This is a genomic window from Pseudoneobacillus rhizolycopersici (genome assembly GCF_054786815.1).
Genome location: NZ_JBTOOE010000012.1, coordinates 57,672 through 115,342 on the forward strand (window position 1 = coordinate 57,672; position 57,671 = coordinate 115,342).

40 protein-coding genes and 1 pseudogene (2 of these 41 cut by a window edge) are annotated in these 57,671 nt (G+C 38.4%); 22 read left to right on the plus strand and 19 right to left on the minus strand.

All coding sequences use genetic code 11. The features are described 5' to 3' along the window. From ACX9YW_RS13540 to ACX9YW_RS13555, 4 genes are all read left to right on the plus strand, one after another. Positions 1-903: the 3' portion of a DUF2357 domain-containing protein gene (locus tag ACX9YW_RS13540; RefSeq protein WP_460347211.1), read on the plus strand. The gene continues 693 nt to the left of window position 1, outside the view; 903 of the gene's 1,596 nt are visible here — the last part of the coding sequence; its start codon lies off the left edge, out of view; it ends in the stop codon at positions 901-903. A 103-nt stretch (positions 904-1,006) separates the two neighbouring features. Further along, positions 1,007-2,422 carry a MocR-like pyridoxine biosynthesis transcription factor PdxR gene (gene pdxR, locus ACX9YW_RS13545; protein ID WP_460347213.1) on the plus strand — a complete coding sequence of 472 codons (1,416 nt, stop codon included), beginning with the start codon at positions 1,007-1,009 and terminating at the stop codon, positions 2,420-2,422. Between the two features lie 128 nt (positions 2,423-2,550). Then, positions 2,551-3,597 (plus strand): M42 family metallopeptidase, encoded by a 1,047-nt coding sequence (locus tag ACX9YW_RS13550; RefSeq protein ID WP_460347215.1) that lies wholly within the window; start codon positions 2,551-2,553, stop codon positions 3,595-3,597. A gap of 57 nt (positions 3,598-3,654) precedes the next feature. After that, positions 3,655-4,767: an aminopeptidase gene (locus tag ACX9YW_RS13555; protein ID WP_460347217.1), complete on the plus strand. Its 1,113-nt coding sequence runs from the start codon at positions 3,655-3,657 to the stop codon at positions 4,765-4,767. 362 nt (positions 4,768-5,129) lie between these two features. Here ACX9YW_RS13555 and ACX9YW_RS13560 read toward each other — a convergent pair whose 3' ends face one another. Then, on the minus strand, positions 5,130-5,921 hold the full coding sequence (locus ACX9YW_RS13560; protein WP_460347219.1) for an endonuclease NucS domain-containing protein: 792 nt from the start codon (positions 5,919-5,921) through the stop codon (positions 5,130-5,132). Between the two features lie 27 nt (positions 5,922-5,948). Next, positions 5,949-6,158 (minus strand): hypothetical protein, encoded by a 210-nt coding sequence (locus ACX9YW_RS13565; RefSeq protein ID WP_460347221.1) that lies wholly within the window; start codon positions 6,156-6,158, stop codon positions 5,949-5,951. A 325-nt stretch (positions 6,159-6,483) separates the two neighbouring features. Here ACX9YW_RS13565 and ACX9YW_RS13570 point away from each other — a divergent pair, with 325 nt between their 5' ends. Next, entirely contained in the window at positions 6,484-9,297 is a 2,814-nt protein-coding gene (locus tag ACX9YW_RS13570; RefSeq protein ID WP_460347223.1) for a DEAD/DEAH box helicase, read from the plus strand. Between the two features lie 19 nt (positions 9,298-9,316). Here ACX9YW_RS13570 and ACX9YW_RS13575 read toward each other — a convergent pair whose 3' ends face one another. After that, positions 9,317-9,712 (minus strand): (deoxy)nucleoside triphosphate pyrophosphohydrolase, encoded by a 396-nt coding sequence (locus ACX9YW_RS13575; protein WP_460347225.1) that lies wholly within the window; start codon positions 9,710-9,712, stop codon positions 9,317-9,319. 254 nt (positions 9,713-9,966) lie between these two features. On the opposite strand from ACX9YW_RS13575, the gene ACX9YW_RS13580 reads away from it, so the two are divergent. The 4 genes from ACX9YW_RS13580 to ACX9YW_RS13595 all read left to right on the plus strand — a co-directional run bounded on the left by ACX9YW_RS13580 (position 9,967) and on the right by ACX9YW_RS13595 (position 13,821). Beyond that, a complete protein-coding gene (locus ACX9YW_RS13580; protein ID WP_460347227.1) occupies positions 9,967-10,224 on the plus strand; it encodes an excalibur calcium-binding domain-containing protein in 258 nt (85 codons plus the stop codon). 133 nt (positions 10,225-10,357) lie between these two features. Then, positions 10,358-10,618: a hypothetical protein gene (locus ACX9YW_RS13585; RefSeq protein WP_460347229.1), complete on the plus strand. Its 261-nt coding sequence runs from the start codon at positions 10,358-10,360 to the stop codon at positions 10,616-10,618. Positions 10,619-10,799: 181 nt separating this feature from the next. Further along, positions 10,800-11,714 (plus strand): DUF5677 domain-containing protein, encoded by a 915-nt coding sequence (locus ACX9YW_RS13590; RefSeq protein WP_460347231.1) that lies wholly within the window; start codon positions 10,800-10,802, stop codon positions 11,712-11,714. A gap of 409 nt (positions 11,715-12,123) precedes the next feature. Then, on the plus strand, positions 12,124-13,821 hold the full coding sequence (locus ACX9YW_RS13595; protein ID WP_460347233.1) for a M3 family oligoendopeptidase: 1,698 nt from the start codon (positions 12,124-12,126) through the stop codon (positions 13,819-13,821). 318 nt (positions 13,822-14,139) lie between these two features. On the opposite strand, the gene ACX9YW_RS13600 is transcribed toward ACX9YW_RS13595, so the two are convergent. Genes ACX9YW_RS13600 through ACX9YW_RS13610 form a run of 3 tightly spaced genes read right to left on the minus strand, consistent with a single transcriptional unit; the run spans position 14,140 to position 17,277 of the window. Beyond that, the gene (locus ACX9YW_RS13600) at positions 14,140-15,249 is read right to left on the minus strand and encodes a DHHW family protein (protein ID WP_460347235.1); all 1,110 of its coding nucleotides are present in this window, start codon (positions 15,247-15,249) and stop codon (positions 14,140-14,142) included. 12 nt (positions 15,250-15,261) lie between these two features. Further along, positions 15,262-16,668 carry an MBOAT family O-acyltransferase gene (locus ACX9YW_RS13605; protein ID WP_460347237.1) on the minus strand — a complete coding sequence of 469 codons (1,407 nt, stop codon included), beginning with the start codon at positions 16,666-16,668 and terminating at the stop codon, positions 15,262-15,264. 54 nt (positions 16,669-16,722) lie between these two features. Further along, on the minus strand, positions 16,723-17,277 hold the full coding sequence (locus ACX9YW_RS13610; RefSeq protein ID WP_460347239.1) for a DUF4358 domain-containing protein: 555 nt from the start codon (positions 17,275-17,277) through the stop codon (positions 16,723-16,725). Between the two features lie 162 nt (positions 17,278-17,439). Between ACX9YW_RS13610 and ACX9YW_RS13615 the strand changes: the two genes are divergently transcribed. The 3 genes from ACX9YW_RS13615 (at position 17,440) to ACX9YW_RS13625 (ending at position 18,484) form a co-directional block, all read left to right on the plus strand. Next, positions 17,440-17,706 carry a hypothetical protein gene (locus tag ACX9YW_RS13615; protein ID WP_460347241.1) on the plus strand — a complete coding sequence of 89 codons (267 nt, stop codon included), beginning with the start codon at positions 17,440-17,442 and terminating at the stop codon, positions 17,704-17,706. A gap of 251 nt (positions 17,707-17,957) precedes the next feature. Continuing rightward, positions 17,958-18,209, plus strand: coding sequence for a hypothetical protein (locus ACX9YW_RS13620; RefSeq protein WP_460347243.1), 252 nt, complete (start codon positions 17,958-17,960; stop codon positions 18,207-18,209). Continuing rightward, positions 18,209-18,484 (plus strand): type II toxin-antitoxin system RelE/ParE family toxin, encoded by a 276-nt coding sequence (locus tag ACX9YW_RS13625; RefSeq protein ID WP_460347245.1) that lies wholly within the window; start codon positions 18,209-18,211, stop codon positions 18,482-18,484. The genes ACX9YW_RS13620 and ACX9YW_RS13625 overlap by 1 nt, the downstream gene beginning before the upstream one ends. A 117-nt stretch (positions 18,485-18,601) precedes the next feature. Here ACX9YW_RS13625 and ACX9YW_RS13630 read toward each other — a convergent pair whose 3' ends face one another. After that, entirely contained in the window at positions 18,602-18,994 is a 393-nt protein-coding gene (locus tag ACX9YW_RS13630; protein WP_460347247.1) for a RidA family protein, read from the minus strand. 329 nt (positions 18,995-19,323) lie between these two features. On the opposite strand from ACX9YW_RS13630, the gene ACX9YW_RS13635 reads away from it, so the two are divergent. The 3 genes from ACX9YW_RS13635 (at position 19,324) to ACX9YW_RS13645 (ending at position 25,726) form a co-directional block, all read left to right on the plus strand. Next, positions 19,324-19,593 carry a hypothetical protein gene (locus ACX9YW_RS13635; RefSeq protein WP_460347249.1) on the plus strand — a complete coding sequence of 90 codons (270 nt, stop codon included), beginning with the start codon at positions 19,324-19,326 and terminating at the stop codon, positions 19,591-19,593. Between the two features lie 552 nt (positions 19,594-20,145). Further along, positions 20,146-25,284: a S8 family serine peptidase gene (locus ACX9YW_RS13640; RefSeq protein ID WP_460347251.1), complete on the plus strand. Its 5,139-nt coding sequence runs from the start codon at positions 20,146-20,148 to the stop codon at positions 25,282-25,284. 262 nt (positions 25,285-25,546) lie between these two features. Next, complete coding sequence (locus ACX9YW_RS13645) at positions 25,547-25,726, plus strand: hypothetical protein (protein ID WP_460347253.1); 180 nt, start codon at positions 25,547-25,549, stop codon at positions 25,724-25,726. Between the two features lie 177 nt (positions 25,727-25,903). On the opposite strand, the gene ACX9YW_RS13650 is transcribed toward ACX9YW_RS13645, so the two are convergent. Next, positions 25,904-26,218 carry a DoxX family membrane protein gene (locus ACX9YW_RS13650; protein WP_460347255.1) on the minus strand — a complete coding sequence of 105 codons (315 nt, stop codon included), beginning with the start codon at positions 26,216-26,218 and terminating at the stop codon, positions 25,904-25,906. Positions 26,219-26,405: 187 nt separating this feature from the next. Between ACX9YW_RS13650 and ACX9YW_RS13655 the strand changes: the two genes are divergently transcribed. Next, entirely contained in the window at positions 26,406-27,203 is a 798-nt protein-coding gene (locus ACX9YW_RS13655) for an HAD family hydrolase (protein WP_460347257.1), read from the plus strand. A gap of 279 nt (positions 27,204-27,482) precedes the next feature. Here the strand turns inward: ACX9YW_RS13655 and ACX9YW_RS13660 are convergent. Further along, a pseudogene (locus ACX9YW_RS13660) lies at positions 27,483-27,611 on the minus strand (hypothetical protein); the annotation flags it as partial. Between the two features lie 300 nt (positions 27,612-27,911). On the opposite strand from ACX9YW_RS13660, the gene ACX9YW_RS13665 reads away from it, so the two are divergent. Further along, complete coding sequence (locus tag ACX9YW_RS13665; RefSeq protein WP_460347259.1) at positions 27,912-29,273, plus strand: cytochrome ubiquinol oxidase subunit I; 1,362 nt, start codon at positions 27,912-27,914, stop codon at positions 29,271-29,273. Positions 29,274-29,285: 12 nt separating this feature from the next. Beyond that, complete coding sequence (locus ACX9YW_RS13670; RefSeq protein ID WP_460347261.1) at positions 29,286-30,320, plus strand: cytochrome d ubiquinol oxidase subunit II; 1,035 nt, start codon at positions 29,286-29,288, stop codon at positions 30,318-30,320. 172 nt (positions 30,321-30,492) lie between these two features. Here ACX9YW_RS13670 and ACX9YW_RS13675 read toward each other — a convergent pair whose 3' ends face one another. Then, positions 30,493-31,731, minus strand: a complete 1,239-nt coding sequence (locus ACX9YW_RS13675) for an MFS transporter (protein ID WP_460347263.1) — start codon at positions 31,729-31,731, stop codon at positions 30,493-30,495. 385 nt (positions 31,732-32,116) lie between these two features. Next, positions 32,117-33,016, minus strand: a complete 900-nt coding sequence (locus ACX9YW_RS13680) for an ABC transporter permease (protein WP_460347265.1) — start codon at positions 33,014-33,016, stop codon at positions 32,117-32,119. Between the two features lie 353 nt (positions 33,017-33,369). Between ACX9YW_RS13680 and ACX9YW_RS13685 the strand changes: the two genes are divergently transcribed. Continuing rightward, entirely contained in the window at positions 33,370-34,368 is a 999-nt protein-coding gene (locus ACX9YW_RS13685; RefSeq protein ID WP_460347267.1) for an LCP family protein, read from the plus strand. 975 nt (positions 34,369-35,343) lie between these two features. Here the strand turns inward: ACX9YW_RS13685 and gnd are convergent. From gnd to ACX9YW_RS13705, 4 genes are all read right to left on the minus strand, one after another. Beyond that, on the minus strand, positions 35,344-36,747 hold the full coding sequence (gene gnd / locus ACX9YW_RS13690; RefSeq protein ID WP_460347269.1) for a decarboxylating NADP(+)-dependent phosphogluconate dehydrogenase: 1,404 nt from the start codon (positions 36,745-36,747) through the stop codon (positions 35,344-35,346). Between the two features lie 78 nt (positions 36,748-36,825). After that, positions 36,826-38,172, minus strand: a complete 1,347-nt coding sequence (locus tag ACX9YW_RS13695) for a GntP family permease (RefSeq protein WP_460347271.1) — start codon at positions 38,170-38,172, stop codon at positions 36,826-36,828. Between the two features lie 27 nt (positions 38,173-38,199). Then, positions 38,200-39,741 (minus strand): gluconokinase, encoded by a 1,542-nt coding sequence (gene gntK / locus ACX9YW_RS13700; protein WP_460347273.1) that lies wholly within the window; start codon positions 39,739-39,741, stop codon positions 38,200-38,202. 1 nt (position 39,742) lies between these two features. Continuing rightward, the gene (locus tag ACX9YW_RS13705) at positions 39,743-40,465 is read right to left on the minus strand and encodes a GntR family transcriptional regulator (RefSeq protein ID WP_460347275.1); all 723 of its coding nucleotides are present in this window, start codon (positions 40,463-40,465) and stop codon (positions 39,743-39,745) included. A 343-nt stretch (positions 40,466-40,808) separates the two neighbouring features. Here ACX9YW_RS13705 and ACX9YW_RS13710 point away from each other — a divergent pair, with 343 nt between their 5' ends. Further along, complete coding sequence (locus ACX9YW_RS13710) at positions 40,809-43,316, plus strand: GGDEF domain-containing protein (RefSeq protein WP_460347277.1); 2,508 nt, start codon at positions 40,809-40,811, stop codon at positions 43,314-43,316. Between the two features lie 198 nt (positions 43,317-43,514). On the opposite strand, the gene ACX9YW_RS13715 is transcribed toward ACX9YW_RS13710, so the two are convergent. Next, complete coding sequence (locus ACX9YW_RS13715) at positions 43,515-44,351, minus strand: DMT family transporter (protein ID WP_460347279.1); 837 nt, start codon at positions 44,349-44,351, stop codon at positions 43,515-43,517. A gap of 708 nt (positions 44,352-45,059) precedes the next feature. Between ACX9YW_RS13715 and ACX9YW_RS13720 the strand changes: the two genes are divergently transcribed. Next, the gene (locus ACX9YW_RS13720) at positions 45,060-54,161 is read left to right on the plus strand and encodes a carboxypeptidase regulatory-like domain-containing protein (RefSeq protein WP_460347281.1); all 9,102 of its coding nucleotides are present in this window, start codon (positions 45,060-45,062) and stop codon (positions 54,159-54,161) included. A gap of 170 nt (positions 54,162-54,331) precedes the next feature. On the opposite strand, the gene ACX9YW_RS13725 is transcribed toward ACX9YW_RS13720, so the two are convergent. The 3 genes from ACX9YW_RS13725 to ACX9YW_RS13735 all read right to left on the minus strand — a co-directional run bounded on the left by ACX9YW_RS13725 (position 54,332) and on the right by ACX9YW_RS13735 (position 56,642). Next, positions 54,332-55,330, minus strand: coding sequence for an EAL domain-containing protein (locus tag ACX9YW_RS13725; RefSeq protein WP_460347283.1), 999 nt, complete (start codon positions 55,328-55,330; stop codon positions 54,332-54,334). A 27-nt stretch (positions 55,331-55,357) separates the two neighbouring features. Beyond that, positions 55,358-56,263, minus strand: a complete 906-nt coding sequence (locus ACX9YW_RS13730) for a diguanylate cyclase (RefSeq protein ID WP_460347285.1) — start codon at positions 56,261-56,263, stop codon at positions 55,358-55,360. A gap of 181 nt (positions 56,264-56,444) precedes the next feature. Further along, positions 56,445-56,642 (minus strand): DUF378 domain-containing protein, encoded by a 198-nt coding sequence (locus tag ACX9YW_RS13735; RefSeq protein WP_460347287.1) that lies wholly within the window; start codon positions 56,640-56,642, stop codon positions 56,445-56,447. 238 nt (positions 56,643-56,880) lie between these two features. Between ACX9YW_RS13735 and ACX9YW_RS13740 the strand changes: the two genes are divergently transcribed. Then, positions 56,881-57,671: the 5' portion of a MerR family transcriptional regulator gene (locus tag ACX9YW_RS13740; protein WP_460347289.1), read on the plus strand. 85 nt of this gene lie beyond the right edge of the window; 791 of the gene's 876 nt are visible here — the first part of the coding sequence; the start codon lies at positions 56,881-56,883; its stop codon lies beyond the right edge, outside the window.

Below are 57,671 nucleotides of genomic sequence, written 5' to 3' on the forward strand. Positions count from 1 at the left end.
GTCAAGCTGTTTGTTCACCAAGTGGAGACGGGATTGAAAGCGGCAATTACTAAATTAAAGGTTTTGAGGAAAGACGAGAGTGTCAGGTTGGCACAAGACTTGGTTGCTTCGCTTCAGAAAGTGCTTAGAAAGGCGACTTTTTTAAAAAATGTGACGTTGCCACAACATTTTATTGCCAAGAGCACGATGGTATTGCTAAAGGTTCCTGCCTACCGTGCTGCCTTGGAGGGATATTTAGAACTACAACGTACACCCATCATTGAGGCAAATATTCCGGCAATGGATGCTCCATTAGAAAACTTACCCTTCCTCTATCAGTTTTGGGCTACATTGAAGGTGTATATGTCTTTATTGAGGGTTGGAAGCGAATTGGGGTATTTGGTGAAGCAACAGAAGCTAGTTTCGCAGAGTCGAAATCATTTTGGCTTACAGGTTTTTAAAAATGGTGAGGCTGCTTTGATTCTTGAAAACCCTCACACTCATACTCGGATCACATTTTATCCAGAAAAAGCATATAGTCGTTACTCGGCGGATATTAAAAGTGTCAGTTTTCAACAAATACCTGACATCTCGATTGAGGTGGAATCTGCTTCGGAGAGAAAAGTGATCATCTTTGACCCTAAATACAAGTTAGATAGTGAGGAATGGAATAACGAGGAAAACGAAGTAGCTAAGGGAAAACCGAAAAAGGTGGACATTGATAAGATGCATGCTTATCGGGATTCTATTAGAGATCGTGATGGGCAGTTAGTTGTTATGTATGCTTCTATATTGTATCCGGGTAAAACTATTCATTATTTTGATGGGCTTGGGGCAATAAAGGCTTATCCTGGGGATGATGATTTTCAGGGTGAGGTTGAGAGGGTTTTGTGGGAGTGTCTGGCAACAAAAATTAATGGATAGCTGGCCAAAAATTATACCAGGTGTTCTAAACACCTGGTTATTATTTGAAAAAGAAGCCGGGACAATGAACATGACCCCACGTCCCAATGGAAGGAGGAAGATGATGTCAAAACTCTCAATGCTGACTCCTAATCTTCAGAAGAACGCGAAGGAGCCTCTGTATCGTCAATTGTATCTTTATATAAAGGAGGAGATTGAAAGAGGATCTTTGCCCAATGGAATGGGGTTGCCCTCGATTAGGTCCCTAGCTGATTACCTAAGTGTAAGTCGGAATACAGTGGACTTAGCCTACCAGGAGCTTTTAGGAGAAGGGTATATTTACTCCGTTAAGGGGAGCGGATTTTATGTAAATGGTACACAGGACCAAGTGGAGCATGATACACATCGTAATAAGCAGAATACAAATCCTCCAACCAGTAAAAACACTTATGATTTTATTCACTTCCCTATTGATTATCAGCATTTTCCATATCAGGTATGGGACAATATCTCTAGGTTGGTTCCATTTCATAAGAGTATCGGGTCCCATTTTCAAACAGATTCACAAGGGGATATCGAATTAAGAAAAGAAGTTGCCAACTATCTTTTCTTAGCAAGAGGAATTAAGTGTTCACCTGAACAAATTGTGATTGGGGCAAACTTCACACAGTTGTTACAAACCATTCTATTAATCATTAAAAAAGAGGCTAATCCCATTGTTTACTTTGAAGACCCCAGCTATGATAAGGCGCGTAAACTATTTATTCACCATGACTATCAGCTGCACCCGTTACCAATAGAGTTTGATGGCATCGATTTGAAGGAGCTAACCAAGCACCGGCGTGGACAATTTTTATATACGGCCCCATCTCATCAAGTTCCCTTAGGGGTAGAAATGTCATTGGAAAAAAGAACCACTCTATTACAGTGGGCTGCAGAAAACAATATTTATATTTTGGAAGATGATTATTATAGTGTCTATAAATATAAGGGCCAGACCTTACCATCCCTTCAGAGCCTTGATACGAACGAGAAAGTCATCTACTTTAGCGGCTTCGATAAGTTACTCTGTCCTGAAATTTTATGCAGTTTTATGGTATTGCCACCACAGCTATTAGAGAAATATAAAAGCACAATTTGGACGTTTTCAACTCCTTTACTTCCTTCGCACCTTCAAAAGCAATTATCCATCTTTCTGACTGAAGGATATTTTTATAAGCATTTAAAGAAAATGAAAAGATTATATGCACAGAAAACACAATTTATCGTTGAATTAATTGAAAAACATCTAGCCGCTCATATTCGAATAGCCAATCAGAATTCAGGGACCCATTTAATCATAGAATTCAAGAATAGAGCTATCGAGGACGAAGAGGAAATAACGAATTTTCTTTTCCAATCTGGCATTCTGATGAAATCAACCAAACAATTCTGGTATCAATATCAACCGAAGCATCCACAGTTTATCCTTCATTATGGTGGCTTACAAAAAAAGTATATGGAAGAAGCGATTCTTCAACTGAAAAAAGAGTTTGGGTGACCAAATTCTTTTTTTATTACCTAAAAGGGGACACTTTTTAGGGGTTTTCATAAAAAACTGTAACTTACTGAATGTTCCGATAACGCTTAAGATAAAAGAAGATAAACATTGAAAGGGGAAATCCATGAATGATGAAAATAGATGATACGGTGCAATTGCTAAAAGAATTAGTCCAAATCCCAAGCCCGGCAGGAAATACATATGAGGTGATGAACTATATTGAAAAATATTTATTGAAATTCAATGTGGAGTCAACTAGAACACGTAAGGGAGGGCTTATCGTCACGATTCCTGGGGAGGACGTTGATCACCATCGCTTAGTCACGGCCCACGTGGACACATTAGGAGCGATAGTAAAAGAAATTAAGCCGAGTGGAAGACTGAAACTGGATAGGATTGGTGGATTTTCTTTTAACTCAGTGGAAGGGGAGTATTGCCAGATTCAAACAAGGAGCGGGAAAATCTATACGGGGACCATTCTGATGCACCAAACCTCCCTTCATGTGTACCGAGATATGGAAGGTAAACTCGAAAGAAACCAAGTTAACATGGAAATCCGTCTGGATGAAGATGTTTATAATCCCGAAGAGGTACGCCAACTTGGAATCGAAGTAGGAGACTTTATCTCTTTTGATCCAAGGTTTCATGTCAATCCCTCGGGCTATATTAAATCACGACATTTGGATGATAAAGCTGCCGTAGCTGTGCTTCTTGAGTTAATCAAACAAGTAAAACAGGAAAATCTCATTCTACCATATACCACTCATTTTCTCATTTCCAATGCCGAAGAAATCTACTATGGTGGGAATTCGAATATTAGTCCAGAAACGGTTGAGTACCTTGCCTTAGATTTAGGGGTAACGGGAGATGGACAAACATCAGATGAGAAGTCTGTTTCAATTTGTGCAAAAGACATGTCCGGTCCTTATCATTACCAGCTAAGAAATCATTTAATTCAGTTAGCAGAGGAAAATGGTATCAGTTATAAAGTGGATATATATCCTAACTATGGTTCAGATGCAGCGGCAGCGATTCGTTCCGGATATGATATTGTCCACGGCTTAATCGGTCCGGGAGTTGATGCCTCTCATGCTTACGAACGCACGCATATTTCGGCCATCGAAAACACTGCTAAATTGCTCTATCACTACATTCAGTCAAACATGGTTTTATAAATGGTGGTAGAGGGAGATGAGTTCTCTTTTTCTAAATAGTACAAATTGGAGGTTACCATGAGTGCAAAAACAATAGAACTAGCCCATGGAATCGTGCGATATTCCATCAACCTACAAGTAGGGGATAAAGTATTGATCGAAGCATTTGATGTGGATAATTATGAACTGATTTCTTCTCTAATATCGGAAATCCAGAAAGCGGGTGGATATCCAATCTTGACGATACGAGATAATCAGTTGATGAGAGATCTAATCATCAATGCTTCGAAAGAACAAATCGAATTATGGGCAGACGTCGATCAATTCCAAATGGAAGCCATCGATGCCTATATTGGAATTCGAGGAAGTTACAATATTTATGATTGGTCGGATATTCCCGATGAGAAATTGTCCATGTTCAATCAAATCTACCAAAAAGGAGTTCATTTTAATCATCGTATTAAAAAGAAATGGGTGGTTCTGCGCTACCCTAACCCATCCGTTGCTCAATTAGCCAATATGAGTACGCGAGCCTTTGAGAAGTTTTTCTATGAAGTATGTACGGTTGATTATCAAAAAATGAGCACAGCCATGGAACCATTAATTTATTTAATGAATCAAACCGATGTCGTTACCATAAAAGGGCAAGGCACGGATTTGCAGTTTTCGATTCAAGGAGAGAATGCCTTCAAATGCGCCGGTACTCACAACATACCCGATGGAGAAGTATATACAGCACCTGTAAAAAATTCAGTAAAAGGAATCATCACGTTTAATACCCCTTCCCCATATAACGGCTTTGTCTTTGAAAATGTGAAACTTACATTTAAAGATGGAAAAATAGTAGAGGCAAGTGCCAATGATAGCAAACGATTAGAAAAAATATTGGATACTGACGAAGGTTCTCGATATTTAGGTGAATTTGCCCTAGGAGTAAATCCATATATATTAAATCCAATGAAAGATATTCTCTTTGACGAAAAAATCAATGGGTCCCTTCACCTCGCACTCGGTAATTGCATTGCTGACTGCTCAAATGGAAACCACTCTGCTATCCATTGGGATATGGTACTAATCCAAAGACCTGATTTCGGGGGAGGAGAAATATGGTTTGACAATCAACTTATCAGAAAGGACGGTAGATTTGTAGTACCTAATTTGGAGGGACTTAATCCGGAAAATTTGATCTAACATCCAAAAGCTTGCCCTCACACTCGTTAAGAAGTTAACGTTTGTGAGGGCTATTTTTAATTCTACAGTCTCGTCAAAAACTCCTATAATCACTAAGATATCCCGAAATTGTAGACTGAAATCTCCCATTGGACCATCCTACGTATAAAGGTACCTGGTACCTATCTACGTATTCGCGGAGGCAATGCTGAATTTTGGAAGGTGATATTTTCTGCTTCGGTATGTAATGTAACGGAGACAATTGATAATTTCTTTTTTTGGCTAATGAAAGCACATCTAAAAAAATTAGCTCTCTTGAAAAAGAAGGGCTTATTTCTGTACTTGGTTAAACCGTGTATAAACTTCTGTATAAGTAACAGTTCTTAATAATTCTCTATAGATTTCAAATAGGCTTCATCAATAAGCTGTTTGATATACTCTAAATTCTTAATGTCCATTAATTTAATGTCTATTTGATTTTGTTCTTTATCCCTTTCATTAGGGTGTTTGTCCTTATAACAATAAATCTCTGGGATACTTGATTTGAAATTATTGTAAACCTCATCTCTTTTACCGTTTGGGAAATGAAACAATATGCGATTTCCTATAGTTGAAATGGATAAAAATTTCTCATTTGAGTTGACGATTTGAAACATTATGCCATCTGAGATATTACATAAAATTGGCATATCATTTTTATGTAATTGAGATGAAACATATTCGAAAATTTCAGATCCGATTCTTTGTTGCTGGTTCAATTTTTTTAAAACATTTTCTTTTATTTTGTATTTAGAACCGCCCTTTAGAACTTCTATAATTGTTTCAGATTGTACTATAATACTATCCTTATGAATCGACATAAACTCGATATTAAGATTGTTAAGTTGCTGTTTATATGTTTTATCTATAGGATGGTTAGCTACTAGCATGAATCTTGCTTTTGGATTTAAAACCATTGTCCTATATTCTTGAATTTGCTGAATAGCTTTTTCATCTATATCCTCTTTTACTTCCACATATAACTCACTGTCACGCTTGTCCTTAAATAAGATATCACATCTTTTCTTGGTTGAACCAATAACCGTTTCCCTTTCAACTAACTTTAATCCATCTTCAATTACATCATGGCGGACTATTAGTTTATTCTGTAAAACTATTTCTTTGTTAACTCTCAATTGGTTTCACCCCATTTGGAAGATAATTTATAGCATATTAAAGTGTAAAAGGGCTTCTTTAATATCTTTTTGTTTTTCTATTGGACAAGGGTGAGTCCGTGAATTAATTGAGTGCCTGTTGTTAGCAACTTTAGGTTTTAGACCACTGATTTCCTTCATATGGGCAATCCAACATGTTTTAGGTGTGTATCCATATAGGTTTTTAACATATTCTTGAATCTCTTTGTAGGTAGCCATTGCCATCTCTCCTTAGTCTTAATATTACCTAATACTATTATAATCCTTTCTAGTATTTGGAATAATAGTATTATCCTAGAAAAAACCATAAGATAAATTGACATTAAGGTGATATCGATGAAAAGAGATATGATTTAATTAGGGACATTCTGTTAACTGTTGAAAGTAAGCAAGCAAGAGTCAGACATTACCCGCTTATCTATTTCTTCAACTGCCTCCAAAACATAAATTGCCAACTTCCTTTTTATGATTTGATCTTTCTATCATCCCATGACTATAGTAAAATTTTACATATATGATCATTAAGTAGTCAGGGGACTCAGCCATGGAAGTAGTAGCAAAAAAGCTAATCGTCAATTCCGATAGAGGGAATTTATTAAACGAACTAGTCAAATCAATGAATGAATGTAAACGCTTTTACTTTAGTGTGGCATTCATTAATTTTAGCGGCCTCCAACTTCTGCTAGATCCTTTAAAGGAAGCACAGGAAAAAGGTGTGACAGGGAAGGTTATTACCTCTACATATCTAAACTTCACTGAGGCAAAAGCGCTTGAAAAGATAAGGGAATTTAATCATGTCGAGTTAAAAGTGTTTGTGACCGATAAAGAGATTGGCTTCCATACTAAGGCCTATATTTTTGAATACGATGACACTTATAAGGTAATTATCGGTTCATCGAATATTACACAAAGTGCTTTGAAAAGTAATATCGAGTGGAATGTTGAGATTATCTCGAAAGAGGACGCCTATTTCATTAAAGAGGTTTTGAAAGAATACGACCACTTATGGAATATTAGTCAGGATGCTGACGACGATTTTATTACTAAGTACGAAGACTTTTTAAAGTCGATAAAATCCACTCAATCTGCTCAGCAGCTTATCTATGAACGCGCTGAATATATCATTCCCAACCGAATGCAAAAGCGAGCGATTGAGAACCTCGATCGACTTCGTAGCTTTGGTGAAAAGAAAGCTTTAGTCATTGCGGCAACTGGTACAGGAAAAACTTATATGTCTGCCTTTGATGTGAAGAACTATAAGCCAAAGAAGCTCCTTTTCATTGTTCATCGAGAAGAAATTTTACGAAAAGCGAAGGAGACTTTTGAAAAACTTCTACCCAATGAAAAAATTACCTTTGGCTTATTAACGGGTAACCATAAGCAAAAGCATGTTGATTATGTTTTTGCGACAATCCAAACGATTTCACGTTGTTACCATGAATTTGATCAAGAAGAATTTGATTATCTCATAATTGACGAAGCGCACCATGCGACAAGTCCTACCTATCAGACGGTGCTAAATTATTTTGAACCCAAATTCACCCTCGGGATGACGGCTACTCCAGAACGAAGCGATGCCAATAATGTATTTGATTTGTTTGATAATAACGTTGCTTTAGAAGTTCGCTTACACGAGGCTTTAGAGGATGAATTAGTGATCCCATTCCATTATTTCGGTATTACCGATATTGAAGGTATTGATTTGAGTGATGTCCAAATTGACGATATCGCAGAAATTACGAAACGGTTAAAGGTAAATGAACGGGTGGACTTTATCATTGAGAAAATGAACTTTTATGGTTATGATGGCGAAAAACGGAAGTGCCTGGGCTTCTGTGCCAGCATTGAACATGCGCAGTATATGGCAGCGGAGTTTAATAAACGGGGCTATAAAAGCACCTGCCTAACTGGAGAAGATTCATCTGAAATTCGGCAAAGAATGATGAACCGATTAGAAAATGACCAAGACGAATTAGAAGTTATTTTTACGGTTGATATTTTTAATGAAGGGGTTGATATTCCTTCAGTCAATAGTGTTCTCATGCTAAGACCAACCAACTCTCCAATCGTGTTTATTCAACAGTTAGGAAGAGGTCTTCGTAAACATGCGAATAAGAGCTTTCTAACCGTCCTTGATTTTATCGGAAATCATAATAAAACATTTCTGATTGCATTAGCCCTAAATGGAAGTCGATATTACGATAAAGAGAGCTTAAAGGTCGCGGTGGCGACAGGATTTGCCAATATTCCGGGCTGCACCCATATTCAGATGGATAAGATTTCTCAAGAACGAATTCTTCAGCAAATCGATAATGAAAATTTTAATTCGATGAAATATTTAAGGGAAGAGTACATTGAATTCAAAAAGCTCAACCAAGGACGGATCCCTTATATGCTGATGGATTACATGAAATATGACGGGGCACCCGATCCGGTGAAATTCATTGATCGTGAGAAAACCTATCTCCAATTTGTCGCTAAAGTGGAGAAGGATGATCGCTTGAAGTCACTGTTAGCCAATGATGCCTTTGAGGGGGCTCTTAAAGAATTATCAAGTAAATTGCCTCTGAAAAGAGTGTACGATTTTGTCATCGCTCGCTATCTGGTTGACCATGATGAGATGACTCTTAGTACCGCTAAACATGAGATTTTAAAGCTAGTGAAAAATGTCGACGATGACAGTATTCTGCACGCATTCCAATGCTTAAATCAGGACTATTATGATAGTGGGCAGCTAAGAAGCTCGTTGAAACTATTCGATTTTTCGGATGGTGTATTGAGGAAGACACTAGTGTTTGGAAAGATATTAGAGAATGCTGATTATAAAAAATTTATCGTCGACGTAATCAACTATGCGATTTTCCGATATGAGAAGGAATATAAGTCAGAGTACTATGGTGTTCCACACTTTAAGTTGTATGAGCAATATAAAATGGCCGATGCTGCCCTACTTTCTAATTATCGTAAAATGCATAGTTCCTTTAGAGGTGCGGGCCTGCTAGCAAATGGGAATGATTATTTTCTTTATATCGATTTACACAAAGAAGAGGATATCAAGGAAAGTATCAACTACCAGGATAAGTTTATCGACCAAAGGTATTTTCAATGGCAAACTCAGAATAGCACCAGCCAACAATCCGAACGTGGCCAAAATATTATTCGCAATAAGCAGCGTGGAATTAATCTTCATTTATTTGTGCGGAAGTACAAGGAGATTGATGGCAAAAATGAGCCGTTTATTTATATCGGCAAGGGCGATGCTGTTGAATATAAGGGAGACAAACCGATTACCGTCAAGCTTAAATTAGAGCATGAAATCCCTGCAAATCTATATATCGAATTCACAAAAAGAGTATAGTCTTCTCATTGCGAGAAGACTATTTTTCATGGATTAATAATTCCACCGCTGGAATGTCTGCCGGAGCCCAGACGAGTGAAGCAAGGTTTTCACGCTTTAACCAAATTAATTTGGAATGCTCAGTTGGAGTCGGTGTGCCTCCAATGATTTTGCACTTAATGGCAATCAAGTTAATGATGAAAGTCTCGTATTCATGAATGATGTCATTATGCAAATCATTCGTTTCGATTTGGCAATGCAACTCTTCTTCAATTTCTCTTTTTAAGGCAGAAAAAATATCCTCATCTGGTTCTACCTTACCGCCAGGAAATTCCCACATATTTGGGATAGACATTTGAGGTGAGCGTAGAGCACATAGGATTTCGTTTTGGTCGTTTTCGATGATGGCAGCTACTACTTTTACGGTTTTCTTCAATTTTGATGCCTCCTAATACTAATGCATTAATCCATATCATATCATGTCCATAACTTTTATTTCTTCTCTAATGTATCAGCAGTGTGATCAAAAGTATTGGCTTTTTAAACAGATACTGAAGGAGGTTTCATATAATCACGGACAGATTCATAAATTTTGTTATTTGAAGAGATCATCCTATTAATGATTTGAAGATATTTTTTAATAGATATATAGTATAATATATAAAAATGGAAAATAAAGGGGATGTAAATATGAAGAAGCTATTAAGTGTCTTATTATCGTTAGGAATTGTATTTGGCTTTTCCTTCACAATCGATGCGGCAACACCGATAAAGACCTATAGTAACTGCAAAGAACTTAACAAAGATTATCCTGGTGGAGTAGCTCAATCTGCCAATGTGAAAAACAAAGGTGGAAAAACAAAATACAAGCCATTTGTCTCCAAAGAGCTATATGAAGCAAACAAAAAAAGTGATAGAGATAAAGATTTAATAGCATGTGAGAGGTAGTAGCATTTTAAGTCACCTATTTAGGTGGCTATTTTTTATAGAAAAATCCTTTAATAGTTAAAGGATAAAGGTGGAAGATGTTGAATGTCTTAATATTAGGGAAAATCAAGAACAAATATAGCGAGGTAAAAACATGATAGATGAAGTTTGGAAAAGGATTATTGAGAACGAAGGACAAGTTTTTCGTCAAATTAGGGGTGGTGAGTTTTCTTATAAGGTGAAGGGCAATATTCTATACTTAAGCAGGACAAGACGTTCCGTTTCGAAAGGTACCTTTAACGATGCCTTAAAATTTGTTCCTTTATGTAATACTGTACCCGTACAACATCTACAGGCTCCGTCTTATTTATTTGCTATTTTGATGGATGAAAGAATAAGAAAAAATGATTGGTGATCAGTAGATAATCAATGTATACAGTAGACCAAAAAAGAGCCGTTTTTCAGTTTGATCAATTAAAGGAACCTTCAATAATGGATGTAAGGACAGATTTTCTGAACCCAATTCATTGGCTTAATGGGATAGGGATCCTTTCCCTACTTCCTAAGTTCATCACTTTAAAAGGGGAAATTTAAGCATGAAAAAGGGGACCTATTTGTATGGAAAAGTTAGTAAGGAATTAGAGAAAGTAAGAAAAAGCATTCAGCTATTAAAGTCAACTGGTGATGATAAAAGCATTCTAGATTTAAGTATAGGCTATAAATCTAACAGAAACAGAATTCGTAAAGAAATTTTACAACAATACGGAGATTTATTTGCGATTATACAAGTTATTAGGAGATTAACCATTCTTGGTGTTCAAAATGTAGATTTAATAGTCAATAAGAAAGATATTGATCATAAAAGTTGGATAAAAAGACATAAGGCACTCGATTCATTGCTGATTAAGTACTTAGAGGTTTTTGATGAAATCATTTGCCTCATGGAAAATGGCTTTCCGGACGGAGCTATGCAAAGATGGAGAACGTTCCTTGAATATTCAATCATCATTATTTTCATACTGGAGCAGGGTGAAAAGGTGGCTGAAGAGTATGTTAATCATTTTTTTAAGTCAATCGAAGACCACCTTCACCCCAAAACAAACCTTGCATGGGCTAAGGTGGCTCCTTGTCTGCAGAATGAAAAACAAATTAATCTACGAATGCTTATGAATCATATTGTGGGAATTCAAGAAGGTACTAAACAATGGTATCTTGGTCTTTATAAAATCATATCTCAATCTATTCATGGATCTTCTATTGGAGTGAACTTATCATTTAATGATGAAATCTCATATGATATTGATGATATGAAAATTAAAAATAGCAGTTATTATGCTGGTGGAATCAGTACCGTGATAACGAATTCTATGAACCTTTTGTTTCAAACTTTTAAAGTATATTTTAATACATTTCCCGATGCAGGATTGAATATGGACCAAATTTGGACAGAAACTATTAATGAATATGTAAAAGCATATAACCGTTTTTTTGCTGATGTTAAGGTGGAATGAGTGGCAAGTTCCTTGTCCTAAAACATCAATTACCAGCAGTGAATTTTGTTTTCCGCTTCTGAGCAAGTTAAGGTTTCCCCAGTCTTTCTCAGATTCTCTTTTACTCAAAAGAGTTGGTCATATTTCAACTGATGAAGCCATTTATTCTGAGAGAAGGAACAATTGTTAAAGTTAGGGTAAGGTTCTTCGTATCAAGGGACAAGACGTTTCACATCTGTTTAGATTAATGGGACTAGGGGTTTGAGGATCCTGACTATGCTGATGTTCAACTTGCTTCGTCTACTAGAACAATTGATGATTAAGGCTAAGTTCCTTGAATATAATGGTCAGAATTTTTAAAAAATAAAATAGACTTAAGCCATAGTGTTCGATAATATAAATAGTGAAAAAAGGGATTGGAAGTGATCTAATGACAAAAGAATTAAGTCAAAAGTATTATATAGAATTAATTGATTTACAGGATGTAGAAAGTGTTGAAGCTCAATTTCAAAGCTTACTAGATGTTCGAATTGAATCCGTTTCTGACCTGGAAAAATGGTTAACAGATGAAAAGGAATTAATCATTAAAATTGTGGAGGCGTTGACTGGTCACGAAGTCGACTTTTACCGAAACACAGATGATGCGGAGTTTAAGTCGACTTATTTTCACGATCAACAGGTTATCCTGCCAATCTTAATGAAATATGAAGGAAAACTCAATGCGAAATGCTGTGAGTCTCCTTATTTTCAACAATTAGATGAAAAGCGTTACGGCTTGATGCGACGTGTTCGCGAGTCTAAAGTGAAACTGTTCAGAGAAGAAAATATTCCATTAATGGTAAAAGAACAGGAGCTCGGTACTAAGTATAGTGAAATGATGGGAGGATTAACCATTGAATGGGAAGGTGAGGAAAAACCTTTACCGTTTATCAAATCTAAGCTCGATGATTTAGACAGAGACGTGCGAGAGCAAGCATATCGAGCGATCATGTCGGCCCATCGCAAATTGAAACCTGATATGGATGCCATCATGGGCGAGCTCGTTCAATTACGTCATAGAATCGCTTTAAATGCAGGCTTTGAAAACTATCGTGATTATATGTTTGTTGCCAAAAATCGTGAGTATAGTGTTCAAGATTGTTATGATCTTCATAAAAATGTAGAAAAGCATATTATCCCAGTATGGAACAGGCTTGCAGATGTTTTTCAGTCCAAGCTTGCTATTGATACCTATCGCCCTTGGGATCATACGGCAAAACTGTTAAAAAACGCACCATACTCAGAAGTAACAACTCTTTTGGATGGCATGTCTGTAATGTTAAGAAAGACCGATCGCTATTTTGGAGAACGTTTCGATTATATGAGAGAGCATGGGCTGCTAGATCTTGAAGAACGGGTAGGAAAAGGCCCAGGTGCTTTCTGTACTTACTTACCTGCTTCAAGAAATAGTTTTGTTTTTTCTAATTTTAGTCCGTCCTTTGATTCTCTTAGCGCGCTAATTCATGAAATGGGACATGCGATAAATGGGTATCTTCAGTTTTCTGAACAAGGCCCATTGGAAGAATACCAACTACGTTCGGAAGTGGCTGAACTGTATTCTTTTGGGATGGAATTGCTATTATTGGATAAGTTAGATTCATTTTATCCAGAAGAAGAAGATTGTAAGAGCTTCCAGCGTGAGGAACTAAAATGGGCATTTTCCATGTTATTAAAACCATTAATCGGGGATGTCTTCCAGCATTGGATGTACACGAACCCTAATCATACAGCCAAAGAGCGTGATGAAAAGTTCTATGAAATCTCAAGACGTTATAGCTTAAATCCTGTCGATACTTCTGGGTTTGAAGAGGAAATTGGGATGACCTGGGCAGACACCATTCATTATGTTCAATATCCTTTTTATGCGGTAGAATACGCCATGGCCATGCTGGGTGCACTTCAATTATTTGAGAATTATCAGAAACATCCAGAGCAAGCGGTCGCTTCCTATAAAAAAGGAGCAAGTGCGGACTACAACCAATCCATCGCAGCCATTTATGAGGAAACGGGTGTCCGTTTTGATTTTTCAGAACTAGTCGTAAAACGAATGGGTGAATTTCTAGAAAAAGTGATTCAAGACATACATTAACCTGTGGGACCAGGGGACAGGTTAATCCTCCCAGTCCATTGTTAATAAAGAATCAAGCTGATGCAAACTGGGTCAAGGAACCTGTCCCTAAGTCCCGTCTTAAGCATGGAGGACATACAATCCGCTATTTGGCTAAAAAGGGGTACTTTTGAGGATTTCGAGGACATACATTCCGTTATTGTCCCAATCTGAAGGCAAATGGACCTCATTTTAGTAGAATAACGGAACGTATGTCCTCAAACCTTAAAAATGGCCACCTTTTGATGCTTATAACGGAACCTATGTCCGCGAATTTCTAAAATAAACCTCATCTATTCTTCAACGCTCCAGCCAAATCATATTCGTATCTTTAGAAAAATTGGCGATATTATATAAAAATAAAGCGTCATTAATATCGTTTTCCTTCATATATTCATAAATATTGGAATGATAATAACGTAAGTCAATGACATGAATTTCTTCAAAATGATTGGCTAAAAAAGGGATAAACGAGTGGGCGTAAGAATCTTTCATGACGGCAAGCTTACGGCCGTTATGAACGCTAGATTGAATCTTTACTAAACTATGATTCCCACCTAAAAAGAAAGAATATTGGTCCTTTTTAGTTAAATAGTTCCATTCATATAATGAATCGGTACTATTTTGGTTATTTTCATATTTTACGTTATATTTAACATCAAATTTCGGCTCGAACACTTCTATCCTGTCTGACTTTATTCGATGATTATTTGCCTTTGAATAATAGGTACCATTAAAATTATTTGATACGTTATGAATAGTAAAATCCGTCCATTTATATGCGGCTATTCCCATTTCTTTTGCTGCAACTTCATAGGCATAATAGGCGCCTCTCATTGTCCAATGATGATCGGTTCGAAAGTAAATGGGTTCCTCTTTTTTTTCTAAAAGCTTGTCGTACACATCAATAAAATTTACAGTGAGGTGTTCTTTTGCGAATGCCAGCATTTCTTTTTGACTATAGGAATTTGCAAACAAAGGGAGTTTATCTTTATACATTTCTACCGATGTTGGGGCTAACAACAAGTACGTATGGATGTCATTCGCTTTTTCTTTAAAGTATTGAATGCTATTTAGATTTTTTTGAAACTGTTCTCCTGGCTTCTCATAACCCTCTAATAAAAATCCATCTTTCCCAAAAAAGACACCATCGTTCTCCTGCTTGAGTGAAGCCATTTCAGCTTCCGCCTTCATTCCGGTCCAAAAATCCTTCCAAACAAATTGATCACTTACATACTCTTCAAAATCCTTCGTAAAATCACCAGATAGAAAGCTTTTAAATGTAAACGAAGGCATTTGAGCAAGCACTCGGTTTTCCTGTTCGGAAAAACTTCGATCGTCCACCAATACATGAAGCAACCCAAGACCGCCTATAAAACTAACAAATATTCCAATCAGTATTTTATTCATGGTAGCCCCCTTTTAAAAGCGAAAATAAAGAAATGGATTATAGGATTCATCGACTAAATAAGCAGTTGATAAAAAGAGAATAGTTAAATAAAATACAGGCAAAACAACCGTATCCACTAATCTGTTTTTAGAATATTTTTGATAGACATTCATAAACGCGGGTGTGGAACCAATAACCACCATAATGATTAGAATGAAATTTGTATATAAATAGTACAAGAAATGCGTATCCAAAAGGCTATTCCCAGAAAAACCAAACATGATTTTTAAATAGGTGAGACCTGTAGCATAATCATCAAATTCAAATAAAACCCAACCAATCAGGATGGCAAAAATGAGGTATAAATGTTGGAAAACGGGATGTATCTTACTCATCATTTTTAGTAAACCTGCTTTTTCAATAGCAATCATTAGGCCAAAATAAATTCCCCATAAGGCGAAATTCCAACTTGCTCCGTGCCACAAGCCTGTTAAACTCCAAACGATGATTAAATTGCGATAAGTCTTCATCTTTCCCTGTTTACTTCCGCCCAAAGGGAAGTAGACATAATCTCGAAACCACGATCCTAATGTCATATGCCATCTACGCCAAAACTCCGTAACACTTTTTGATATATAGGGATAATGGAAATTCCGAGGGAAGTTAAATCCAAACATCCTTCCTAGCCCAACAGCCATATCAGAATATCCGCTAAAATCAAAATAAATTTGAAAAGCAAAGGCAATGATACCTAGCCATGCCGTCAAAAGTGGCAAATCATTTACGCCTTGACCTTGAATGTTACTCCAAAGCAAACCAATATTATTGGCAAGCAGGACCTTTTTTCCTAACCCGATGATGAAAATTTTTACCCCATCCGCAAATTGAGCTGCATTCCATCTGCGAAAATGAAGATCTTCTGCCATTGATTCATACCGAACAATCGGCCCCGCAACAAGCTGTGGAAAGAAAGATACATACATCGCAAAATCAAGAGGGTTTTTTTGTGGTATTAAACGACCACGATAGATATCTATTGAATAGGACATAATCTGGAAGGTATAAAAAGAAATCCCAATTGGAAGAGGTAGTTCTAGCGGTGCAATCTTCGTTCCAATCAAGCTATTTAAATTCACTATTAAAAAATCGGCATATTTAAAAAAGGATAGCAATCCTATGTTAATGATTAATGAAGAAACAAGGAAAATTTTCGCCTTCAACGGTTGACTTAAACGATATTTATGAATAAACAATCCATGAAAATAGTCAACGAAAGCGGAGAAAATCATTAAGACAATATATACCGGCTCTCCCCATGCATAAAAAACCAAACTGACAAGAAGTAAGACGACATTTTTACATTTTCTCGGACTAATAAAATAGAAGAATAGTGTAAAAGGTAGAAAGAAAAATAGAAATAATAAGCTACTAAAAACCATGAGACCACTTCCATTACTGTAATAGAAAAAGGCACACGAAGTGCCCCGTCTATATTATTTAAAAAAAATTTCAAATACCTCTTCTATCTTTTCTGGATGATCACTAGTAACATACAATAAGTATTTTCCGTTTGTTTTAATCACATTATTTTTTACTTTTTCAAATTGCTCAGGTAAATAGATTTCCCATGTCTTGATTTGGTTTTCCCTTTCCCTCTCTAGCGCTTCTTTAAGAGACTTTACGTTTGCTTCGTCTTTTGCTTTTAATAGAATAATCTCATCGGATTTGACATTCATCATGTGCGCAATAACGATCCCATCTTCAAGCTCTTCTTTGTTCAATTTCATATTTTCCAAGTAAATAGGTGCAGAGGGGTCATCTTCATTTGTTAAATCAACTTCCAAATGCATTTGTAATTTCCCGTCAACAAGTACGTCGTCACCAGCGCCTAGTTCCTTCAAGTCTTCAGCCATTTGTTCTTTTACCTTCGTGCTGATTTCCTCTAAAGAGACTTCGGGTTTTTTATCCTTTTCTTTAGATTGGTTCGTACAGCCAACAATTAAGCTAATGACAAAAGTTAGTACAAATAAACGATAGATATTTTTCATGTTGTCCTCCTACATTTTTGTCTTAACTTTGAAGTAGACGGATATTTTTTCATTTTGTTACAATAATTTTTTTCGTTCAAAAGTCGCTTGCTACGGCTGAATGATTACGCAAATAGTAAAGCAAAGGGATCGCGTGTCACCGTTTAATGGGAAATAAGTCAAGTGGAGATTTTTAAGAAAAAAGTTTCACTCACCATTTATGGGGACAAAGGATTTATATTCATTGAAAATTGGCGATTATTAAAAGGAGCATTAGATGGAAGTGAGGAATCGGTTGAATTACCGTTAAATCCCCCAAATGGCTGGATCATTGATCACTTAATCGATGCTATTATGGGGCGGCCGTCACAGATTTCCGGTTTTGAAGATGGATATGAAACGTTAAAAATCATTGAAAAGATTCGTAATCCGGTAATGATTGAAGTATAAGAGGGGCAAGGACCAACATTAATCTGTATATTGGGACTAGGGACAGGTTAATCCACCCAGTCCATTGTTAATAAAGAATCAAGCTAATGCGAACAGGGTCCAAGAACCTGTCCCTAAGTCCCGTCAAATCCTGTGATGGAACCAAGCTTTAACCTATATTTGACTGTTTTTTTAATCATTTTTGTTCTCTGTTCCTAACTATATCAAAACTGTATAATGAAATTAAGTCATACTAATTGGAGGGGAGAACGATGAAGAAATTAAAGGGTTATGCAGCAGAAGTAATTAAAGAAATAATCCGTGAAGGAGAATCAATTTTTGAAATTGAGGGTAAGAGATATTTTTTATCTTTAATTGATGAAACACAAACATCAGTAAAAGAAGACGTTGAACATGACCATGAACTGAAACAAAAACTATTGCAAGCAAAGAAAGACATCTTAGAAGGTAAAGTTTTTTCAACTGATGAGGTTTTAGAGATGATTGAGCAAGGTGATCTTTAATGGAGATCAAATGGACAAAACAGGCGCTAGAGGGCTTTCAGCATATACAAAGTCAGTATTTTTCTCCTTCAGAAACAAAGGAATATAAAAAAGATTTAGTGAATAGAATTCATGCGAAAATTTCTATACTTGGAACTAGTATCCCCTCTAATCAACAAGGATGGGAAGGTAGTTTTAAGATAATTATAGATAAGTATATTGTGTATTATTCTTTTTCAAATGACCATTCAATTTGTTATATTGAATATTTTAAGCACATTAGACAAAAGAATTAGGCTGGACAAGGTATCTTAAAAAAGCAATACGATATCTTGTCTAGCCTTTACTTTTTTTGATGAAAAGCCATTAAGATATGATCAGTTTAAGCGTGAAGGAAATAAGCAATGCAGGTCCTACACTTCCACAATGGCATCAGCTTCCATTTCCACCAGCATTCTAGGATCAATAAGACCGTTTACAATCACTAAGGTCGCTGCAGGTAAAATCTCTTTCAAACCAAAATCTTGTGCTGCCCGCACCAATTCAGGTACGTTAGCTCGGTCGGTTATGTAAACTCTTATTCTAACAATATCCGTCACCTTTCCACTGAGTTCTTCAATGGCCTTCTGGATGTTGTTCATCGTAACAAGAGTTTGTTGATAGGCATCTCCCAATCCTACTAGCTCACCATTTTCCATAGCAGTAGTTCCTGAAACTTCAATCCGATTCCCTATCCGAATGGCCCGACAGTATCCAAAATGCTCCTCATAAGGGGAGCCTGAAAACACTCGTTTTCTTTCACTCATGGTAAATCCCTCCTTTTTTATTAATCATATTAATAATCAATAGGAGTTATTATCAAAAAACTACCCTCTTATTTATATTTTCTGCGCAGAACTTAACCTAAGGGACAGGTTTTGCGCTTTTACCTTAGAATGTAAGACTGAACTTTTGTAAATTTCTATTTCATGAATTCAATTTTAGAGAAACATTTTCAAAAATATATACGTCTAATACATAGGGCTTAATTTTATTCGTATCGCTTGTGTATCTTTCTTCATTGTTAATTAAAGCCTTGAAGGGTAGTTTAGTGATAAATATCCCCAAAAAATGAATAGCAGAAAGGCGGGAATTCATGACGAGAACAATAATTGGCGGAATGATCTTTTTAGGTGGTTTATTCGTTAGCTTAGCCATCATTATTTCAGGTGCCATATATGCAACCGGTATGACGGCATGGTCAGGAAAGTCGAAATTATGGTATGCGATTTTTGGAACGAAGCAGTATGGCAATGAAGTTAGCCAGTCCTTATTTATGGGCTTTCCTTTTATAGTAGGAATTTTATTGGCCATTTTAGGGCTAGCAATACTAGTGAATGAGTATTATAGTTCCTTTAAGGAATAAACCACTAGTTTTCCTATTCAGCCAATGAGAGGGGTTTGGGGCAGGTTCAGCGTCCCAGTCTATTGTTAATTAAGAATCAAGTTAATGCAATCTGGGGCAAGGAATCTCTCCCTACGTTCCGTCTGAAAGAGGTCCTTAGTCAAGGGATGTTAATAAAATAGTAGTAGGACATGGATGTTACTCTCATTTCATTAAAGGAGGTAAACAGCTGTGTCTTTTTTGTTTTCATTTTTAAGGGTTTTTAGTTATTTTGTCGCAATTTACGGGCATATTTCTACAAAATCTGATAGGAGCATGTAACCATTAATTTTTTATTATATGCGAAATAGAGGCCTTTGGATAAGGGAGAAGACGCATGATAAAGGTCTTATCTGAGGTTAAATAGGGAAGCTGTGAAACAAGATTTTTCGGTAACTTGAGGCGCTTTTTGTAACAATTTTTGGAAAAGTTTTTAGAGGGGAACATCAATGAAATGTGTAATATTGTAAACGACTAGTCAGTTTGAATTTGTGAATGTGGTTGTGCCAATGTTACGAAGGGGGATCGGTATAAATGAAGAAAGTGATTAAAAACAAATACTTCTTAGTTTTTTTGATGGTTCATTTTATTGTCATGAATAGTACGTTTTTTCAAAATGCGTTCGCAAGTGATCAACAACATTTTCAAACAAGGAATGGATTAAACGCGAGTAATCAGCTAGTGGATTCAAAAATTAATAAAGAGCTAGAAAAGGAGTTTTCTCAAAAAGAATATGTAACATACTTAGTTAAGTTTGTGGAGCAAGTGGACACAAAAGCAGTATCAGAAGAAGCATTACAATTGTCTTTGCAAAAGAAACATAGTAAGCAGAGAGAGAAGCTATCCATTCGAAATCATATTGTCAGTGCATTGCGAGAGACTTCGAATCGGACGCAAGCGAATTTAAAAGAGTATTTAAGTGGAATGGTTAAGGAAGGAAAAGTAAAAGAGTTTAAGAGTTTTTTTATTGTCAACAGCATGGTCGTAACGAGTACGAAAGAAGTAATGGAGGAGATTTCAAAGAGAAGTGAAATTGAAAAAGTCTTACCCAATCGAACGCATTCGTTAGGTATTCATTCGACTAAAACAGCACCAAGTAAAGTGATTCCCGAAAAGGCATTAGTTGAGTCAAATAACGACAGCGAAGAAGAAATTGAGTGGAATATTCGTCATATACAGGCACCAAAAGTTTGGGATATGGGGATCGATGGCTCTGGTATCGTAGTTGCAAATATCGACACAGGCGTAGACTTAACGCATCCTACCCTGCAAAGAAAATGGAGAGGTTATGATGCTCATGGTGAAATCGTTAGTCCTGAACTAAGTTGGTATGATGCACATAGCCATTATTTAGAATTGCCTTTTGATGGAGATGGTCATGGTACTCATGCTATGGGAACGATTGCCGGATCGCGAGAAGATGGGACCAAAAAAATCGGGGTAGCCCCAGGTGTGAAGTGGATTGCTGTCCGTGCATTTAACCCTACCGCTTCTGATGCCATTTTATTGGATGCTGGTCAATGGATTTTGGCACCAGTTGATAAAGATGGAAACGTTCATCCTGAGATGGCCCCCGATATCGTCAATAATTCTTGGGGTAGTGCTTCAGGTTTTGATGAATGGTACAGACCAATGGTTCAAGCATGGCGCGATGCCCAAATTTTTCCGGTATTCGCAGCGGGGAATAGTTTAGAAGCCGGTAAAGCGAAGCCGGGAAGTGTAGCAAACCCTGCGAATTATCCAGAGTCATTTGCAGTAGGGGCTGTTAATAGTGGAAATCAATTAGCGGATTTTTCGTTAAGGGGTCCATCTCCGTATAACACGGTTAAACCCAATATATCCGCACCTGGTGTCTCCATTTTATCAGCTGTTCCAGGCTGGTATGAACATATGAACGGGACGTCTATGGCTGCTCCACATATTTCCGGTGTTGCTGCTTTAATGCTTCAAGCCGATGCGGGATTGAGGGTCGATGAGATTGAGGATATTTTAACGGCAACGGCCATTCCACTAACCAATAGTGACTATCCAGACAGCCCGAATAACGGCTTCGGATCTGGACTAGTGGATGCTTATGGTGCTGTTACGTCGCTTTTTAATGGAATTGGTTCTGTTGAAGGGAAAGTAGAGACTTCTGGTAAAGATACTGAACCCCCTACTTATCATCATGATCCGGTCACATTTTCTTTTAGTGGAGCCGATTTACCCATTTCCATTGACGTAACAGACAATTTGGCTGTTGAAGTTAAGGCCTATGCTAAAAAGAAAAGCGCCAACTCGTGGACGGTAGTACCAATGACTCGAATTAGCGGTAATCACCTTAAAGGAACGTATTCTGGACAGATTCCGTACTCCCTACTCGACAGCAGCGGCCTTGAATACTACTTTGAGTTGAATGACCCAGGGAAAAATAAGGTAGAAACCGAGATCTATCATGTCGTCATTTCGAATGGGATCACACCAGGTTACTTCCAAGATTTTGAAGAAAACATGGATCACATAAAAATCGATGGGAAGGGCCGAGTTTGGGCTTGGGGAGTACCTCAGACAGGTCCAGGTAAAGCATTTTCAGGAGAAAAAGTGTTAGCGACGAATTTAACTGGTCTATACGGACCCAATATGTATACTTCCATCTCCCTGCCCCCGATAGATCTTATAGATGCAGACGATGGAGCCATCTTATCATTTAAACATTGGTTTTCCATTGAGCAGGATTTAGACTTTGGCCGAATCTATTTAGCTTCAGAGAAAAGTGGATATGAATATCTTCCTATAGCCGAGTTTACAGGGAAAACTAATGGCTGGGAAAGTGAGTATATTGATTTAAGGTCTTACGCCGGTCAACAAGTTTTTATCATGATCCTCTTTGATTCTGACTTCATAGAAGAAGACCTTGGTTGGTTTATTGATGACTTAGCGTTAATGAGACCTGATAAAATCCCACCACATGCTCCAATCAATATTCGCTCAGAAGTGAATGCTCTTGGAGAAACAACGCTTTCATGGAATGATGTTGAAGATGAGTACTTAAAAGGGTATGCCATTTACCGTGGATCTCAAAGTGGGGGCAAATATATCAAGCTAGCAAGCACAAAAGAGTCATCTTTTAAAGACAAAACGACAGAATTCGGAAAAACCTATTATTATGTGATTACGGCTATTGATGGCAGCTTTAACGAAAGCAGCTACTCAAAAGAACTAAAGGTTGTGATCGAAGAACCTACTGTTTTATTCTTTGATGATTTTGAGGGTACAGATGATAATGGCTGGACACATGACGGCTTAAAGGATGAATGGGAACGAGGAACTCCTGTTAAAGGTCCAGGTTATGCCTACTCAGGCACAAAGGTTTGGGCAACCGATTTAGACGATAATTATGAGCTAAACGCTTATAATCAGTTAGTTTCTCCTGTCATTGATTTGACAGAAGTGAAGCATGCTGCTCTAAGTTTTTATCACTGGTATGAATTTGAACCTTTCTATGACTTTGGAAGGTTACAAATATCTAAAGATAACGGCAAATCCTGGCAGGAACTAAAATGGTTTACAGCCTCAACCTTTATGAATGGGTGGACCAAATATACGGTGGGTCTCGATTCTTTCGTTGGAAGTCGAATTCAAGTTCGCTTCCGCTTGGAATCAGGACCCAGCATAACGGCATTAGGTTGGTATTTGGATGATTTTAAAGTCGTAGCGACAACCGAAGCTACGCCTGATATAGGTGTTCAACCACCTTTACGAAAGCAACGTCCTTCAGAGAAAGTGGCAGTTCAGTCGATGGAAACACTACAAAAAGTTTCTAGATCTGAAATTGGAGGGCTGCAAAAATACGATGAAATACCGTCTACCTTACCCGTAAATGCCTATTTAACCGTTCTAGAAACGGGGCGCGGTGCTAAGACAGACCCATTTACAGGTGATTATCGACTTGTCCATGTTCCAGGTGATTACACAATTCGGGCAGAAGCTTACGGCTATTACCCTAGTGAAGCTCAGGTGGCCATTATCGATGGGGAAACTTCAGAACAACACTTCAGCCTAGAAAAGGTGCCGAAAGGGATAATTAAGGGGAAAATCATAAATGAGAAAACAGGTGAACCTGTTTCTAATGCCTACATGGCTCTAGTAGAAGATGCCCAGGTAACTCCTGTATGGACAAAGTCAGACGGTACGTTCGAGTTGACAGCACTTGAAGGAGATTATACCTTATCCATTTCAAAAGCTAATTACTATACACAAAAACTAACGATTCGTGTCGTAGAAGGCCAAAACGTTCTTCCCGACGTTAGCTTAAAACCATTTTTAGGAATGGATGGGATGATCGCTTACGATGACGATTCGGCAGAGGATGCATCAGCCTTTTTTGTACCGGGCTTTGGCTGGGGAGTCAAGATGACACCAGAGACACCGATCACTCAGGTGAAAGGTGCTAAATTTTTCTTTTGGACAGAAGATTACCCTTCTCCTGGTGGAACACAATTTGAGTATGCTGTCTATGACGCACGAGGGTTTGCAGGAGCTCCAGGAAAAATGTTGGCAGGACCATTCAAAGGAGTGGCCAATCGAAATGGTGATTGGACCGAGGTTAACCTGCCGCAGCCAATCTTGGTTGAAGGAGATTTTTATATCGCTTACTTCCAGCCTCAAGGTGAAGATACTTCTCCGGCAATTGGTTTAGACTTAAGTGCTGGAGATACCACTAGAACATGGATGTTTGCAGGCGGAGAATGGTTCCACTATGATCCATATAATAACGAAAAACCAATGATTCGTGCCTTAGTGGATAATGAGGTTTCTGCGCCAGTGATTACCTTCCCTACCAACAATTATCATACAAACAAGCCAAACATAACATTAAAAGGTTCGTCGATTGCAAACGGTGGAGATGTATTGGTTTATAAATCTGGAAAGCTTGTTGAAAGAGGCATTGTGGAAAATAAAACCTTCCATATTCCGGTGGATTTAGAAGAAGGAGTAAACGAGTTTACGGTTGATATTATCATAAAGGGCGAAAATACAGGATTTTCAAGCCCTGTTAGAGTAGTAAGAGATTCTAAACTACCTAAAATCAATCTACAACTCTCTGAAAAAGTAACGATCTTAAACAATGAGATTATTAAAGTCAGAGGGACGGTGATAGAGGAGAATCTCGATAAACTATTCATTAATAATCAGCAAGTAGAGGTCGGACCGAATGGTAAATTTGACTATAAATTTATTGGGGTAGAGGGAAAAAATCGGGTTGAAGTATATGCAGTTGATTTAGCCGGTAACAAAACCGAGCTGCAACGAGACGTTGAAATAGATTTAACCTATCCGACCGTCACAAGTTTCAGACCTTTTAAGAATTTATCGGTAAAACCAGGTGGTCCATTAACGGTTAGCTTTGAAGGGGAGAAGGGACTAAAGGCAGGTTTTTATTTAACGTTACCTGAAACTCTACCAAACTCGGCAAAAGTAACTCAATATCGACTAGCAGAAGGACAGCAGTTGAACCTAGAGAATGTCATGGTAGAAACGTCTAACTCTGAGTACATGGGCAAACTAAATATTCCGTTAGACCTCAAATCCTCGAAAGTCGGAATCGTTATCATTGTTTCCGACTTAGCAGGAAACATTTCAGAGTACAGGTTACCTATTAAACTAACCATCACCGATAGTAACAGAAAATAATCTGACTTTCGGAGATTTTTATACCAAAAGCGATATAACAATAGAGTGAACAGATAGAGACACGGAGCTTGGATGCCGTGTCTCATTTTTTATGGGTGCACGAATCACTGGCACAAACCTTTCAAACTTGGGACGGAGGGACAGGTCTTTCCCCATGCCCATTCGTACATAAAAGTTGTAAATAGTGAAAAAAGTTCTAACAGTGTGCCAGTTTGGACAGAAAAAGGCGAAGATAGAGAAAAAAAGTCCGGACAGCGTGGGAATGGATTCCTTGCTTCGTTTGATTCATGAACCGATTGAAAGGAGCGCACTCAGTGACCGATTATCAGAAGAAGTGGAGAAATCGGTAAAAGAGGAACGCTCTCGGCGACCGATTTTCAGAAGAAGAGGGGAAATTGGTAAAAGAGGAGCGCACTCAGTGACCGATTTTCAGAAGAAGTAGGAAAATCGGTAAAAGAGGAACGCTTTCATTGATCGATTATCAGAAGAAGCGGGTCCGAACTAGGTGGCAGTTCGGACAGAAAAAAAGCGAAGAAAGAGAAAATGAGTCCGAATTAAGTAGCAGTTCGAACAAGAAAAGGGTTGATCCAATGGAATCAACCCTTTTCGAAGTGTCACACTAAGCTGCTATTTTGTTTCCTTTAACTATCTTACTAAATCTCTTCTTGAAAAATGGAACAACATAACGGTCAAGTCCATAGACACCAGCATTGTAACCAGCGACCATAATCAACATTCCCATGATAATGTCTGTCGGGTTATGGCTCACAGTTCCACTTAACATGAAGCTGAAGTTCATCACGACCGCGAAGAAGGCAGCGGCAGTTGTTAAGCATCCAAGGATTAGGCCTAAACCAACTAAGAATTCTCCCCAAGGTATTAACACATTAAACAAATCCGCATTTGGAATCGTGGGACTAGGGGACAGGTTCATCGTCCCAGTCCATTGTTAATATAGAATCAAGCTAATGCAAAACCTGTCCCTAAGTCCCGTCCTTTTTCAGTGGTCTCAACCTGTCTCCTTGGACCATTAAACTTTAAATAATCTGTACACTAAGATAACATGACTTTAATATTAAAATGTTATGGTTGATTTATCAATGAATAAGGAGGCAGTATAAATGAATATTCGTGCAATATTTATTGATATGGATGGTACGTTATTAACAGCCTCAAATAACATTTCCTACCGAAATATGGAAGCTATTTATCAGCTAATTAAACAAGGAGTCAAAGTTTTTCTCGCTACTGGTCGACACTATGAAGTTACTGTTCCCTACCATAAAGAATTGGGATTACAAACTCCTATGATCTGTTTGAATGGTGCTGCTATTCACGATGCAGAGACAGGAAAAGCTCTTCAAATGAAAACAGTCCAGTTGAATGATGAACGATTCCACGATTTGACTGCTGAAATTCCATGTAATGTGATAATACACACAGCAGAAGGACTGTACTGTAAAGAAATAAATGAAGAAATTGATTATTGGACTAATGTTGGGCAAATTCCGCCTCGGTATATCGGGGATTTAAGACAGACAAATTATCAAGATGTTCTTAAATATAGTGTTCGAATTGGCAAACCTTGCCCTGAATTATCCGCTTTGTTTAATAATGAAGCACATGTTATCAGTTGGAATGATGGCTTTGAAATAGTTGCACCTAATGTTTCCAAATGGTCCGCTATTAAAAGTTTACTTCGCGAATATCGAATTAGCCCAAGTGAAGTCGTTGCCATTGGAGATGGACCCAATGATATAGAGATGCTTCGACATGCCGGTACTGGTGTTGCGATGGGGAACGCTAGCGAAGCGGTTAAAGCGGCGGCTAATTTTGTAACAGGACACCACGAAAATGATGGATTAGCTGTATTTATTGAACAATATCTTCTTAAATCATATAGAACCTATGTTATGTAGGGCTTAATTAAATTCTGCTAAATCAGTAACCAAATAGGCAATGATAATCTTAAACTATAAAAAGGGGCGTCCATAGTAGAGCTGATTTATTTTTCTATTTATGTAACTACGCTTCTATCTACACTTGTCTATATTAACCTACCATACATGCATATGGTCAATAAGCCCATTAGACAAAAGAATTAGGTTGGACAAGATATGTTGGAAACAATGAAGATATCTTGTCTAGCCTATATTTTTTTAAGCCAAGGGAAACTGGTACTATATCATTCAATAGCGTTAGACCCCACTCCATTCCCTCAATCGCTGATCAGATGGTAAAAGTAAGGTTAGAAGCCCTAATATAGGTAGAAAAGACACAGCAATCATGGTGATTTCAATCCCCATCATATCAATTAGTGCCCCGATTAATCAGTACGCATATACATGTTTTTTTAATACGCCTCATAAAATTTCCCTTCTAGTGATTTTAGCTGTATTCCCATATTCATACCTCTCATTCATTATTACATATATCTAGTAATTACTTTGGTCGTAAACATTCCTCATTCTTTGCGTTATATTCGTAGTGAAAGACCGGAAGCTCGGGGTTCTTACGTTACCGATGAAGCAAGAGCCGTCCCTGTGCTTCACCTTTAAATAATACATATTATTGGTGTTTTTGGAAATAATTATCAGGAGTATTCCGCTTGAGAGGATGAAATGATTTTGAGTGATTTATTAATAGCTCGTTCCTTATTTGGAACGACGATGGCATTTCATATTATTTTTGCCACGATAGGAGTTGGCTTACCTCTAATGATTTTAGCGGCAGAGCTTCTTTATCAAAAAACAAAAGACCAAGATTACGTAGTAATGGCGAAACGCTGGACAAAGGCGTTTGCCGTCTTACTGGGTGTTGGTATTCCAACGGGTACGATTGCGGGAGTTCAATTGTCGTTACTGTGGCCGGGTTTTATGGAAGTGATTGGGCGTGTCATGCCTCTTCCTTTCCAAATTGAGATTTATGCCTTTTTTATTGAGGCTCTATTTATGTCAATCTATGTCTACGCAGCTGAAAGAATTGCTCCTTGGATGCGAATCATCAGCTTAGTGCTGGTCGCAATCGGAGCACTTTCCTCCGCTGTATTAATTACCAATGTCCATGCCTTTCAAGGTACACCTGCTGGATTCCGATATGAAGATGGAAAATTTCTTGATATTGACCCTTGGGCTGCTTTTTTTAACCCAAGCTTCTTTGTCACAGCGGGACATGTGGCATTGTCAGCCTATGTAGTAGGAGCTTTTGTTGTCGCTTCAGTTGCATCCTTTAAAATGATGAAAAATAATTTCGGATCGAGAGTATATCTTTTTCATCAAAAAGCACTCATTCTAAGTCTGGTCATAGGTGGTATCTTTGCTTTTCTAACCGCGATAAATGGACATGAATCGGCCCAATATCTACATAAATACCAGCCGGAAAAGTTAGCAGCGGCGGAAGGATTATTTGAAACACAATCACATGCCCCATTGGCCATAGGTGGTTTTACTGACCCGGAAACGAGGGAAATTAAAGGGGCAATCGAGATTCCCTGGGCGTTAAGTTTTCTCGCAGGCAACAGCTTTGACACGGTGGTGGTTGGTTTAAACGATTTTCCAGAAGAGCTATGGCCACCATTATTCATCCATACTCTTTTTAATGGAATGGTGTTCATTGGCACCGCCCTTATCATGGTTCCTTTACTCGTATATGTATGGAGAAAAATCCTAAAAAAAGCACATTATCCAAAGCTTATGCTTTGGGGACTGGTTTCAACGGGTCCCTTGGCTGTTTTGGCAATTGAATGTGGATGGATTTTTGCCTGTACAGGCCGGCAGCCTTGGGTAATCTATCACATATTATCGACGGCAGAGTCGGCAACGAAGGCAAAAAATTTAAGTACTCTATTTGTATCGTTTATTATTGTGTACATTATCTTAGGGATTGCTGTAGTGTTTGTATTGCTCTACTTCTTTAGAAAAAACACAGAATTAGATGATATCGAGCGGGCCGAGAAAAAAGGCATCCCATTATTTAGTTCAAATTCATAGGAGGAGAAACAGATGGCTGATGCTCTTATCGCAATTACCGTGCTTTGGGGATTCGTGTTTATTTATGCGGTTATGGCCACCATGGATTTTGGAGCCGGTTTTTGGTCGATGGTTTACATTAACCGAGAAAAAACAAAAGCAACGAACATTGCCAATCGATATTTATCACCTACTTGGGAAGTGACAAATACCTTTATTGTTGCGTTAGTGGTAGCTGTTTACAGCCTTTTCCCGAGTGCTGCCAATATCTTAGGGACGATTCTGCTGATTCCAGGCAGCTTAATCCTTCTATTGCTAGCATTACGAAGTGCCTTTTTAGTGTTTTCAAATATTGCAATAGAATATAAAAAGCCGCTCACTTTCATTTCTGGTATTGCAGGAATTATCATTCCCGGTCTATTGATTAGTGTACTACCAATTACGCACGGTCACTATCTGGATTTCGCAGATGGGACAGCCATTTTAAATCTTAACAAGCTATTTTCGAGCCCCAATGAGTACGCTTTTATCGGCTTTGCTATCACGAGTACACTCTTTCTCTCTTCGTTATTATTAGCGGATTTCTCGAAAGCATCGAATGAAATGGAGGCCTATCGTATTTACCTTCGGGATGGAAAAATCCTTGGTCCGATTTCATTGATCATGGCATTGCTCATTATGTTTACTTTAAAACATGAAGCGGGTTGGTTATATAATCGAATGATGGACGACCTTCCACTCTTACTAATCTCAGTAGGCTTCTTTTTAATTATCGGAATCGGTTTATATGCCCCATCCCCTTTTCAAAAAGGGGTAAGAGGAATGCCGAGACTCGCTGTTATTGCCGTGACAATTCAATACCTGATTGCAAGCTATGTATATGGAAAAGCACATTTGCCTTATATCATCTATCCGAATGTTACCATTGAGTCGGCGTTTACAGACCCTAACTCCTTTAGAGCAGTATTTATAACCTATATCGTCGGGTTTGCAATCCTTTTCCCTGGCTTTATTTACTTTTGGAGTTTATTCATGAATGATAAACGGTACTTGAGGCAAAAGAGTTAGTGAAGTACGGAGACGGTTCCGTTTTCAGCTGACCAATCTATTTGTTATATCGAATAAGCACATTAGACAAAAGAATTGGGCTGGACAAGATATGTTGGAAACAATGACGATATCTTCTCTAGCCTATACTTTTTTAAGCCAAGGGAAACTGGTACTTTATTATTCAATAGGGCTAGACCCCACTCCATTCCCTCAATCGCTGATCAGATGGTAAAAGTAAGGTTAGAAGCCCTAATATAGGTAGAAAAGACACAGCAATCATGGTGATTTCAATCCCCATCATATCAATTAGTGCCCCAAGTGCAACGGAGCCAATGGCGCCCATTCCGAAGGCAAGACCGGTAATTAATCCAGACATCGTTCCAATTTTGCCAGGTATTAATTCTTGTGCATAGACAACCGTAACGGAGAAACTAGACATTAAGATAAGACCCGTTAAGGCGAGAAGAATATAGGCAACGGCAGGTCCCACATATGGCAGCAATAATGTAAGGGGAGCTACCCCAATTATCGAGAGAAAAATGATTTTTCTCCTTCCAAAACGATCGGCTAATGGCCCGCCAAAAAATGTTCCCACCGCTCCCATTAATAAAAAAACGAAAATAAAAGTTTGGGAGTGGGCAATGGTTACATGGTATGAATCTATCGCATAAAAGGTATAAAAATTTGAAATGGCACTAGCATACCAAGATCGTGCAAAGACTAGTAAAATTAATATTAGGATGGCCAGTTTAATCCTTTTAACATTAGGAGCATATCCATCTTTAACGGCCTTTTTCTTTATTATCTCACCGGCCTTGGCCTTTAGTTGTTTGGAATACCATCTTGCAATGTAAATGAGAAACAGAACAGCAATAAAGGCCACAATCGTAAACCAGATTCCTCCAAATTGACCAAGCGGCACGAGAATAAGTGCTGTAAAAACAGGTGCCAATGCCTGACCGGAATTTCCTCCTACTTGGTAGATCGATTGTGCCAAGCCTCTTTTTTTCCCCGCTGCCATATGTGTTACGCGTGATCCTTCTGGATGAAAAACGGCTGAACCAAATCCAATAAAGATAACACTAACTAAAATCATCCAATAGGAGGGAGCAAGCGCTAACCCTAAAATACCGAGCATACTGCTCGTCAAGCCTAATGGAAGTGCATAAGGTCTTGGGCGTTTATCAGTGTACCAACCGACAACTGGCTGCAAAACCGAAGCAACCATGTTTAAGGAAAAGGCAATCAATCCTAGTTGCGTGAAGGATAATTTCATCGACTTTTCTAAGATGGGAAACATCGCTGGAACTACAGATTGTAAAGAGTCATTTAATAAATGACAAAGACTCATGATAAATAAGATATTATATATCGTTTTCGTTTCTTTCTGCTCTACTTTTTCCCCTTGAATAGATGTAGCGGTGGCCATTATAGCACCCTTTCTAGATTATAAGATTTGGTATGTAAGAGAATGATCATGAAAAAATATTTCGTGTTCCTATATAGTTGATTATAATCGCGGGAAAGGGTATTGAATAGATGAAATGAGAAGCATGTGGCCTATGATTTTACCGATAGATTAAATGAAGGAAAAACTGATAGGTAATGAAATGGAGGGCTACTGATGGGGATTCAAAAGGACTTTAATCATTTAGTTTTAAGGCTTTTCATAGACAGTTCGGATTGGTAATCCATTTGTCCATGAAAAGCCTTTTCGCCTTACCGCTATTTGAAACAGGGGTATGACTGACTGCCCAGTTCGAAAAATATAGTACTTTGCCAAAATTATTATCGAACAGCCCGAACTTAGACGGCTATCTCTGAATTCGAGGGTCAATCATTGCACAGAGGATATCGGATATCATGTTACAAAAAATGACGACAATACCTGTTAACATTGTAATTCCAAGAATAACAGGAAAATCCTTATAGACAATAGATTGAATCATTAATCTTCCTAATCCGGGCCAAGCAAACATATATTCAATAATAAAGGCCCCAGCAAGTAAACTCGGAAACTGCATCGATATTAAAATAATAAATGGCAGAATAGAATTTCTGAGCATATGCTTGCCTATTACCTTCCATTCCGAAAGGCCCTTTGCTCTTGCAGTTAATACATATTCTTGTTTCATCTGCTCTAATAAATTGTTTCGTATATGTTTTACTTGATAGACCACCATACTAAAAGCCATGACAAATGTGGGCAGAATAAGGTGAGAAAGGCGATCCCATAAATCAAAACTAGTGGTATTATCCCTCATACCACTTGCCGGTAACCAATCCAAGGTCAGTGAAAAAACAATAATACAAATTAAAGACAGCAAAAATGGCGGGACCGAGTAGCCAATAAAAAAATAGGTTGTAAAGAAATAGTCAACAGCGCTTCCTTTTTTAACAGCCGTGTATATGCCGAGTGGGAAAGCGATAAGCAAAGAAACCAAAAATGAGATACCGGCTAACCACAAGGTCGCTGGCAATCTTTCTACGATTAATTCAAATACAGGTCGAAAACTCAAGAAAGAATTCCCTAAGTCGCCATGAACCACATGATTCAACCAATCAAAGTATTGAGTGTACAATGGTAGTTCACTTTTAAACGAAAATCCATTATCGGATGATAAATTTAGTAACAAGAAAGATAAAATTGAAACAATGAAAAGTAACGGAACCGAATGTAATACACGGAATAAAGCATAACTACTTAAATTCAATTTAAACACTTCCTTACATAATATAGTTTAAGTACAATACAGTATTTTGAAAGGTTATCACACAACTTTCTGAATTATCTAATTACTGTCCTTTTTTTATAAACACTAACATCGGTGTAAAAAAATGTCAATTTCGGAATCGTAGGGAACCGCGAAACCTCAACCTATCCAACTTTTTATGTAAATTACGGAACCCATGTCCGCGGACTTTAGTGCCGAAACAGATATGCCCAATAACACATATCTGTCCTCGAAGTGAAACCTATTAGACTATCATCTCGTCATATATCTAACAGAAGTGAACAAAGATTTCTTTTTGATCATATTTTCAGTAATGATATAAGGTGGTTTTTATGAAAAATAAGAGATTGAAATTGTATATTCTTGCTTTTATGAAAAATAAGAGATTGAAATTCTATATTCTTGCAGCGGTACTTGCCATCGTATGTATCTCATCCTATCTCGTCATTAAGCACCTTGTTTATGGGGAGCTTTTTGCCAATAGACCGGAGATTCAGGCGGGTAGTGAATTAGACAAAATTAAGCAAGCTCATGAAGAGAATATTTATAAACCAGACAAAGATGCCAATCAAAGACCATACAGTGTCCTCTTAATAGGATTAGATTCAAAAAGGATGGATTCAGGCCTAACCGACACTCTAATGGTCGCTCTAGTAGACCCGAAAAATAGTAAGACATCACTGTTATCGATTCCACGTGACACTCGCGTTCAAATCGCAGGGCGTGGTTTGGATAAAATCACTCACGCACATAACTATGGTCTAAACAGTACAATCATGACAGTGGAAGACTTATTGGATATGAAAATAGATTACTATACACTCATCAATTTTGATGGTTTCCAATCTTTAGTTGATACAATTGGTGGAGTCACCATTGATGTAGAAAAAAATCTCACATTCCGTGATCGAATAACGAACACTCAATTCTCACTGAGTAAAGGTACCCAGCATTTAACTGGAATACAAGCCTTGAATTACGCACGGTACCGAGGCGGTGGCGAAGGGGATTTTGGACGGAACAGACGACAACAACAAGTAATCAAAGCGCTTATAGATGAAACACTAGATATTAGAAACATCAAGAAAATCAATTCAATTTTAAAAGATATCGGTAAAAATGTAGAGACGGATATGGATTTTGCCGTCCTTACTAAAACATTGGCGAAAATGAAAAATCTATCAAGCAAGGATATCTATTCTATTCCGCTGAAAGCTTACCCAACAACCATTGATCGAGTTTCATATGTCACAGTCGACCAAGAATCATTAGCAAAAGTAAAAATCTATCTAAAAGATGTATTGGATGGGAAAAATCCTGAAAACATATAAAAGATTAAGAGTGGGGACAGTTCAAGATTAATGAAAAAGTCATCTGATTTATTTTGCGCTGTCTTCTCTGAGACAAATAGCTTTGAGATAGAGGTCAAAATGTCGTAGAGAGAGAGTTTCTTAACGCCAAAAATCCATCTAATAGCGGTCAAATGAGGTTACCAAAAGACCAAATTGTCTATGAAAAGGCATCTCATAGACAAAATGAGGTTACCGAAAGACCAAATTGTCCATGAAAAGACGTCTCATAGACAAAATGAGGTTGCCGTAAGACCAAATTGTCTTTGAAAAGGCATCTCATAGACAAAATGAGGTTACTGAAAGACCAAATTGTCCATGAAGAAGCGTCTCATAGACAAAATGAGGTTACTGAAAGACCAAATTGTCCATGAAAAGTCATCTCATAGACAAAATGAGTTTACTGAAAGACCAAATTGTCCATGAAAAGGCATCTCATAGACAAAATGAGGTTACTGAAGCACCAAATTGTCCATGAAAAGGCATCTCATAGACAAAATGAGGTTGCCGAAAGACCAAATTGTCCATGAAAAGGCATCTCATAGACAAAATGAGGTTACCCAAAGACCAAATTGTCTATGAAAAGACATCTCATAGACAAAATGAGGTTACCCAAAGACCAAAATGTCCATGAAAAGGCATCTCATAGACAAAATGAGGTTACTTAAAGACCGAATTGTCCATGAAAAGGCATCTCATAGACAAAATGAGGTTACTGAAAGACCAAATTGTCTATGAAAAGGCATCTCATAGACAAAATGAGGTTACCGAAAGACCAAAATGTCCAAGAAAAGAAATCACAAAATGTCGTAAAGAGAGCTTCTCTACGATAAAACTCATAAATCTTTCAAAAATACCTTTTTCACTGGTCTCGGACGGTTCTCACGCTTCACAACCCACATGACGCATGAGGGCGGTGTGAGGGGATGAGGTTAGTCATCCCCTCCTACTGGACTTTTATACCCAATTTGTATGAAAAATACCTTCCATATCCGTTCTCTGATAAGTGTGAGCACCAAAATAATCACGCTGTGCCTGAAGTAAATTTGCATTCGAGCGTCCGGTGCGATATCCATCATAATAGGAAAGGGAAGTACCTAAACATGGGAAAGAAATACCTGACAATATCCCTTCACTAATGACTTTACGTAATCCTACCTGATACTCTCGTGTTTTTTCTGCGAAATAAGGCGCAATGAGTAAGTTTGGTAGATTCGGATTCGCTTGAAAGGCTTCACTAATGACATTTAAAAAGTCTGCTCGAATAATGCAACCGCCACGGAAAATAAGAGCAATATCCTTTAACGGTAAATCCCACCCATAAAGATCAGAGGACATCTTAAATTGGGTAAAGCCTTGAGCATACGCACAGACTTTCCCCACGTATAAGGCTTGTCTTGTATATTCAATCCATGTCTCTTTATCTAATTCTTGCCTTTCCATGTCCGGACCTGCTAACACCGTTTCAGCGAGAACTCGTTCTCCCTTTAAAGAAGATAGGTATCTGGCAAACAAAGCTTCTGTAATAATCGATGATGGAATGCCATTATCAATGGCTTGCAAGCTTGTCCATTTACCAGTCCCTTTTTGACCTGTTTGATCCAGGATAACATCGATAAGAGGAAGGCCAGTCAATTCATCTTTTTTTCGCAAAATATCTGCCGTAATCTCGAGTAGGTAGCTCTTTAGTTCACCTTGGTTCCACGTTTCAAAAATATCGGCAATCTCCAAAACAGACAATTGCAATCTCTCTCTCAAAAAGCTATAAGCCTCTGCGATTAATTGCATGTCTGCATATTCAATTCCGTTGTGGACCATTTTAACAAAATGGCCTGCACCTTTTGGCCCGATGTATACACAGCAAGGGTCATTATCTACTTGAGCGGCAATCTTTGTGAGGATGGGTGCAGCTTTTTCGTAAACTTCCTTGTCTCCTCCAGGCATGATGGATGGTCCTTTCCGGGCTCCTTCTTCTCCTCCAGAAATGCCAATTCCTAAATAGCCAATGGCCTTATCCTTCAACTCTTGATATCGGCGTTCGGTATCTTCGTAGTGGGAGTTACCACCGTCCATGATGACATCACCAGCTTCAAGATGAGGAACTAAGGATTGAATAACAGAGTCAATCGCTTTTCCTGCTGTTACCATGACGAAGATTTTCCGGGGAATTTGCAAAGAATGAACAAACTCTTGTATCTCGTAGTAAGGAGTTAGTGTAACCCCATCCTTATTCTGCATTAGTTGGTCGGTCAAATCCCTTGTGTAATTATAAACCGCAACATTTTCGCCTTTACTAGCCATATTTAAGGCAATGTTACTTCCCATTACGCCTAATCCAATAACCCCAATTGAGTGCTTCATTTATTGATTGCTCCTTTACCTTAAAATAGGCAGCAAAGCCATACTTAAAAAGTAAGTAGACTTTGCTGCCCAAAATCCTTATACGAATAAGCTTAACAATAATACAAATCCTAAGCCGGCTACAGAAATAATCGTCTCAAGTAAAGTCCAAGTAGCGAATGTTTCCTTCATGCTTAATCCGAAATATTCTTTGAACATCCAGAATCCAGCATCGTTTACGTGTGATGCGATTAAGCTTCCAGCACCTGTTGCAAGAACAACAAGCGCAAGGTTGACATCCGTTGCACCTAAGAGCGGAATGACAAGTCCAGCAGTCGTCAGGGCAGCAACCGTAGCAGACCCTAGTGAGATACGTAAAATGGCTGCGATAATCCAAGCAAGTAAAATAGGGGATAGAGTCGTTCCTTTAAATAATTCAGCAACATAGTCACCTACACCACCATTGATTAATACTTGTTTGAAAGCACCGCCACCACCGATAATTAAAAGCATCATTCCGATGTGTGAGATAGCAGTAGAACATGAATCCATTACATTTTTGATTGGAATTTTCCGGGCAATTCCCATTGTATAAATAGCCACTAATAAAGAGATGACCATCGCAGTACCTGCTTCACCAATAAAGCGGATTCCTGCTAAGAATGTATTATCTTCAAAGCCTAACGTTTTTTGCAACAATGTAATAATCGTAGCAATGGACATTAAGATGACAGGGAGTAACGCTGTAAATACGCTAATTCCAAAACCAGGTGTTTCTTCCAATTTGAAAGTTTTTTGTTCCCCTAATGATGCAATGTTCCCCATTTTATTAAATGAATCCGGTACAATTTTCTTAGCAATTTTTGTAAAAATAGGTCCAGCTAAGATGACAGTTGGAATGGCAATAATGAAACCATAAAGCAATACTTCCCCGATATTGGCACCATACTCACCAGCAATAACCGTAGGTCCTGGATGAGGAGGTAAGAAACCGTGTGTTACTGATAACGCAGCCGTCATCGGAATACCAAGATATAAAATCGAAACGCGAAGTTGCTTAGAAATCGCAAATACGATTGGAATTAATAGAACTAAACCTACTTCAAAGAATAACGCGACACCAATGATGAATGAAGCAGCGACAACAGCCCATTGAATGTTCTTTTCTCCGAATTTGTTGACAAGTGTCATGGCAATTCGCTGCGCGCCACCGGAGTCAGCGATTAACTTACCTAACATGGCGCCAAGTCCAAAAATGAGCGCTAAGTGGCCGAGAGTTCCGCCTAATCCCGCTTCAATCGTCTTTACAATTTCACCTAATGGCATTCCAAGTGCCAAGGCAACACCAAACGATACAATAATAAGTGAAATAAATGTGTTTAATTTTAATCCCATTATGAGAATTAATAATGCGATAATACCTGCTGCTACAATAACTAATGGCATTGTAGATCTCCCCCTTAAATAATCTTTTTATATTTGTTTCATTAAACCCCTTTGATAATGTGCAATGCGTGTATAGTTTTCTTCTAGTGTTCTAGATAAGTTGATGAAGATTGGCATTAATTGTCTATACTCACTTGCTGCTTCTTCATTTGGTGTATGTTTATTGGTGCTGCCAATCATTTCGGAAGCAATTTCAAACGAATCAATTTTTCCGGTGGCATACAATCCTAAAATACACGCTCCTAGACATGAACTTTCATAACTTTCTGGTACTACTACTTCCGATTCGAATATATCGGACATCATTTGGCGCCATACTTCCGATCTTGCAAAACCTCCAGTCGCTTGAATGCGCGTGACTGGACTATCCATGAACTCGGTTAACGCAAGGAACACGGAATATAAATTGAAAATGACCCCTTCTAATGCTGCGCGTATCATATGTTCTTTCTTATGGGACATCGTTAGGCCGAAGAAGGATCCACGAACATCTGGATTCCACAACGGTGCACGTTCTCCGGCAAGATAAGGATGGAATAACAATCCATCAGACCCTGGTCTGACACGCTCGGCAATTTTCGTTAACACTTCGTATGGATCAATTCCGAGTCTTTTCGCTGTTTCAATCTCTGAAGAGGCAAACTCATCTCTAATCCAACGAAGCACCATACCTCCATTGTTAACTGGCCCTCCAATAACCCAATGATTTTCCGTTAACGCATAGCAAAATATGCGGCCCTTTTCATCGGTTTGCGGCTGATCAATAATGGTCCGAATCGCCCCACTTGTCCCGATTGTCACGGCAATCTCGCCTTTTCTGATGGCATTAACACCTAAATTGGAAAGAACCCCATCACTTGCCCCAATGACAAACGGTGTCTCGGGATGAATGCCCATTTGTTTTGCATATTCCAAGTCGCAATTTCGAAAAATAGTGGTTGTAGACACGAGTTGGGATAATTGGTCTCTTGTAATACCGGCAATAGCGAGTGCTTCATCATCCCATTCTAATGCTTGGAGGTTCATCATCCCCATTGCGGATGCTAAGGAATGGTCTACAGCATACTGATTAAAAAGCTTTTTAAAGACATATTCCTTGATTCCAATATATTTTTTGGTTTTGGAGGCGGTTTCAGGTTTTTCATGAACAAGCCATGTAATCTTGCTTAAAGGTGACATAGGGTGAATAGGCGTTCCTGTTCGTTTATATATGTCGTGCCCATTCCATTCTTTTTTAATTTTTTGAGCCCATGCTTCACTCCGGTTGTCTGCCCATGTGATACAAGGAGTCAGAGGCTGATCATTTTCGTCCATTGCGATTACACTGTGCATGGCACTACTAAATGAAATAAAGCTAAGTTCTTTTTGCGAATGGTTTTTCATGATAGTTGATGTAGCTTTGATGACCGCCTGAAAAATTTCCTCAGGGTCTTGCTCTGCGGTTGCAATGTCAGGCGTGTGTAGTGGGTACCCGATATTTTCTGTTTGGATGACCTCTCCTTTTTCCGTAAAGAGGACAGCCTTCGTACTAGTTGTACCAATATCAATACCTAACATATAATTGGTCACTTTATTTTCCCTTCTCTCTTGCTAGTAGTTGCTGAGACATCCATAAGTCATCCACATGGCCTTGGACATCATCAAAATTTTGGTGTAGGGATTTAATCATCAATTCGCGATTCTTTGTTTGAATCGCTTCGATATAAAGCTCATGGTTTTCAAGGATTCTCGTAAAGTCCTCGTATTTATCTTTAATGCGTGTGCGCATCGATAGAAGAATGAAGCTTTCCATAACAGGCTTTAAATTATTCCAGATCATCAGCATATAGGAATGATTAATAGCAGTAATGATAGTTTCATGAAAAAGAACATCTTGATAGGAAAACTCGTCAGCATCTCCAAAACGGATTGCAATCTTCATCATTTCCAGGATCTTGCTAAGCTCTTTGACTAATTCCGAAGTATCAATTCTCACTAGCCTTTCAAAGACAAATGTTTCAATCAGCAATCGGACATCATAAATTTCTTCAATTTCCTTCTCCGATAGCCCAACCACTACAGCACCCATTCTTTCTAATCGAATAATATTTTCAGATGCTAATGTCTTAAGTGCTTCACGGACCGGTGAGCGACTCACTGAAAAGTCGGCAGCGAGTTTATTTTCAGAAAGTATGGTACCGCTTTCAATCATGCCAGAAATAATGCGCATTCTAAGTTCATAAGCCACGCGGTCTCCAGCAGATGCTTTCGATAGCCATTTTGTTGGATATAAAAAACCACTTGATTCGGTCATAAATTCACCTTCCTGTAAACCAAGTATACTTGTATACAAGTATTATATATGGAATTATGATTATTGCAAGCGCTTTATTATTTTATTCGTATTGTATTTTTTTCCACTTAATCTGCGTGCCGCCTAGGATGGTAGAACTGCCCATCGATATCGTTATTGGAGAAATAGGTACCAGGTACCTATTTTTCGTTTTGTCCTATTGGTCATTTGTTTGCCATGCTGTTTTAAATAATTTGGGACATTTTCGCCAAAAAAGGAAAAATATCTGTCTTCGTGGAATATATATCCATATCAAAAGTCCTAGTTCACTTAGAATGAAATTATCTATAAGGAGATTGGTGATATGCCTGACATGAATAGAAAAGGGGACGTCCCAAATGCTAAAGAGGTAGAACAAAATGAAGAAGTAGAGCAGAGAAGGATAACTTTAGCTAGTCTTCTTTTAGAATCAAAGAGATATTATCGGGATGGCCAATTTTCTAATGCCAAACAAAACTTGGAAAAAGCATTTGTGCTTTATAACAAGTATGTGGACCAAGATCCTCCTAAAAGTGTGCAGCTCATGTTTGGCAATATATTAGAAAAAGGAGGAAATCTTAAACAGGCGTTAACCTTGTTTAATGAACAGTATCTAAAGCATGACTCTATGTACGCCTTCATTCGATTGGGGTATATCAGTATCAATCTTCGTGATTTGTCACTTCTGAAATTATATGAAAACACCTACTTAGAACGTCTGCATTCTTCAACAATATCGCTAAATGATCGGTTACATCTCCAAGTTATTTTAGCTTATTATTTCACCTTTTCCGGGAAAGACACATCTTTAGTTCATGAATTGGTCCAATACCATAAAGGGAACAATACCGTACTCCGGGAGAAGCTAAAAGTAGAAGACTATATACGCTGGGTGTACAATTTGCATATTCTTCAATTTTTGAATAATACACCATGGGAAGAAAGTGCTCCCTACATCTATGAAGCAGAAGCTTTGGCAGAACTGCATCAGCAAAGCGAAATATTAATGCTTATTTATAACCTAATGGGTATAGGATTACTAGAAGAGAACGTCATGAAATCTACAGAGTACATGATAAAATCAAAGGATTTGGCGATAAAGTTAGGGAAGAAACAACATGAGATGAATGCCATTACAAACCTATTTGTCTTTTATCAGTATTTAGGGGATACCAGCCATGCCATGGAACTGGGAGAAGAGGCAATAGCAATTGGAAAAGCCATCAATTCCAATTTTAATGAAATTAGTTTAGTGAAGCTTTATTATCTCATTGAGGATTATCAAGAAGCGTTAAAACGAATCAACGAATTGAAACCTAAGACGAGGAGTAAAAACCTGGCAATCACAAGAGTAGATGCCCTGATTTTTCAATATAGAATCATCTTAAAGCAAGGTAAAGTGAAAAAAGCGACGAGACTTTGGCCGTTTTTTGAAAAGATGTGCCAGAAACATAAGGATGGAGACGTGCTATTACTACTCAAATGCCAATATAGTGCTTTACTCGGGCAATATGATCAAACGATTCATATTGCTACAGAATGTCTTGAGCACAAGCATCTAAGTGTAGAGGATAGAATTGAATTCTTCATCATGCTATTAGAATCAATTCTTAAATCTGGTAGGGTGGAAATCTTTAAAAGGTATATGCAATCATTTGAATCCTTAGTCTACGATAAGGGATATTTTGGTTACCTTGGCTATGTCTATTATTATAAGGGATTATTTGAGCTGAAAAACAAATCTTATATTCAAGCTAGAGTTTATTTTATTCAGGCAAAAAGTTATTTTATCAAGGTGAAAAATCTTCTGAAACAAAAGGAATTGCAGGATCATATAGAAACGATTAATCAATTATTATTGGAAATGCCATCAAATATGCAGGTAGAAATGATGAATCTGCTAACAAACAATGAAATCATGTTTAGTGGCATTAGGTTCGTCCATTCTGCCAATCACCTTGAGGATGTTTGTAAAAATATAACGAAGGTTCTCCATGAAAATTTGCTGTTCGATGCTGTTTTTTTCCAATTTATAATAGATAAAAAGAATACTAGGACTTTATATGTGAATGATAAGCTTTATAGTGAAGAGATTAACAATGACAAAGTGAATGCAGCCATGGAGAAAGCGAGAATGGAAAAAAGAGTGAGTCAATTTGAAACGAACAGCTCGTATTTTCATGGATTTCCCATTCTGTCCGCTGAAAATGAAGTCTTATCCATTATTTTAATCGAGAATCAAAGTGTTCTTACGGAACAAAGCCTCTATTATATAGAACAATTTTTGCAATTGATTGCCCCAAAGATTGAAAATGTCATCTATAATGAGTTGGTCCATGTGGATGATTTAACAAATCTATATAATCGCAACTTTTTTATGAAAAGGTTAAAAATGGAGTTTCAAAAGACGGCTATATTCCAAAAAGACCTCTCTTTTATCATGCTCGATATTGATAATTTTAGCTACGTAAATAATCAGTTTGGCCATGCTGAAGGGGATCGGATCTTAGAAAAGGTGGCCAAGGCCATAAAGAGGTCTGTGCGAAGTGGTGATATCGTCGGCCGTTACGGTGGAGAGGAATTGATTGTGATCCTCCCAAATACCTATTCAGAGATTGCCAAGGGTATAGCTCATCGCATTCTAAATGAAATTCGTAAAATTTACGTTAACGATACTTACCAAATAACAGCAAGTTTAGGTGTTTCTAGTGTGGATAAAGATGCCCCTATAACCGCCGAGGAGCTTATCGATCTAGCGGACTTTGCGGAAAGATTCGCCAAGGAAAACGGTAAAAATCGTGTGTATTGTTATTGGGAGATTGAGATAAAATAAGGGTATTTAGAAAAAAATCAGGTGCTCGAACACCTGATCATTACAACACATATGCCGCAGGATTAAGCGGCTGACCGATTAAAATAGAGAGAAATAGTCACCAATGCTTGCTTGGCATGGTGGCTATTTTTTTTGCTACCAAGGTAACTTCTCTTAGCTCGCTAGTCCCCAAAAACCAGAGGTATGATCCACCTTCTGTTACATTTTGGTTAGGACAATCCCAACTAATGCAGAAATAACCCCAATGATCTGGTACATTTTAAGCCTTTCTTTATAAAGCCAACAGCTACTGAGGACGACAACTAAACAGCTTAAACTAACGATTGGGAATACAATGCTTGCTACTCCCGTATTAAGAGCAAAAAAGTAGCTGCTATAACCTACGACACTAATACATCCAATAATGGCACCAAATTTCAACTCTGCCCGTTTCCATTTTTCCTTCATAAAATAGCTATTAATGATTAAATAAGCTGCACCGCCACCGTACATACAAACAAGCGTATTGATTGAATCAATATGTAAATGCGAAGACGTTTTCATTAGTATACCGAGTACACCAAACGATACAACTGATAATAAAACCCGGTACATCCACGGTTTATAATCCATTTTAACACCCTTACTTGGTACATATTGGATGATGGCTGCTGAAGCAAGCATCACAATAATGCCAATCCACTGAATTAGTGAAATATGTTCTTGAAAAATAAGGGCTGCACTTAAAATGGGAATAACTGAATTTGTGCTAATAAGCGGTGACGTTAAACTCGCAGGTCCTTTTTCAAACGCCTTAGACATTTGAATATTACCATTTGCATTCAATATTCCGATGACCGCGCCAAGTACGATTGTTAAACGATTAAATGGTGCAAACCCTGCGACGGTTCCATAGCCAAACATTAGTAAAAACGCTATCAGATAAAAGAAAAACTGCATATGTACCTTTGATAGTCCTTTTCCTGACGTGACCTTAAAAATCATATTATTGATTCCAAAGCAAAACATGGTCAGGACAGCTGCTACAATCCACATTAAAAATCCTTCTCTCCCTTTGATAGAATTATTTTAATATAGATTTCCAACAATTCAAATGATTTTTATAAAAGATTAAAATCCATTTTAATGGCTATTGGTTTTAGCTGTCATCTTACCTACTGTGGGAAATTTTGATTTTTTGGGAGGGGGAGGTATATCTTCCTTTTATCCTATCCTAGTAATGACGAAAAAATATACTGAAACAAATGGTAATTGGAAAAAGGAGCCTGTCCTCAGCTGGACCTGTCTCCTTGGCCGCAATTGCGGACATACATTCCGCTATTTGGCAAAATCACCACACTTTTGGAGTTTGGCGGACATAGAATCCGTTATTGCCCTAATTTGAAGGCCAAATGACCTCGTTTTGAAAGAATAGCGGTACCTATGTCCGCAAAACTTCAAAAATACTAACCTTTCAAGCAAATAACGGAACCTATGTCCGCAAATCCACGGTGATAAATCGCCGATGCCCTTTGCCACCACAACACATCCCTTCCCCCAAAATCCTCAAAGTGGTACATTGGGGCAATGAATTTGTCCGCATCGACCGAAGCATAGTCTTTCGTCCTATCATTCCAATTCATTCTAAATACTTACAAAATTTACTAGTTCTAAAGTTGTATTTTCATAGAAGTAGGAGGAATTTTCCAAATTTTCAGGGAATAAGATGAGTGTTGTACAACCTTATTAGGAGGGAAATGGAGCTTGAGAAAACAAAGGAAGCGTGAGTTTCAAAGATTGTTGTCATTGTTTTTGAGTATTATGGTCGTTTTTTCCTTGTTTACTCCATCTGTAGGTATCGCAAAAAGTGAGCCTACCTCAGTCAGTCAGAAGAATGAAAACCAATTAGAAAAAGAAAGAGAAAGGGAGTATGTAACGGAAACCACGGGCAGTTCCAATCAGGACACTACAGAAATAACATCCCTTTTATCAGGATTGGACTGGCAGCCTTCCATTCATGATGGAAGCACTCCTCAAAAGAAAGAATCCATTGGAAAAGTGGAAGCCACTGTTCATGAAGTTCTAAAAAAAGAGAAAATGGTCAATGTTATTGTGAAGCTGAAAGATCAGCCAAATTACACTTCCATCCAAAAAGAGGCAAAGAAAAAGCAAAAGAAATCGGAGCAAGCAGCCTACGTCATCTCACAACTTGAAGCAAAAGCAGAAGCTTCACAAAAAGGGTTGAAGCAAGAGCTTGCTTCATTAGAGAAAAAAGGCAAGGCGAAAGTAAATAATAGTTTTTGGATCAATAATAGTATCGCTGTAACAGTCGATAAAGAGGCACTTGCCGACTTATCGAAAAGAGAGGACATTGAAAGAATTTCACTTGATCAGGTGATCCACGTCCCAGAAGTAACCATGGAATCAAAGCCGCGATTGCCGGAATGGGGCTTGGAAAAAATAAATGCCACAAGAGTATGGGGCAATTACGGTATAAAAGGGGAAGGGATTGTCGTCGGTATTATGGATACTGGGGTGGACGGCAAACATGAAGCACTAAAGAACAACTACCGTGGGAGAAATGGCAATGAACAATATTCCTGGATCGATTTATCTGGCAACAATTATAAAACGCCAACGGATGGACACGGTCACGGTACACATGTTGCTGGATCTGCAGTTGGAGGAGGGGCTGGCGAGCCAGTTGGAGTAGCTCCAGGTGCAGAATGGATTGCTGCTAAAATTTTTAATGATGGTGGAAGTTCAACGACTTCTGCGATTCATGCCGCATTCCAGTGGTTTATGGCACCAGGTGGAGACCCATCCAAAGCACCTCATATTGTCAATAATTCATGGGGGAATGCCAACACGTATAATATGGAATTTGCCAATGATGTGAAGGCATGGGTGGCCGCGGGTATTGTCCCGATGTTTGCTGCAGGAAATGAAGGTCCTGGATCTCAAACGGTCGGCTCACCCGGAAGCTTCCTTGATTCGTTTACAATTGGTGCTACTGACCGATATGATCAGATTGCATCCTTTTCAAGTCGGGGACCAGTCTATTGGGAAAATGACAATGGCGAATTAGTTAGACATATAAAGCCAGATGTTACAGCACCAGGGCATCAAATCTACTCTGCGTGGCCCACAGCTCTAGGGAAAGGGAAGTACAATACCATTAGTGGAACGTCAATGGCAACACCACATGCATCAGGTGCAGTCGCCTTGCTACTGTCTGCAAACCCCAAATTGAGCATTGACGAAATCGTTGCTTTGATAAAAAGAACAGCGAGAACAGAACCACATATGGGAAGTCTTCCGAATGACCAATACGGAACAGGAGTCATCGATATTTATCGAGCCGTAACGGAAAGCGTTTACGCAGGAGAATTAACAGGTCGAGTAACTAATCAAACTGGAAATCCACTAAAGGCCGAAATTGAAATTGTAGGGGAAAAAATCAATTTTAAAACGAATTCGGATGGAACTTTTGAATATAAAATCCGCGAAGGAATCTATCAAGCAAAAGTGAAGGCATTCGGCTTTAAAGATATTGAAGCAGAAGTAAAAATAGTGAAAGGTGCCAAAACAGAAGTCTCCTGGAAAATGGAGCAGGCCACCGTCTATAACATCAATGGTGTGGTAATCGATCAAAAATCGGGAGAGAAGATTCCATATGCCTATCTCCGATTAAAAGGTACCCCGCTTGGAAGTATTCGGACCGATTCTAAAGGTGAATTCCAAATTGAAAAGGTCCCTGCTGGAAACTATCAACTACAGATTACAGGTGAAGGAATAAAGGGACATATTGAAGCTATTTCTCTACAAAACAATCAAACGATTAAAATAGAAGTTCAGCAGTCAGAGGCTAATGGAAACATCGATTGGAAAACAGCCAATCATCATCCATCCAGAAACGCGGTTTCACCAAATAGCATTGATTTAGAAAATATCCAAAAAGGTTGGAACTATGAAACTGGTTCTAAAGGGGAAATTGTTTTTTCCACACCAGCTGTTGCCGAGCAAAGAATGATTGTGGTAACCGACCGTGGCTGGATTATTTCCATCGATACGAGAACAGGCGATGAAAATTGGGCTGTTCGCCTTGGTTCTACCAATCGTTCCTCGCCAACCATTGAGGGTGGGATGGTTTATGTATCAGGAGGTCAGGACGGAACGATTTACGCATTAGAACTAAAAACGGGGAAAACCGTTTGGAGTCGAAATCTCGGACAACCAACCGTTTACGAATCACCTTTATACAAGGATGGTACGCTCTTCGTCGGTTCAGGGCTGACGAACAATGCATCACTTTTTGCTTTAAATGCTCAAACGGGAGAGGTTATTTGGAAAAAAGAACTAGGTTCAGACTCTTATTTTGGGCCGACATTAGGTGACGAATATATCTATATCGGAACCTATCAAAATCGAACCATTCGAGCAATCAACCCGGAAAATGGGGCAGAAGTATGGAAACAAACGGTTACTGGAGAAGGTTTTGCAACGAAGGCGGTCTATCATAACGGAACGGTCTATACAAATAGTTACAATTTTGATACGGAAACGGGCACGCTGAGAGCATTTGACGCTGTTACGGGACAAATGAAATGGAGCACCTCCGGCATAGGAGAGTCTCAGGCGGCATCCCCGATTGTCTATGAGGATCTTGTTGTCATGAGCTCCGCGAAACAGCCGATTCTCCGGGCATTTGATCGCGAGACAGGAAAACTAGTATGGGAGAACCAACGTGTTGGCGCAAGTTACAACAATGGCTCCATCTCTGCAAATGGATTGCTCTTTGTATCAGGAACTAGTGGTTACTTGCATATTCTTGATATCTATACAGGAGAGGTGTTAAAGGACTTTATTCTTCCTGATTTCAGCTACTCAGGAATTCCAATCACTGCTGGTGCTGTCTTTGTTCCACATCGCAAAGGGGTTCAATCCTTTAAAGCCGAAGGGATTTTACAAGGAACGGTAAAGGATAGCTCAGGTAATCCAACATCAGGTACACTCACGGTGGTCGAGACAGGGGAATCGATAGCGGTAGATGAAAAGGGTCAATTTAAAATTAGCCATATTCCAGGGAACTACACGATTTTAGTTAGCTCTTATGGGAAAAAGCAAATCATCGAATCGATTCGTTTCGTGTCCGGATTGACGACTTACCGTGATTTCCATTTAGCCAATGCATCCCAAGGATCATTCGAAGTAACGGTTAAGGATAAGAGGACGAATACCGTCTTAAAAGATGTGAATGTGAAAATAGAAAATACTCCGATTTCCGGGACAACGAATGTAGATGGTGTTTTCGCTGTTGATTCTATTTTTGAAGGAACCTATAACCTTTCTATGCAACTAAATGGTTATGAACTGAAGCGGGAGATCGTGCAAATCAAACCAGGTGAATTATTCCGATTAGAAGTAGAACTGCAGCCATTCGACATCGCTGTTCTGAATGATTTGGATGGTGAAGTGACGAGCTTTTTACGTCAAAATGGCTATGCTGCGGAAGAGAGAGACTGGGGGATCATTGAAGATATTTCTCGTTACAAAATGATTTACTTAAATGGTGCTTATCGAAGTGGTGGTTGGCAGCCAGATGAAAAAACCTTTAATGGGTTAATAAAAGCCGCCAAAGATCATGGTGTCCATCTTATTTTTGTTGATACATGGGGAGCTAACTACGGAACGATTGAACAATTGAAAAAGTTTCATAACGATCCAAGCGAATTTGCCCATTATACGGGTAGAGGAACCGTACAGATGAAAGTTGATGTGGAACATCCGTTTTTTAAAGGCTATAAAAAAGGGGAGACTTTAACCCTTTACAACCGAGTAGGTGATTTTGCTTGGTTTAATCAATATTCTGGAAAGTCCTTAGCCACCATTGGTAGCACTGAAATTGGTGAACAAGGAACGGGAGTCGCTTATAAGCCGGTCTCTGAAAAGAGTGCCCATATTTTATTAGCATCTCATGGGGCATCACCTTGGATTTCGCCATTACAAGGCTGGCTACCTGATATGCAAAATATTTTATTTAATACGATTGATTATTTGGAAAATGCAAAGTATGGGAAATTAGCCGGTCGTATTCTAAATCCGGCTGGACAACCAATCCCTTCAGATGTTGAAATTATTGAAACAAATATGGGAGTGAAGACATCCGGTCAAAGCTATGAACTCTTCCATGATGAAGGAGATTACACCCTTGAAATTCGTTCTCTTGGGTACCAAACAATGAGAATTCCAGTAACGGTTCGAGCAGGGTATCCAGTTATCAATACGGTCGTCCTTTCACCAACAGAAGGTGGAATGGTAACGGGAACCGTATCAGAAGCCATCAAAAATAGTAAGCTTAATGGAGCTACAGTCAAGCTGCTATCAGAAGGACAGGTCGTTGCTGAAGTAAATGCTGGAAGTAATGGCTACTTTGAATTTACAAATGTCCAGGATGGTAACTATGTTTTACGAACAGAGACGTCCGGATATTTATTCGATGAGCAAGAAGTAAAGGTTCGTGGTGAAGCACTTGAAATACCGGTCGTGTTGGATCCGATTCCAAAGGTAGCGGTTCTATACGATTCTACATCTGCTAACAAAAACTTTACTTCCGTTATGGCAGAAAGAGGAATTCCGGTAACCAAGTTGACGGTGACGGATGTTGTTGCTAGAATAGCAGAATTTGATGTGGTTTTCTTTAATGAAATGAGTACAACAAACGTTAAGAAGGACAAATTTTTAGAGATTCAAGCTGCTGCAGATATTGCGGGAACAAGCATGATTTTCGGCGATTCCTATTATAGTGACGCCCCTATTAATCAGCTGTCCGCTTATCGTGGGGATCCAAAAGTTCGAACCTCAGTAGCAAAAGATTCATTACGTCAGGCAGGATATATCTTAGAAAAAGAACACCCAATATTCAAGGGAGCTAGCCAAGGAGATTTCATCGGTATCTTGAATGCAAGCGGTAGTGCAATTGGTTATTTTAAAGACTATAGTGGCTACCCATTAGCGATGATAGGACATGAAGGGAAAGCTCCATATGGAAGCGGTGTTGCTTTTAAACCAAGAACGGCAAACAGCCTGGAGCTCTTAATGAGTGGACATTCATTTGGTTTAGCCCATTATGCAGACAGCTACACGAAGGCCGGAAAACAAATGATGATTAATGCTGTGATTTGGGCATCTCAAACGAAGTTTCCAACGATTTCGGGTAAGGTGACCGATCATGAAGGAAATCCGCTCCAAGCAGACATTAAAGTAAATGGTCAACCTTACGAAACAAAATCAGATAAGGTAACAGGTCAATTTGAAGTAGCCATGTTAGCAGGCGATTACGAAATTCAAATTTCAGCATTCGGTTACAGAACAGTTACTCTTCCAGCAAAAGCTAGCTTTAATGGGGACCAACTTGAAATTTCAATGGTTCCAGACGTAGAGGTTGGCTCGATTTCCGGCACAATCGAAGATGAAAAAGACGGAAACGCACTAGAAGGGGTATCCGTAAATGTAAAGAGAGTGAATCGTTCAACGGTTACAAACACTCAAGGCGCGTTTAAAATTGATCTTTTACTGCCGGGTAAATATCAATTAACCTTTGAAAAAGAAGGCTATGTGTTCAAGGAAGTGGATGTTGTAGTAAAGGCGAATGAAGTTTCAAATCTAGCTTTTACCTTGAAGCCGTCTCCAATGGTTGGGATTATCGTCGATAATAACTATAATTCGTACTCCTTGGCACTTTATTTACAACAACGCGGCTATAGAACAATGAATCTATTTTACACCGATCTCGATAAGATTGATGAAGTCGATGTGATTATTGCCAATTCCGATTATGATAATAGTAAGATTCCGTCTAAGGAAGTATTTACGGCTTTCCAAAAAGCCCTAGATAAAGCGGAAAAATCAATCCTATGGACCGGTCATGTGAACGGACGCGGCGGAATTCGTTTCATGGTCGATTATGAAAAAAATCCCGCAAAAGAAGGGAAAATCACAAAAGCAGGGGTCAAAGGCCGAGTCTTATCTACCCATCCTCTTACAGACGGAATTGATGTAGATAAGCTGTTTGAATTTACAACCCCTTCCAATGAATATTATTTCTTTGACGGCTATAATGGTACCAATTTAGTCCAACTTGAGCACCCAGATGTCGGGACAATTGGAAACATGGTTGCCTATAATGGCCGAACGACCAAATCAGTAGAAGTATTGCTAGCTAACATGACCTTTGGTTACAACTTCAACAATGGACCAACCGGGAATTTAGACCCAGTCCGTGAACGACTGTTAAGTAATGCATTAACCTTTGCTCTCGATCATAAGGAGCCATTGGTTGGAGAGGTGCATGGTCAAGTCATCAATCATCTTGGATTACCAGTGCTAGCAACGGTAACTGTTCAGGAAACAGGAAAAATTGTTGGGACTGATGCGAAAGGTGATTTTTACCTTGGTCTAAATGAAGGAACGTATAAGCTTGATGTTAAAGCCTTTGGACACTTGGATCAACAGTTTGACATCCAGGTGAAAAAAGGGGAAAGCAGTAGAGGCGTTTTTGAAATCGAAGCGGAGAAGTCGGGAATCATTAAAGGAAGGGTTATCGATGGAAGAACAGATGAGCCGATTAGCGGTGCGGCTGTTACCATCCTGGGCACTCCATTGTATACCGTGACAGACCAAGATGGCCGTTATGAGATGTCTGTACCTGTTGGACAATATCATTTAAGAGTTAGCGTTCTAGGCTATGCGGCAAAAATGGAACCGATTGATATTGTAGAAGGTCAGGAAATTAACCTATCCTTTAATATGCCAGTATCAGAGAAAATAGCGTTTCTTGGAACATCGGCAAACTATAATCGAGTCTCTCCATTTTTACAAGGGGAAGGCTATGAAGTCGATTTTGTGGATAACACGAAATATGCTACTTTAGAAGAAAACATGAAGGATTACAAGGTGATCATTTTCAACAATAAAGCGTCTAGTATGACGAATGATGCTTTCCGTGCATTTGTTGAAAAGGCCAATGCCAACCATGTCAGTATTATCTTTGCTTCCCAATATGGTGGCGGTACGATTAGCGAATTGGTTAAAGTTTACGGCGATCCGCAATCGTTAACGTATAACTTTGTTTCTGAAAAGATAAACGTGAAGGTTCTCCATGATCATCCGTTATTCACTGGAATTAGCGGCAATGAGTTTACCCTTTTAGATAAAGGAAAAAATACGCTGAACCAGCAGTATGCGGTCTACACGGGATATAGCGGTACGACTATTGGATCGATCACACACGCGGATAAAGGCGTTCTAGGAGATGGCATTGGCTACAAATTCACTTCAGCCAATAGTGTCCATATCCTGTTATCCAGCATGGAAGTTGGTTCCTATGCAGTTCCGAGCGAAAACTGGACACCAGAAGCAAAAAGGTTCTATACGAACGCAATTGATTGGGCTATTTCAGCAAGTATTGGAGAAATTCGCGGAGTCGTTAAGGACGAAAATGGTAAACCAATCGTCAATGCCGATGTGTCTGTTGCAGCCCTCAACCAAACGGTCAAGACAAATGGCAAAGGGGAATATCGTATTGGCGCTGGAACTGGACGCTACGAAGTCTTCGTTGCAGCGAGAGGTTATCACAGTCAAGTTCAGTCAGCAGAAATCACTGAGCAAGGACAAGAGATTGAATTGAATTTTACCCTTGCCGAAATTGATGGAAAAACGCTGACTGGAACCATCCAACATAAACAATTAAACAAGACCATAACCGGTGCGAATATCAAGCTAAAAGAAAAAGCTAAAGTAGTAGACGAAACCGTATCGGATGAAACGGGAAGATTCCAATTCACCCAACTGCTGCCTGGAGACTATGAACTAGAGGTGACGGCCGAAGGCTTCCTTCCTACTGTTCAACAGGTAACCGTTGGTGAAGATTCTGCAACGGTTACGATTGGATTAGATGCTATTCGTGCAGCGGTCATTGGCGACTGGAATCAAAAGCTTGTTACCTTCCTTAATCATCATGACTTGTATGCGGAAGCAACCGATTGGAAAGTACTCGATCGATTAAAGGCTTATGAAGTGATTATTGTCAATACGAATAAGGGTACAAAAGAGCAGATGGAACAGCTAATTAAGCTGACCGATGAAAACCAGATTAGTGTCGTTTTCCTTGGTACATGGGGTAACGATGGATCCATCGGACTACTGGAAAAAACGCTCGGCTATCCAAAGCTTCATCATCAAGGATACAATGAAGGACCAGTCGAAATCGCTAAGCTAAACAATCATCCGATTTTTGAATCACTACCAGAAAGAATAACGATTCACTCGGAGAACAGTCCGTATGCAACCTTTTCAGACTATCCCGGTCAATCGATTGCTCAAATTGCAGTTGACGGAGCAAATAAGGGAGCAGCGATTGCTTATGATTTCAGAACGAACGAATCGATGCATATGCTTCTTTCATCCTTTGCCGTCAATAATATGATTGGACCAGGCTATGGATGGACAAAAGACGGAGAAACACTCTTTATTCAATCCATCCGATTTGCGATTGACGCAAAGCGGGAAAATCCAGAAGAACCGGCTCTACCAAATGTACCGGTTTGGGATCGAGTTATGATTCAAACGACCGACATACCAGTTAGGCTCTTTGGTTATGCCGAACCAAATACAACGGTGTACATTTATGATCGAACTGGTTCAGAACCAACGTTATTAGGCAAAGTAAAAACAAGAGAGACTGGCATGTTTACTATTAAACTTAGTCTAAAAAATGGCAACTACATCATCGTAGCAAAAGCCGAAAACGAAAATGGCCAATCAGACTATAGTAAAGAACTCAATGTAGTTGTTTCTAGGAAATGAAACAAGGGGACGGTTCTCTCGTTTCGTTCGGTTAGCGAAATAAGTAACCTATTTTGAATCGATAAGTAGTTAGTTAGAAAAAACCCTTTTCCTACCAAGGAAAAGGGTTTTTTGTGTGAATCTTTATGTAAAAAACGGCACCAATGTCCGCGGGATATTGGTACCGTTTTTTATGAACTAACAAGTTCATGGGGATAAGGGCTTGGCTTTCCAAATAAATATCCTTGGAAGAGTTGGTATCCCTCTTTTTTTAACCATTGGAAGTCTTCTCTTAATTCCACACCCTCTGCTAATGGTATTGAACCAATCTTCAAAGCTTGTTGTAAAAATCGTTGGGCTATTAGCTGTTTATTTAAATCGGCAGCAACCCCTTGAACATACTGAATATCCAATTTCATATATTTAGGAGTAATACCTTCTAATACTTCAATGGTATTATATCCTTCCCCAACGTCATCTAAGGCATATTGAAATCCCTTTTCTTTATAGTAAGTTAATATTTTTTTCAAATGTTCCAAATCCTCTACTTGCTCTGTTTCCACCACTTCAAACACAATTTGCGAAGGGTCAACTCCTAATAGATTAGCTGTCTCAATCGTAGATTTTAAACAGAATTCTGGTGAATAAATGGAGGTAGGAATAAAGTTAATAAAGACTTTTTTATTTTTTATTAAAACAGCATGTTTCACTGCTGTCATTCTACACAATCGATCCAATGCATACAATCGGTCACGATTTTTGGCGGCTGAGAACATATCATTTGGAAAGACGATAGTCCCATCTTCCTTTTTAAACCTGGAAAGAATTTCATACGCAAAAATCTCTTCATTTGCATTTACAATTGGTTGAAAATGACAATATACTAATTTCTTTTTTATTATCTGATCCACCCACTGCATTTCGATAATTTTTTCAATTTCCGTTAAAGGTTTCCATTCTTTATTTTTAGTACGAAACGAAATTTCTGATGGATTCATATGATCCATACAGAAATCAACTAGCTCTTTGACGTAAGGCTCCTTAATGATAAATAGGTTTTCAATTACTTTTACCTCTATTTTTCTCCTATTCAAATGCTCAATAATGTCTGGCATCATGGAGTGATTGAAATGTCCTTTGAACTGAATTTCATATTCTAGGTTCTCTACTAAACAGCTTTTACAATTCATAAACGTTCTTCCCCCTAAAAAGTGATCTTAGTTATAAAAGTTCACTTGGTTTCTTCCATTTTTTTTAGACTGATATAGTGCCTGATCGGCGAATATAAATATTTTCTCTTGATCAACTTGGATGGAATCACCACTATAACTTGGGGATGAAACACCTATACTAACCGTAACATACCTACAGGCATTTGATTTGGAATGAGGAATTTTTAATCCTTGAACTTTCTTACAGAGCCTTTCTGCTAAAGATATTGCTTCGTCCTTATTTGTATTTGGCAAAATGACACAAAACTCTTCTCCCCCTATTCTACAAACAATATCCTTCGTCCTTACACCTCTTACCAATGTATTTGCCACTTTAATTAGGCATTCATCTCCTTTTTTATGTCCATAGGTATCGTTATATTGTTTAAAATAGTCAATATCGATCACTAATAAAGAAAAGGTCATATTCTTTTCACTATATTGCTTAAACACCTTTTTATATTGGCGGTTAAAATATCGGCGATTAAAAACTTTCGTTAATGAGTCAGTATAAACGGTCTTCTCTAATGATTTCTTTTCGTCCTCTAACTCTATCAGTTGCTGCTTATTTTTTGTAACATCTACGTGTGAAACTACGACTCCTTCTTCCTGGTTTAGTTTAATGGGAGTGACTCTTAATAAAAACCAACGAAGTTGATTGCTAGAATGACAGGTATATTCAAAACTAAAATGATCCAATGTACCCGTTAGCACATGTAAAATACCAACTCTAACCTCTTTAGGGCAAACGTTAAGATAATTATTACCAATACCGGTCTTTTGTAAATCCCCGTTATTTTCAATTGAAAAATTTACCCACGATTTGTTAATCGCTATAATATTTCCATCTTTATCTAATACAGCTATCTGATCAAGTAGTGCGTCTAAAACCGCCTGGGAGAAATATTCCATGAAATCCATTCCTTTCCGAAGCAAGGCAAGAAGTTTGGGAACCTTTCCCAAGTTTTACTGCTCACAGTAATTCTGTTACGACTTAGTCTCAGTCGTAACAATCGTATAATGAATAGAGTAATAACAAGTAATCATAGTAAATAAAGTAGCTGCATACATAGCAGCTACTTTATTTTTCATCTTATTTTGAAATAACAGTTAAGAGTTTCAAACTATAAATAGCCGCAAGGCCAACAAGGATATAGACGACTCTTGCCATCATACTGTCCATCCCACCGAAAATTCCTCCGACAAGATCCCATTTAAACAGGCCTACTAATAACCAATTTAATCCTCCAACAATAATCAATACTAAAGCAATCAGATTTAACGTTTTCATCTAAAATACCCTCCCTTAACTTTTGTATAACTTCTTAGTTTAAATTATACAAAACCTATACAAAGTTAGCAAGTTTTTTTTGGAATTTTTTTAATTATTTGGGCTGTTTCATTAAATATGGTGTTTTTTTACTTTATTCTGCCTTATCAGGCTATCTTTACACATTTCTAATATCATGTCCCCCTTGAATACCACGAATGTTTTGTATAAAATATGTATAGATATAGTGAGGTGATGGATGATGTACAGTATTAAAAAGGTGTCTGAATTACTGGACATTCCAACTGTAACCATAAGAGCCTGGGAAAATAGGTACCATGTTGTCGATCCCGTCCGAACGGAAGGCGGACACCGCTTATACAGCAAAAAGGATATAGAAATCTTAAAATGGTTAAAAGAGCAAACAACAAAGAATCATATGAAGATTAGTGAGGCTGTACAACTTTTAAAACAGTCAACAAACCTGGCTATTGAATCCACACCGGTTAGAAATTCTTATGAGGAAATAAAAGCCACATTGTATGAGGCGCTCATTGAAATAAATACGCAAGAAGCAAACGACATCATTGAACTAGCTTTTTCATTGTTCGAATACGAAGATGTCTTTCGCCACATTTTGTCAGAAATACTTTATCAAATTGGTGATGACTGGGAAAATGGCAACATTACGGTTGCTCAAGAACACTTTGCCTCCCAATTCATCATTAACAGGTTTGCTCAGTTTTTAAGAATACTACCTGTAAATAAATCTCTGCCCAAAATATTAGCGTTTTGTCCCGAGGGAGAAGATCATCATATTGGACTGATGCTGTTTAGCCTATTCCTACGGAAAAAAGGGCATGAAGTGATTTATTTAGGACCGAATACCCCATTTGATGGTTTATTGGATTTAATGACAAACAAGAAACTTTCTATCATTGCCATTTCCATTACCAATCCCGCTCATTTGGTGAGGTTAGAGAAGTGGATCCAATCCTGTGTTAAAACAAATACCCATTTAAAGTTTGTCATCGGTGGGAAAGGTGTTCT

Bases quoted from the DNA above. Each gene is read 5' to 3' on its own strand.
- ACX9YW_RS13555 (WP_460347217.1), top strand. From the start codon at position 3,655: ATGAGTGCAAAAACAATAGAACTAGCCCATGGAATCGTGCGATATTCC.
- ACX9YW_RS13645 (WP_460347253.1), top strand. From the start codon at position 25,547: ATGGATTCCTTGCTTCGTTTGATTCATGAACCGATTGAAAGGAGCGCA.
- ACX9YW_RS13670 (WP_460347261.1), top strand. From the start codon at position 29,286: ATGGCTGATGCTCTTATCGCAATTACCGTGCTTTGGGGATTCGTGTTT.
- ACX9YW_RS13570 (WP_460347223.1), top strand. From the start codon at position 6,484: ATGGAAGTAGTAGCAAAAAAGCTAATCGTCAATTCCGATAGAGGGAAT.
- pdxR (WP_460347213.1), top strand. From the start codon at position 1,007: ATGTCAAAACTCTCAATGCTGACTCCTAATCTTCAGAAGAACGCGAAG.
- ACX9YW_RS13580 (WP_460347227.1), top strand. From the start codon at position 9,967: ATGAAGAAGCTATTAAGTGTCTTATTATCGTTAGGAATTGTATTTGGC.
- ACX9YW_RS13595 (WP_460347233.1), top strand. From the start codon at position 12,124: ATGACAAAAGAATTAAGTCAAAAGTATTATATAGAATTAATTGATTTA.
- ACX9YW_RS13600 (WP_460347235.1), bottom strand. From the start codon at position 15,249: ATGAATAAAATACTGATTGGAATATTTGTTAGTTTTATAGGCGGTCTT.
- ACX9YW_RS13695 (WP_460347271.1), bottom strand. From the start codon at position 38,172: ATGCCATTAGTTATTGTAGCAGCAGGTATTATCGCATTATTAATTCTC.
- ACX9YW_RS13610 (WP_460347239.1), bottom strand. From the start codon at position 17,277: ATGAAAAATATCTATCGTTTATTTGTACTAACTTTTGTCATTAGCTTA.
- ACX9YW_RS13620 (WP_460347243.1), top strand. From the start codon at position 17,958: ATGAAGAAATTAAAGGGTTATGCAGCAGAAGTAATTAAAGAAATAATC.
- ACX9YW_RS13565 (WP_460347221.1), bottom strand. From the start codon at position 6,158: ATGGCTACCTACAAAGAGATTCAAGAATATGTTAAAAACCTATATGGA.
- ACX9YW_RS13710 (WP_460347277.1), top strand. From the start codon at position 40,809: ATGCCTGACATGAATAGAAAAGGGGACGTCCCAAATGCTAAAGAGGTA.
- ACX9YW_RS13640 (WP_460347251.1), top strand. From the start codon at position 20,146: ATGAAGAAAGTGATTAAAAACAAATACTTCTTAGTTTTTTTGATGGTT.
- ACX9YW_RS13630 (WP_460347247.1), bottom strand. From the start codon at position 18,994: ATGAGTGAAAGAAAACGAGTGTTTTCAGGCTCCCCTTATGAGGAGCAT.
- gnd (WP_460347269.1), bottom strand. From the start codon at position 36,747: ATGAAGCACTCAATTGGGGTTATTGGATTAGGCGTAATGGGAAGTAAC.
- ACX9YW_RS13705 (WP_460347275.1), bottom strand. From the start codon at position 40,465: ATGACCGAATCAAGTGGTTTTTTATATCCAACAAAATGGCTATCGAAA.
- ACX9YW_RS13650 (WP_460347255.1), bottom strand. From the start codon at position 26,218: ATGAACCTGTCCCCTAGTCCCACGATTCCAAATGCGGATTTGTTTAAT.
- ACX9YW_RS13730 (WP_460347285.1), bottom strand. From the start codon at position 56,263: ATGGAATATTTCTCCCAGGCGGTTTTAGACGCACTACTTGATCAGATA.
- ACX9YW_RS13725 (WP_460347283.1), bottom strand. From the start codon at position 55,330: ATGAATTGTAAAAGCTGTTTAGTAGAGAACCTAGAATATGAAATTCAG.
- ACX9YW_RS13675 (WP_460347263.1), bottom strand. From the start codon at position 31,731: ATGGCCACCGCTACATCTATTCAAGGGGAAAAAGTAGAGCAGAAAGAA.
- ACX9YW_RS13635 (WP_460347249.1), top strand. From the start codon at position 19,324: ATGACGAGAACAATAATTGGCGGAATGATCTTTTTAGGTGGTTTATTC.
- ACX9YW_RS13715 (WP_460347279.1), bottom strand. From the start codon at position 44,351: ATGTGGATTGTAGCAGCTGTCCTGACCATGTTTTGCTTTGGAATCAAT.
- ACX9YW_RS13735 (WP_460347287.1), bottom strand. From the start codon at position 56,642: ATGAAAACGTTAAATCTGATTGCTTTAGTATTGATTATTGTTGGAGGA.
- ACX9YW_RS13605 (WP_460347237.1), bottom strand. From the start codon at position 16,668: ATGGTTTTTAGTAGCTTATTATTTCTATTTTTCTTTCTACCTTTTACA.
- ACX9YW_RS13655 (WP_460347257.1), top strand. From the start codon at position 26,406: ATGAATATTCGTGCAATATTTATTGATATGGATGGTACGTTATTAACA.
- ACX9YW_RS13685 (WP_460347267.1), top strand. From the start codon at position 33,370: ATGAAAAATAAGAGATTGAAATTGTATATTCTTGCTTTTATGAAAAAT.
- ACX9YW_RS13625 (WP_460347245.1), top strand. From the start codon at position 18,209: ATGGAGATCAAATGGACAAAACAGGCGCTAGAGGGCTTTCAGCATATA.
- ACX9YW_RS13585 (WP_460347229.1), top strand. From the start codon at position 10,358: ATGATAGATGAAGTTTGGAAAAGGATTATTGAGAACGAAGGACAAGTT.
- ACX9YW_RS13590 (WP_460347231.1), top strand. From the start codon at position 10,800: ATGAAAAAGGGGACCTATTTGTATGGAAAAGTTAGTAAGGAATTAGAG.
- ACX9YW_RS13550 (WP_460347215.1), top strand. From the start codon at position 2,551: ATGATGAAAATAGATGATACGGTGCAATTGCTAAAAGAATTAGTCCAA.